Source organism: Haloarcula onubensis (assembly GCF_031624605.1).
GTDB lineage: Archaea > Halobacteriota > Halobacteria > Halobacteriales > Haloarculaceae > Haloarcula > Haloarcula onubensis.
Map to the genome: position 1 here is coordinate 224582 of NZ_JAMQOS010000008.1, position 41327 is coordinate 265908.

Consider the following 41327-nt stretch of genomic DNA (forward strand, 5'->3'; position numbering starts at 1 on the left):
TTACGATCCAGAGGCCAATACTGCGACCGTGTTGTAGCGGGTGCTCCTCGTCTGCATCCAGGGCTTCCAGCTCCATCTCCGGAATCCGGCCGTTGCTATCTCGAACTTCGAATGTGACCGCCTCTTCTGCCGGTGTGACAGTGCAAGCTAATTCCGCAGTCGGAACCGAATCCACCGAGTGACGAATCGCGTTTTCAGTAAGTGTCCGCATCGCAAGCGAGAGAACAGTTGGGTCTGTAAATACGTGGTCGGGTGCCGAATCCGTCTGCACAGTCACGCTCGCCGCGGGATATGCCTCACGAACATCCGTTCTGACGGCCTCCAGCAATTCCCGACAGTCGATAGGCTGCTCATTGAGTTCATCGTCGATGATACGTTCAAACTCACGCATCTGGTCTGAAATCGACAGGAGGCGGTCACTCGCATCGATGATGGAGTGCATCTGTTTGCCTAATTGTTGGTCGGCCCAGTTCGATTCGACAGAGTCGGCGTGGCCTCGAACGACCGTCATCTCGTTTCTGAGATTGTGCCGCAAGACACGGTTGAGGACAGAGAGCTGCTGTCGTTGCTTCCGTTCGGTCGTGATATCGTACAGAACGACGATACCGCCGACAGTCGAGTCGTCAGCGGTCTCCAGTGGGGTGTACGAGACACCGTACGTACGCGAGCCAAGCGACAGTTCCCCGCTACTGCGGAGTGACGCTAATTCAGTGCCGACCAGCGACGAAAAGCTCTGAGGGAGTCGCTCCCTCGATGTCTCGAAGAGTGACTGAGCACGGTCGTTGAGCTTGACAACCCGGCTGTCTTCATCAACCACGAGCAACGGGTCATCCAAGTCATCCACAGCACTTCGCTCCGCCGTTCGTTGCGTGACGGGATTCGTCTCGAACATCGACGTGCTCGAAAAGGCGTAGGCGTCGAAGGCGACGTGCGTAAACAAGAGTGCCGGCGTGAGGTTGAGCTGGGGATACGGGCCGATTTGCCCGAGCCAGAGGATCAACACCACCGACACGGGAATCGAACTGAGTACAACAGCGATGGTCTCGCGACGATAGACGGACCCATAGGCGACCATCGTCTCAACGAGCAAGAGCACACCAATGCCTGCCATCGTGAGGCTCGTGATAACGGTCGCGTAGCCCAGCGGCTGAATCGAATACAGCACCGTCCCGAGGTCGAACAGCGGTGCAAATTGAAAGTCCCGCCAGAGCAACGTGTGGAACGGTGTTGTGAGACCGAGCAGTGCTGTCGCAATGGGCGAAACAAAGAGTACCGGAATCCACCGTTCCTCTGTTACAGTACTTCGACCGGTATACTCGAGGGCGAACGCGAGAAAGAGCGGCCCGGTGCAGTTCATCCCGATCCATGACAGTGCCTCAGCGGCCGCTCGAAGCTGTGGGTCGGTCAGTACGAGACCAACGCCATAGGCGAGTGCCCAGATACCTTGCGAACTCAACGAGGCCATGAACCACGTCGCACCAGGTCGCCCTCGGTGTCTGGAGAGGTATGCCGCTAACCCGAGGCTCGCAATCCCTGACGCGATGGACAACCCGACGATACCGCCGCCAATCAGCCCTACCACGGTCGTTTCGTGAATATACTGTGTCGGTGAGATATTTAACCTCCACGCCCACAGTATCCGATTTGATTTTGAGTGCGGTATGTCCGATGAGAAAGTTACTGCCAGTGAAATATTAACCAACAACTTTGCTCAATCACGACTGATTGTTGGGTAACTGCTGCCAGTTGTAGATGCTATCTCCTTTCCAGAAATCGAGTCAGAGTAGTCAGAGGGCCATTTTGCCCAGTCAATAGGGAGATTATACAATTCCAAGAAATCCGGAAACGACACGCCTCGGATTACGGTGCGTCCAGCTAGAGATGTGGCACGAAGAGATGATACGCAATGTCTTTCACCATTGACTTTCTGGACGACGGACGCGTTTTGGAGTGGGAGGCAACTGCCGACGGCGCCGTTGCGACCGAGCGCGATGACTACTCCCCACGCTTCTACGTGGCCGCTCGTGACCCGGAGACCGACCTCGACTTCACGACTCTCCAGTCACTGTACGACCAGCATCCGGACGTCGTCGCGACCGAGACGGTTGCCCGACAGCCCGGCTTTCGACGAGACGAAGAGCCCGTCCTCGCCGTCGACGTCGCCCACATCGACCGCGTCACCTCACTCGCTCGGCAGGCGCGCCAGCTGTCGGACTATCCGGTCGGCGATCTCGCCTGCTTCAACGTCGACTTCTCGCGGGAGTTCCGGTACTGTTTGGAGAACGCGGTCGATCCCACGCCGGCGAGCGAGCTGTCTACGCTCCGACTCAGCGTCTCAGTGACCGAAACGAACAACGAGGTCTATGGGGAACTCTCCGTCGCCGGCGACACCGTCACGGGCTCGCCGACAGAGCTTCTGACCTGCGTTCAAGAGGCGCTCGATACGCACAACCCGGACATCCTGGTCTGCTCGACGAGCGAGATACTCCCGACGCTGTACGAGATGGCATCGTCCGCTGGCGTGGAGGACTTCACACTGAGCCGATGGCCCGAGGTCGATTACCAGCAACTCGCCGGTGCATCGACTTACGCCAGCTACGGTCAAGTGGGCCATTCCCCAGCGCGGTATAACGTGCCCGGTCGGGCAATCGTCGACGAGTCGAACACGTTCTTCTACGGGGAGACGAATCTCGACGGCGTTCTCGATCTTGTATCGCGCTCGAAAAAGCCCGTCCAAGAACTCGCCTGGGCCTCTATCGGGAACGTGCTTACGGCGATTCAAATCTGTGAGGCCCACGACCGGGGCGTCCTCGTGCCGTGGAACTCCTGGCGTCACGAGTTTTACAAGCCGATGGGGACGCTCCACGACGCCGACCGCGGCGGGTTCATTTTCGCGCCGGAGGTCGGTTTCCACGAGGATGTTCACGAACTCGACTTTTCGAGTCTCTACCCGAATATCATCTGTACGCGAAACGTCTCACCGGACGTCATCCGGTGTGACTGCCACAGCGACCGTGACGATGTGCCCGGACTCGGGTACTCGATTTGTGACGAGCGTGGCTATCTGGTCGACGTGTTACAGCCCATCATCGATGCCCGAGACGAGATTAAAGCGGCCATTGGTCGAGAACAGCAGCGAGACGAGTCCGACCGGGAGCGACTCGACGAACTCGAAGGCCGCTCGGGAGCGCTGAAGTGGATTCTCGTCGCTTGCTTCGGCTATCAAGGATTCAGCAATGCGAAATTCGGGAGAATCGAGTGTCACGAGGCGATCAACGCGTTCGCTCGCGAGGTGCTGCTGACGGCAAAACAGCGGCTGGAGGCCGGCGGCTGGCGGGTCGTCCACGGTATCGTCGACTCAATATGGGTCACGCCCGATTCAGCCATCGACGACGCTCAGCGCGAGGACCTCGAGGCGCTCGCGACGGACATTACCGAGGAAATCGAGATTCGCCTTGAGTACGAGGCTCACTACGATTGGGTTGCGTTCGTGCCCCAGCGCGAGAGCAACACCGGCGCGTTGACGAAGTATTTCGGGAAAATCAGTGGCGAAGAGGAGTTCAAGCTCCGGGGCATCGAGGCTCGCCAGCGGTCGACACCGCCGTTCATCGAAGCGGTTCAACGGGAGTGTATTGGGGTGCTGGATGAGACTCGCTCACCCGACGCCGTCATCCGCCAGCTCAAAACGGCGATTGCGAGCCTGCATTCCGGCGAGGTGGCAGTAGACCGACTTATCGAACGGAATCGAGTCTCGAAACCACTGGAAGGGTACACACAGAATACACAGAACGCGGCCGCGCTCAGACGAGCTCGGGATCAGGAACTGGGTGTCCATCCAGGACAGGACATTGAGTACGTGGTCGTCGACGATCAGAAGTCATCTCGCGACCGTGTCGCCTTAGCGCACGAAGAGATTGCGGAATACGATCCGGAATACTACGAGACACAGCTCGTTCGTGCTATCGAGAGTGTCCTCTCTCCGAAAGGGTGGAATCGGACAGATATTCGACGGGGGCTCGCTGAAACAGAACAGCCCCCTTTGAGAGCCTTCTCTCGAACTACCGATTGTTAACCAACAGCGGGCCATCGTGAGAAGGCTGTTGGTTAATATACGAGACGGGAGGAAACTTACGACAGACAGTCCACGAATCAGAAGACACACACACCTGATTCCGAGTTAGTAGCGTCCAAAGAGTCTACCCGCTTAGATAGCAGGGAGTTGGGAGAGAAGGGTGACGTGAAGAACGGCAGTTCTAGAGGTTCTAGCAACTGTTCGCAGTCTTGTCTCAGGTAGTAGCAGATGCTTCTTTCTTCTACTCTAGCTAGTTTACTACCCTAGTAACTAGAGAGAACACACCTGATTCCGAGTTAGAGTACCACTCACAGCACTCAACTCATACGTTTGAACTGGAACTAACTCGGAATCAGGTGTGTGTGTCCCCGCCTATCCCCTCTAAGTCTGACACCTCTCGACGATTTCTCGTTCTCTGTTCGCTCACCCGACTCTGAACTAACTCGGAATCAGGTGTGTCCCTTCCCGATGGGCTAACAGAATCGCCACACTGCGTGCTAGAACTAACTCGGAATCAGGTGTGTACCGGGGGCCCTCTACTGCGGACTTCTCTCTGGAAAGATATGCTGCATCGATTTCTCTCGGTTGTTAGGTGAAACGTGAAACTAACCTCGATGGTCAGCCGAGGACTGACCACAACTCTCAAACTAACTCGGAATCAGGTGTCTCTCTGCATAGCCTCCTTGGAGCTGGCACCACTAGACTGTGATATGGTATCTATGTCGCAAATGCTATCTAGGACACTATCACGGCCTCTAACTCGGAAACAGGTGGGTCTATACTAGATTCCAAGTTACTGTAGTGCTCCTTCAAACACCGGCTGATAGCTGATAGAGCCTCTCTCTAACTCGGAACTTAGTCCAAAGTTTTTTGCTGGAGTTGGATTATACATGCGGTATGGACGGCAGTGAGAGCAGTGACCTGGACGAGCCTGACGAACTCTTCCAGGCCGTCGACGAATCCGGCGGGGACGATATCTTCGCGAACCGCGAGCTCCTCAACATCGATCACGTTCCAGACGAGAACCGAATCGTTGGTCGGGATAAACATATCACGGAGCTCGCGAACGAAGTCGGCCCCGTGGTAACTGGGGCGCCGCCGAACTCGGTCATTCTCTACGGGAAGACTGGCTCCGGCAAATCGCTCGTCGCCAATCACGTTATGGAGCGAGCACGGAAGGAAGCCAATCGGCGTGGATATCGTATAGCAACCGTCACAGTAGACTGTGCTCAGTCGAAAGGTGAGGCTGATACTATCCAAACAATCGCCGAGTCGATCAACACGCCCAGCACTGGCGTGTCTGTCCCGACACGAGGTATCTCGACGAACGAGTACTACAATCGTCTGTGGGCCATTCTCGACACGGAGTACGACGGTGCCCTGATCACGTTAGACGAGGTTGACCGACTTGGTGACGATAACGTGTTGATGCTCCTCTCCCGCGCTCGCGAAGCTGGCAAGGTGGACGTTCCTATTGGAATCATCTCGATCTCGAACAAGGTGAACTTCCGCGAGCAGATGACCGAGCGTGTCAAGAGCAGTCTCGGACACAACGAATGGATTTTCGACCCGTACGATGGTGAGCAACTCCGCGAGATTCTGGAAAACCGCAAAGACGCGTTCCATGATGATGTCCTCAACTCGGGCGTTATCCCGAAAACAGCGGCACTCGCAGCTCAGCGCCACGGTGACGCCAGGAAGGCGATTCGCCTTCTTCGCCACGCCGGCGATTACGCCAAAAACAACAATATCGGTGAGGTCACCGAAGATCATCTTGAACTCGCACAGGAACAGGCTGAAGTTGAGCGCCTGAAGGAATTAATCGCTGGTCTCCCTCCCCATAGCAAATACGTCTTGTACGCCCTTGCGAACCTCACCAACGATGCCGGAACAGACGACGTCTGGTTCCGGACAACAGTCATCTACGACATCTACACCAAGGTCTGTGAGGCACAGGGTACGGACACACTCACGACAGACACCATCCGTGGGCTACTCAGCGAACTTGCGTTCCTTGAGGTGACCGAGTCTAATCAGGAACACGGTGGCATGGGTAAAGGCACGTACAAGGAACATCGACTCCTCTGGGAGCCAAGCGTCGTGTTCAAAATGGACCCTGATCCGGCCCACGTCGATACCGATCAATAGCTCCGGAGACAGTGGTTTGGGGGTGGAACCACCTCAAAAACACCCATCCCTTCGGCTGTTTTTCACCGGAAACCCGGTGTCCGGTGATAGGCTGGTTAACCAACGAACCACACACTGTTGGTTAAAATGGCCCCACTGCCAGGGAGAATCTTTGAGACGTTATTCTCCTAAGCCAGCAAGGTTGTACAAGGGACAGGGGTGTCCTGAGTTGTTATCACTCGTCCGGGTCAACCGGCCCTTTGTACTTCGATTTCACCCTGTCGCCCTCGCGCCACTGCCAGTAGTAATAGCGGTTCTCGTTGATCTCCTTGGTTGTGATTGTTGCCTTTGACGGGACGTCGTCCGGGGTGTCGTCCGACCGCTCGTCGGCTTCATTCTCGCCTGCTTCCTCTTCGAGACGTATCTCGCGAGCTCTGTGTTCTGCCAGCTCGTCGGCGTAGCGTGCGACGTGTTGGAGCCGGTCTACAGCATAGCCGTTGAGTGTGTTGACGATATCTGACGGGAGTTCCGCCGGCGGCGTCGGTGGCTCGTAGGACATCAACAGTCGCCTCGTATTAACCAACAACACGCGCATCGGCATAGATTTGTTGGTTAATACACGAACGACGTCGCTAACGCCTCAGAGAACGGATCTCGACTATGACAGCGAGCAGAGCGCATCTATTTCGTGATATTCGACTGTACGAACTCGCCTGCCAACTCGCAGAAAACGACGGCCGTCTCATCCCGGACGAGGACTCGACGAAAATCGACGTTCGCGTCCCGCAGAAGTTGGTCAAGCAGATCGACGCGGAATACGAGGGGCGCGGACACACGTCTCGATCCGAGGCAATCCGCGACGCACTCCGGGCCTGGGTGGACCCGCCGATTCGACTCTCCGAAGCGGTCCTTGAGGACCTCGAAACCAGCCGCAAGCAACGCGAACGTGGTGAGACATACTCTCTCGACGGGGTTGCGGACAAGTACGGCGTCGACATCGACGAGTAAGTCGTACACGTCCATAACCGAACGTGGGACTGTGCGTTGAGGAACAGTGCTTTGTCTATCTGCATACAACTGTATGCACATGTCGAAGAGCATCCGTCTCTCCGAGGACGCCTACGAGCGCCTCGCCGCTCACAAAGGGGAAGACGAAACCTTCTCCGAGGTGGTTCTCCGCCTCGCCGGCGAGCGATCACTCCTCGAACTTGCGGGTATCCTCAGCGACGAGGCGGCCGAATCACTGCGTGACGCCGTCGACGAACGTCGCGAACGGCGCGGCCGCGAGCTCGAACAGATTGCCGGCGAGCTAGAGGACGCGTAGCGTGTTGCTCGACACCTCGTTCCTCATCGATTTGATGAACGGCGACGAGGACGCCGTCGAGAAAGCGCGTGAGCTGGAAACCGATCTCGTCCAGCAACGGCTCTCTTCGATGACACTCTTCGAACTGTACTATGGCGTCGCTCGAGCGACGGACTCGGAGGCGGAACGCGAGAAAATCGAACAGGTTCTCGCATCGAAGCCAGTCTACCCAGCCGATTCTGCGATTATACGCTGAACAGGCGCAATACCACGGCCTTTAGGCCGTGGATACGCGCCGTCACTCAGTGACCCATCCCACCAACTCCGACAGGACTGGATATTCCACCGTTCCCAATGCGAGCTTTTACAAGTGGGACGAGTATAAGGGATTATAGAGATGTTCCACGAATGTTGGAAGTCCACCGCACTCATCGAGCGAGAATCCGCAACCACTCACAGGTGGCGGAATCGCTCGACCGACACGGGTGGAGTGCCAGCAAGCTCTGGAACGTTGCCAACTATCACTCCCGAGAAGTGTGGGAGGAGACGGGCGAGATTCCCGACCACGAGGAATTGAAAGACGAGTTGAAGGGTCACGACAAGTACAAGGGACTGCATAGTCAGTCCAGTCAGCGGGTTCTGGAGGAACTCGCTGAAGCCTTCAACTCGTGGTACTCCTCGGATGACGACCGGGACAACCCACCCGGCTACCGCAAAGAAAACTACTACGACTCGCAAGGCCATCGCGTCCACGAAGAACACCCCCGTTCGACGGTGACGTGGAAACAGAACGGCATCCGCCACGACACCAAAAACAACCGCGTCAGGCTCTCGAAAGGTGCTAATCACAAGGAGCATCCCCGAGCGTGGGAATACATCCTTGTCGAATACGAAACCCGCCCCGGTGTCACGGTCGAAAACCTGCAACAGGTCAGAGCCGTCTATGACCAGCAGAAAGAGCGATGGGAACTCCACCTCGTCTGCAAAGATGAGATTGAGACGCCCACCGCTCCCGGCAACGAAACGGCAGGTATCGACCTCGGCATCAGCAACTTCGCCGCCGTCGCGTACAGTACGGAAGATGCCGACCTGTACCCCGGCAACCGCCTGAAACAGGACGGGTACTACTTCCCGAAGGAAATCGCCAACTGCGACGACTCTGGTGGTGAACGGGCCACTCGCTTGCACCACAAGTGGTCGGAGCGTCGAACCCACTTTTTCCACTCCCTTGCCAAACACATCGTCCAACGGTGTGTTGAGAAGGGTGTTGGCCGTATCAACGTCGGTGAATTGGAAGGCGTGCGCGAGGACGAGAACGGCGACTCGAAGAATTGGGGCAAGCATGGCAATCTCGACTTGCACGGGTGGGCGTTCGACCGCTTCACTAACATCCTTGAATACAAGGCGAAGGTCAAGGGTATCGAAGTCAGGGAAGTGTCCGAGAGAGACACGAGCAAGACATGTTGCATCTGCGGGAAGGAAGACGAGAGCCAGCGTGTCGAACGTGGCCTTTACGTGTGTGAGTCATGTGATGCGGCGTTCAACGCTGATGTGAACGGGGCGGAGAATATCCGCCACGACATCAACGAGGAAAGTAACTCCGAGTCTTCCGGGCAGCTTTCCGGGGATAGGAGTACCGGCTGGTTGGCACAGCCCGCAGTCCACCTGTATGACCTCTCCTGCGGATTCCAACCGCAGACAGAGGTGGTGGACTGCAAACCCTAATATCCCAACCTCGGGATTCCTCCGCCTTCAGGCGGAGGAGGATGTCAAGCGGAAGGCTGGCCGTCGTTCTGGCGAGTTGATGAACGACGGAAACGCCGTCGCCGACGGTGACATGAGCATCGGCATGACCGCCGAGGTCGTCGACGAACCCGTCCTCACACGGAACGTCGATGACTTCGAACGCCTTGGTGTCGATGTCGAGACGTACTGAGGAACTCTACACAATCGGGCCCGTCGACGCAACGGCCTCACTGTCGCTGGGCCTGGACCCGACGCCGGAGACGACGCAAGCATCGCTGGCAGTCAGCGATTAGCGGTGTTGTGATTCGCAACAACGCTTAAAGCGTTGGACCCAGCACCAACACGTGTGACAGGGGACGATGCACAGCAGATTATCAACGTCACGCGGGACTTCGGTGACCGCTACGCTGAGATCACTGCCTATCGAGTCCCTACGTCCGACCGCTATCCAGAGGGCATCAAATACTCGATGCAGTACGGCAACGCTGCCGGGGAAACCATCATCCGGTACGACAACTTCCCCGACCACCCCGATGCAGCACACCATCACAAGCATCGGACTGACGGAACCGTCGTCGATGTCGACTTCGATGGACTCTAACCCCTCTTCCAGCGGTTCAAATCAGAGGTGATTGACCGTGGCCACGACTGGTAACTCCGACACGACCGACCGCACGCTCCATATCCGATTCCGAGAGGGTAGTGACGACGACCTCGAGGATGCCCTCGCTGCACTCGACCGGGGCGAAACGCCTGACCCCCATCTCGAAGTCGTGTATCACGACCCAGCCGATGTCCATCGGGTCACTCGACCGAAGTCACTCGCGCTCTTGCGGGCAATCGTCCAGCACGACCCTGACAGTATCCGCGAGACCGCTCGCCTCGTTGAGCGCGACGTGAGTCAGGTACACCGAAACCTGACTGAACTCGAGGAACTCCACCTGGTGGCGCTCGTCGACGACGGCCAGTCGAAGCGACCGTCGGTTTGGTACGAGGCAATCGATATCGATTTGCCGCTCGTGACTCCGGATGTCGGGTCAGACGAAGCAACGGCGTAGTTGGTCTCGCTCTCGGAATGTTCTAAAGCTCTTCTCATGCCGTCACTACGCGTCTTTCGAATCGGTCAGTACAGGTCACGCAGCTACCACGCCCAGCGACCACTTTTCAGAAGTCCATTAGAAAACCGTTTCTCTGGACGCGCAACACCCAGTTGACAGAAAACCACTGCCGAACAGAGAGTACTCTCCAACACCCAGGTGAACGGCGATACATTCCCAGCACTATAGTCGACGTAACCTGGTGTTGTACACCGTAGCGAAGCGTTTTGACTCCAGTAGGCGAACTCGCCGTATCGATGAAACCGCCAAGACAATCTGAGGTCTCACTTCATCGGGACCACGCCGACACAGACCGGGAGACAGTCCGTGGACAACGGTTAGCCCGACTCGCGAACGCGTACGGAGACACGTTCGCTCGCTACTGTTTCCGGTTCGGACTCGGTGTCAGCCTCGTTTTTTCGCTGTTTCCGCTCTACTGGCTACTCGTCGTCGCACTCACGCCACATCCCACCGTCTGGACGGGTGTGGGGCTGTTCCCGGAGACGATTTCGCCGCAGGGATTCTTACTCGCCACGCAGACGGTAGACTGGGGTCTCGCCCTGTTCAACAGCCTGTTGATTTCGGTGGTCACGACTCTCTTCGTCCTCCTCGTGTCGATACCGGCCGGCTACGCTTTCGGACGGCTGGATTTCTACGGGAGGCGACCGCTCCTCGCGGCGGTGCTCCTCGTGGCGGTGTTCCCGCCGGAATCGATATTTATCCCGCTGAGCGACCTGTTCCGTGGGTACACAGGCGTTTTCGGAATCTCGCCACCGGCGCTGTTCGATACGCACGCAGCGGTTATCCTGCCGTCGAGTACTCTGTTGCTGCCGCTCGCGATTGGCCTGCTCACCGTCTTCTTCGCTGGTGTCCCCGACCAACTCGAAGACGCCGCACGCGTAGCGGGTGCGACGCGACACCAGGCGATGTGGCGCGTCGTGTTCCCGCTTGCCCGACCGGGAATCGCCAGCGTCGCGACACTCGTGTTCATCGAGAGCTACACGGAGTACTTCTTTACGTCGTTCATGACGGCCGGCGCGTGGGGGGCGGGATACACCGTCCAGACTCGACTCCACGAAATCATCACGCCGATATGGCAACTCGGCTTTCCGAACATGGCTGCTGTCGTGGGACTCGTCGGCCTCCTCCCGTCCCTGGTCGTCGTACTGTACATGTCAGGCAAACTCGATGGCTGGCTCTCGGAGTGGGGGCAGGCGATGCAGTGACTGTCTTGACCGAGTCAGTAGGGACGAGGCTGAACCAGACATGACCGCTTCTGAAGATACCGAGAACGAGGCTGAAACAGAGACATCGTCTCCTGAAGGTCCGGTGCCGGTTGCTGGCCGTCAATGTGGGCGGGAACGAAGATTATCGAAGCATACGTTAGCTCAAGCCGTTCGGGAACCGCTGTATTAGAGGCTATTTGTCGAGACGAATCGCTCTCACTTCAATCAGGGGAATCAGTCCAACCCGTGCGTGAAGAGGACGCTGGGGAATGTGGAGTGACCCTATTCATCGACGAACAGGTGTACAGTGAACGGGTCGAAGGTCACGCCAGTGTTACCCTGACAGTCAGGTGTGACGGCGAAGTTGACGAGGAGAGAGTTGTGCTTTGATACTAATGCGAACTGAAGGCAAATTTCATCCGTGTGACTGAGTCTTGTTGTGGCTATCGGTCAATACGCACACCTACTTAACGGTCAATTCATTATAGCTGAGGTGGAACTATCGGTGCGAATCGTTCCGTGACTCCCTCGTCGCTCATACCCGATTTCTACCGGCCTTCACCCACGCGCGTGCTTCAGATAGGAGTCGAGGGGTCCCCGGGGACCACTCCGCAAAACAATACTACCGCGTGCCCCTGCTCGAGCCGACCGACAGACCGGTATCGGGCGTGCCATCTGCCCCGTACTACGTGTCGTCGACGGCGTCCTCGTTGCACAGGGAGGGGGTGAACCGCCGCATTTGCCGGCAAAATCGGCTTCTTTTCTTTCATGCGGTTTCGTGCCCGACTGACTCTTGGACTGCCGCCCTCGCAGCGACACTTGAGGTCGCCACGACACCGCAGCGAGGTCGCCTTCGATGCGCGTGGTCAGCTTCTTTCCGAAGACAGTGACTGTCCTCGACGAAGCGCACAGCGCACGATTTGCTCGCGACGGCGCCGTCCGACTCGGCGGGCACGAACGCGGCGTCGGCCGGCCGCTGGTGCCGCTCTAACGCGCGTGTATCTGTTGGACGCACAGGGGTCCCCCCGGGGCGCGGGCGTTGGAGGCTACTGCGCCTCCCTGCTGATGTGACTGGTTTATCTTTTCTCTCTCTCCGCTATATATACGAATTATTGTAACATTAGAGCGGACAACCAATTCCCTCGAAAATCGCAAGACAGCAGTCGAGTGAATCATATCTGAATCAGTTACGGAGCTAACTGATTCACCGATAATCGCAGGACTACGCCGGACGAATCACCGAATAATGCATCTCTTTATCTCGCCCCATAGAATCGCCTGGATTCCGGGCTATGTACGGCATGCCAGTGTTACATTCCCAACACACTATTGACGGCCGATTCATTCGGCTTCCTCACATATCCACCGCGGCGAAAGTAGCGTTGATGTCATCAGTATGAGACCGATATTGAGAATACCTTGTGGGACCCAAATCTTGATTCCTGTCGGGTGTCAACGCTGTCAACAAGGATGTCACATCAAATCCGTCTTGAAGACGATGTGTACGAACGAATCAAGGCGACCAAGCGCGACGACGAGTCGTTCAGCGACGCTGTGGAGCGACTTATTGGTGGGCGCTCGCTCAGCGACCTTCGCGATGTATTCAACGAGGACCAGGTCACTGAGATGCGGGATGCTATCGAGCAAGCCGACCAGCAGGACCGCGACGAGGTCCGTGACGTCGCCGAGCGGTTCGAATGATTGTCGACACGAGTTTCATCCTGGACATCATCGACGGCGTTGAGGCGGCCGTCGAGAAGGAACGGGAACTCGAAGCCGAGAGCGTTCCACTGGTGATTCCCTCGATGACTGTGCTGGAGTTGTATATTGGCGTCGGGAAGGTAGCGACCACACGCGACGAACGCCAGAAAGTCGAGGCCGTGCTTGATTCATACCCGCTAATCGATATGACTCCCAGTATCTCCCGCCGCGCTGGTCGGTTGCTCGGTGAACGCATGGCTGCCGCGGACGACGGCGAGGGGCCTGGTCTCGGAAAAGGCGACGCAGCAATCGCCGCAACTGCTCTGGAACGCGATGAGCCTGTTCTCGCGGCTGACAGTCACTTCGGGACCATTCCAGGCGTGACACACGAAAGCTACCGATGACGGCTCAGATCACTGTTCGAGTTCAGCAAACGCCTCGTCGATGACCTCCTCGCTCGGAGCGTTCAGGTACGGCTCACTCGCGGCGAAGCTATCCCACCCGCCGACGGACATCACCACTCGCGGATTTATCTGCTGGTCGACCAGGAGCCGCTGGGCGAACCGCCGGCGGAGGTCATGGGTGGAAACCTTCCGGAAGTCGTCGTCGCCAGTCGCCTCGGCAGCTCGGGCAGCGGTCCGACGGACGACCGCTCGAACCCGGGCTGTTTCAAATCGATGTAGGGGTCTCCCGGTGCGATGTTGTGCTCGTTCTGGTAGCGTTGGAGGTCGCGCTCGACGCTGGCGGGCAGGTACGCGTCGCGTGGCTTGCCCCCGCTCCCGCGCGTGTCCTTACCTGTTCGACGCGCAGACGGTCTGGCCGCTCTCGGTTTCCTTTACGTCGACGGGGCGGACTTGCGGCACCTCGAAGGCGCGGAGGCCGACAAACGCGCCCAACTGCACGATGATATCGTCCCGTTGGCTGTTCGTCGCTCGTCGGAGGTTCTCGATCTCTCCATCGGTGAGCCAGATCTTCCACCCGTTTCCCTCAGTCGCTTCGATTCGCATTACGATTAGTTTAGTTTCCGCTAGTAATGGAGATGTTGACCGGTCCGACACACCGTGTTTCGAGTGTAATCCGGGGGAGCCTGTTACGACTTATTAGACAAGTCGTAGCATATTCGTGTGTGAGTACTGGGTGGGCGTAATCCTGTGCACATATTGATTCTCTGAACTCCACCGGACTCGGTTGACTCCGGGTCTCTATGTGTAGGCCTGTAGCTACTGCTCTGATAATGCGTATACGTTGTTGTCGAAGCTCCCGACGTAAACGGTGTCACCAACTACTGCCGGCGACGAAAGCACTCGCCAACCGCCAGTTTCATACGACCATTGTTCGGTACCATCGTCGGCCGATAACGCGTAGACATTGTTATCGCTGCCTCCGACGTAAACGGAGCCATCGACCACTGCAGGCGACGAATCCACAGGCAACCCAATTCGGTAGGACCATTGTTCAGTACCGTCTTCGGCCGATAACGCGTAGACTTCATTGTCGTGGCTCCCGACGTAGAGGGTACCATCGACTACTGCCGGAGACGACCACACTCGAAGATCAGTCTGGAAGGACCATTGTTCGGTGCCGTCGTCGGCCGACAATGCGTACACGCTATGATCGTCGCTCCCGACGTAAACGGTGCCATTGACCACTGTCGGCGACGACCGCACCTGATCGCCAGTCCGGAAAGACCATAGCTCGGTACCGTCCTCAGCCGACAACGCGTAGACGTTGCTGTCGCTACTCCCGATGTAGACAGTACCATCGACCACGGCCGGCGATGACCCCACACGGTCCCCAGTCCGGAAGGACCACTGCTCAGTGCCGTCGTCGGCTGACAAGGCGTACAAAGTGCCGCCGCGCCCCCCAACGTAGACGGTGCTATCGACCACTGCTGGCGACGAATACTCTATTGGTGCGTCAGTCTGGAAGGACCATTGTTCGGTGCCGTCCTCTGCCGAAAACGCGTACACACTGCCTCCGAAGCTCCCGACGTAGACAGTGCCATCGACCACTGCTGGCGACGACCGCACCCAATCCCCAGTTTGGAAGGACCATCGTTCGGTCCCGTCGTAGGCCGACAACGCGTACACATAGCCGTCGTTACTCCCGATGTAGACAATACCATCGACCACTGCCGGAGATGACGCCACACTATCCCCAGTCTGGTAGGACCATTGCTCGCCGATAGGGGTTTGAGGGCCCGTTTCGTCCGGGGTCGTCCCAGTGTTTGCAATATCATACTGGAACATAGGCGCCCCATCAGCGGGTGTATAAACAGTCATGATAGTCGTGGCGGTGGCTGTTCGGCCTTGTGAATCAGTAATCCTGAGTCGAATCGTCTGTTCTCCGGGCTCACTAAATGACTGCCTGAGTGTTTCTTCACCCTCAGAAAATTCTGTACTGGTACTGACAGCCCACTCATAACTCTCCAGTGAGACATCCTCCCCAGTAGTGGACTCGTTTGCTGAGAACGTGACTTCCTGACCCGCTGTCGGATTGGCAGGTGTGACAGAGATGCTCGCAGACGGTTCGACTGGATGGTTTGGAGCCGCAGTATCCTCTACTGGGACAGCAGCGGTCTCATCTGTTGGGCCAGGAGCAGTTTGGTCGTCTGAGTCAGCGGCAGTCAGTTGTCCACGCGAAAGGAACCAACCAGCTCCGCCGAGGACTCCCATCCCGAGAAGCCCAACCGCTGCACGGCGGGTCACATTCTTCTCATCCGTGTCATCTGACTCCGCAGGTTCATCGTCTTCCTCGCCCGTGACATCATCGGTGGATTTAGAGCTAGCTGTCACGCCCTCGTCGTCACCTTGTTTACCGGCGTCATCGGAGCGGAACTCGTCGGGAATGAAGGCACTGAGAAATGCCCGACTGAACGAATAGGGTGAGTCGTAGCGGTCCTCGGGGCGTGTCGAGAGTGCCTGCAGCACCACGTCGTCGAGTTCGCCGGGAATCGCGTCCTCGTACTCACTGAGAGGATTCGAAGGCCCATCTCGGATTGCCTGGTCAAGATCGGCGCCCTCGATAGGCGGGTGACCGGTCAGGGCGAGATAGGTGACAGCGGCTAGCCCATACACGTCGGTCTGTTCGGTTGACTGGCTGGGGTTGTTCAGGAGTTCTGGCGCGGTGTAGGCTGTCGGTTTGAATTCACCAACGGCAGCTTGGACGGCAGCTTCGAGCCCGAACCCGCCGACGTGGACAGTCGGATTGGCTGTCTGATCAGCCGCGTCTGGAATGTAGATATCGTCCGGCGAGAGATAGCCGTGAACGGTGTTGTACAGCCCGAGCGTCCGGAGCGCGTCGGCGGTTTCACTGATGACGGTTTCAATCGCCTCGGGAGAAAGATTTGGTTGGAGAGTCGCGAGCGTGTCGCCGTCATGATCGGGCACAGCAATCCAGGGCCGTGGCTCGGTACTACGGTCCCGAATCGTGAGGATATTAGCGTTGGCGCTGGCGTTGTACCACTGGTCACTCACTCGCGCGAAAGCATCGACGGCTGAATCTATCTCGTCGAGCTCTGGGGCTAGCGTAAGGATACGAACTCGCTCGTCTGTTTCAGCCAGTATGCCAGTATATTCATGCAGATACTCCCCGGACTCGGCGAGTCGTACATCCGATAGCGCGTCTGTCTCATCGTCAAAGTTGTCAGCCGGCCCACTCATTCAGCCTAACCATACGAAAACAGCCCTAAAACACTGCCGACAGCCTCACATTTCGTCCTCGCTGGAGACAGCCGTTCCTCAGTTGGGAGGTGCCTATTGGGACTTATCGGACAAGTCGTTGCTCTGTGCTGTTAACCAACACCGATTGGATAATCGACCGGATGTTGGCTACCCAGCCCGAAACACTCTGGGAACAATAGCTAGCAATCCTGACACGAGCGGCGATGACTGACCGCTCTGAACCGGCTGCCACGAAGCAACTTCGGCGTGAAATCGCCTCCACCCTTCGGCTGGACACCTTCGACGCCGCCGCGTACCAGGACCGACCGTACCTCCGAGCGGCCCCCGAGGCGGGCTTCGACGTCGCCGAGCTCGCGAGGGCCCACGACGTCTCCAAGAAATCCATCTATCGCGCCATCGACCGCCACAACCTCCGACCCGAGCAGCCACCCCGGAACGGCACTGCCCGCTGGCTCTGGAACGTACCCCTGGATGCGGTCCTGGTGGACGACTGATGGGCGAACTCGATAGCGCCGTCCCCGACGGCTCGGATGCCACCGTCGATGGTGAGTTCGTCCAGACCATCGAGGCCGTCGACGAAGGGGATTTTCTCGTGCTCAACGACGACTGCCGGACGTGGGAAGTGACCGCTGTCGTCGACCGGGTAATCGAGGACCCTGTTAACGACCGTCGCTCCAAACGTGTGTTGTGTCTGGTCAGCACCTATGCTACCTTCGGCATGGAACTCGTCGAGTATCCCGATTGCCACTAGGCGACTAGCCACGTCCTGGAGACCAACGACCCCTCGAAGCCATGTGGTGGTGCGCTGGATAACCCGTTTCTGGCTATACCTATTCTCTGGCCGGCCTACAGCAATTACTATAGGATATTCTATGGGTCTCTCTATATCGTGACAGACTATCCAGGCAGGTATGTGAATTGGCGGCAGATAGTTGATTTACCCATCGTTGAGCAGTTACACACAGGACCCGACGGCGAGATAGAATCTGCGAACTCTCCAGAAGACGTGGGCCTAACCTTCAGTGAGTGAAGCCACCGACTTTAGTCGTGGGAGAACTCACTCTGGTTGATATGGATTCGTGTCGATGTCGAGACGGTAGACATCTTCGGCAGCGTCGAAATCGTCGTCGAACGCGTACAGATATCCAAGTCCCTCTGCTTGCATATATGCAACAATACAGGCGTCAACGAATGAAAACCGTTCGTGCTGTCGAAAGAGCGCCTTCGCCGTGGCGAACGCGTCCGCAGTCAGGGAGTCGATGTGAAATCGCGTGTTCTCTTCAACCCGGTCGAGAAAATCAACAGCGGCATCGTGACCCGCGTGTGTCGTCAGCCCGTTGAGCGTCTCTGCGAGTACGTACTCGAGAATCACCGCTTCCGGAAGGTCTGCGGTATCTATTCCCTTGAGAATAGGGAGGGCAGCGTCGTGGGCACTGTCACGCCGGTACGTCGCCGCGAAGAGAACCGTCGTATCGACAAGTGCGCGTGGCATCTATTCGGGGTCTACGCCCCATGTATCGTGCTCGCTCTCGACTGCTGTCGCCTTGTCGCCCTCGTAGCCGTCGAAGTTGCTGAACGTACCGCTACGTTGCTGGACGACCTGCACGCGGAGCGTCTCACTGTCCTCGATGTGCCAGCGGAGTTTGTCGCCATCGTCGATATCGAGTTCCTGGCGGATTCGGGCAGGAATGTTCGCTTGGTTTCCCGACACCTTGCTTTCGGAGTCGACGCTTTCACTACTCATGTACGGGAGTACGAGACCACTCCTGATAAATTGTAGTGTGCACTCACACTAGCTCGCCACGGAGGACGCATACAGCCACTGCATCTCCCACGGTTCCCAGATACGTTCTGGTCGCTCGAATCTCCCGCCGAAAGGCGTCTCCTGCACGGATGTTGGTCTGCTTGGTCGGGCATCTGGCGAGAAGCACGACCCCAACATTTCCCGACATCATATCTAGAATATGATTTTTGAATTTGGCAGAAATCACGAGTGGCATTTGTGTCTGCTACATAGATATCTGAGCGATGGTACTATACTAGGTACAAACTCGGGTTCTGCTTTGGCACCCTATATCGAGAGAGTTAAGCAGCGGTTCTCGATTTCAGGAGCGAGCGAGATGACCTGTGACTTCCGTTGCAGTTCCTGCCGGCGCTGCTCGATTCGGTCTTCAAGCTTCGAAAGGCGATTCCGCTGTCTTCTGATTGCGATATCCATGTCCGTCCCTGTTTCTGCCTTCCGCTCGTAATCGACGATGAAGGTCTCAATCCGTTCCCGTTCGGATTCCGCATAGACTTCGAGATCTTCAAGTTCCTGTCGCGTCTCTTCACGCCTCCGTTTCTGGAGTTCGTCTCGACGTGACTCGACTCGTTGGCTAATGTATCGGTCGGCAGACGAACGCATCTCACCCTCGTTTTCCAGCAGGACCCTAATCGACTCCTCATCAGGCGAACCTTTGATACTGTCTCCATCGACGACTCGCTGACCAAGACGCTCTTGGGGATCGTTGTGTGCTGCATCGACGAAGACCGGAAGTATTTCTTCACGGATTACTTCGCCAGTACCGTCCTCAAACCTGACTCGGTAGTTGTAGGTGATCCCTGGATTATCAACGAACGGGTTCGGGCCGTGTTGGAGGGCCTCCATCGTCTCCTCGAACTCGCGGTAGCGATGCCGGCTATCGCCGACGAACAGCGCAACCTCGTCAAGTCCGAGGAGCAATTCGGTCCGAGGACCATCTTCGTTCAGTGCATCAGTGACGGTCTCAACTCGCTGTACCAGTTCCGTGGGATCGAACGACTCTGGGTCGACATCGTCCTCTGCTCGCTCGATGGATGCTTTGACACCAGCTTTACTGTCGAGCTCGGTGCCCGCCGTCTCCGTCAACGACGGAAGTGCTTCGTAGAGCCACCGGCGTAACGATGCCCGTTCTTCGAGAACGTCCTCGAACGTCTGGCCGTCGTGCTCGGCATCGATGAGGGCGTCCCAGACACCGTCGTATTCCATATCGACGGTCCAGGCCCACTCGAGCAACCAGTTCGGGTCTGTCGGATAGCCGAGTTCGCGACCGATCGCCTCGAAGATGAGGAACGGGAGCGGCGGTTCTTTCGAGGCGTCTCGGTCGAGGAGATTCAGGAAGACTGGCTTGAGGCGCTCGACGTGTGAGTCGTCTATCGAGCGGGCGAGGTTGTCGAATCCGGGCCACTGCTGCGCGAGTTCATCACCCAGATGTGCGAATTCCGATTCACTGTCTGCGACGAGCCCGATGAGTTTCAGGAGGTGGGTTTTCCCTGATCCGAAGGTCGCATGGAGATAGAGAAAGCGTGCTGCTTCTCCCGGATGGGTTTGGATGACCTCTCCGAGCTCCGTGAGCACACGCTTTGCACTTTCAGTCTCGTGGAACTCTGCGACGTCGGTCTCTGCGCGCTCTCGCGCATTGACCTTCTGGACTTCTTCGAGTTGTCGTGTCGGATCGCTACGGAATAGCTCTTTGATAGTCATTGTTGGAGATGCACCTCCCGGATCTGCCCGTCAATCTGATGTGCTGGATAGTAGTGCCGCGAGTCCCCGCCGAAGAAACTCAGCTTCCCGCCGACGACGTCGCCGGGGAATGGAACGCCGATGGTAGACCTGACGTTGCGACGGTCGAGTTCGTCGAGGAGCTCGGACGCACGAGTGAACGGATAGAGGCTCCCGAGGTTGAGAAGCAAGACGACGTGCTGTTGCGTTCCCAGCCGGTCGTCGTCGATCTCGTTCGATATCATCTCTTCGACGAGTTCCTCTGCCAACCGATCCTGCATCGTCTCTTCAATTCGCTCAACGGTCGTCTCGCCACCAAGTGCCACCGAGAGATTGTAGACCTTCGTCTTTGGAAGGAGTTCGTCGAGCCAAATCGGCTGGACCGTGACTCCGTTATCTACTACTGGCGGCTCTTCTGCGCCCGTCGCCCATCCACTGAGTCGGTCCGCAACGCGGTGTTCGACTGATGGATCGACCGCTGCGATCACGAATGGATTCCGGATGCCGGCTTGCCCATCAGCGAACGTACACAGCTTCTCTTTGAATGCGAGATACGGTGAGTCAGTCATCGAATGATCACCCCTGAATCAGCCTGCTCTACATCCAACTCTCTGCTCTCGACGAGACGTTCGAGGCGCTGATCGATTCCCTGTCGGTCGTCCGGGAGAACTCCGATTTGATCCACGTCGTCGGGTGTCCGGTCGCCAACGATTACAGAGAGGCGATCGAGTCTGGATTCGAGGACGTCGACGTCATCTTCGGTAGCGTCTGTCCGAGGTTGCACACCAGCGATGTCATCCGCCACCGAGGCCAGTGTATCTTCGTCATCTGCGTCCAGTGCCGTGACTGCCTCATCTACGGTTTCGTACCAGCTTCGGAGCTCACGGAGCGGCGTGATGTAAGTCCGCTCGAAGGCGACATGCACACTCGACGGGAGTTCCGTTGCAGGAACGACCCACGGATGTTCCTCTAGCCGCCCCGCGAATACAGCGAGGCCGTGCTCGTCGACGTACTCGTCCCACGAGCGCTGGAGTTCGGCGCTACAGTCGGTGGCAGTCTTCCCAACCAGTACTTTCCATCCATCGGTTGTCCACCAACTCCCATCGAACGTATGGAGCGCATCACGCTGCTCCGCGACCAATGACTGCGCCTTCTCATCGATCCATTCGAACTCACTGTCGCCGACGGCCAGTTGAGCGTCGTAACGGTAGAGCGATAGGAGCCGGCGGTTCCAAACATCGACGACTTCGTCGAGCCATTCCTGTCCGGCGTTAGTCTGTTCAATCGCATCCCCAAGTCCGTCTCCCTGAGACCTGACGACGGCGAGTCGGTCGGAGGTTGCATCGATGCGTTCTGATAACTCTTCGACGAGGCTGTCAAGCAAGCCAGCGACAGCGTCCGAACGGATGTCCGTGTCTGCAACCAATTGGATGTCCTCTTGGAGACCAGTGAGCGCCGAACGGAGCTGTGTATTCGCGTTCTGGAGGTTAATCAGTCCATCAGCGACAGTCTCTGTCGTCTCCTTGAATCCCCCCTCTTCGAGCAGTTTCCCGATCGGCTCACGTGGAAGGAGTTTCAGTCTCGTCGTCGATAGCTGGCCTTGATCAAGAACGACTTCGTTTGCGAGGGTATTCCCGTCCTCGTCGACAGGAACGAGTCGGCCTTCACGACAGAACCCCCAGATGATGGCACACAATGCAGGGCGGGCCTCATCGTAGAACGGCTTCTCGTCGGTAATCCCATCGAGGACCGTGTTCATGTTGAGGCCATCGTCCTTGTCCTTCAGCTGCCGGCCAGTGAGCGACAACACGTTTCGCTGAATGCTTTTCTTTCCTTGACTCGCGGAGGGATCCGAGGAGGGAACCTGTATCGTATGTGCCCACGCTGGGAGTGGATCTTCAGTGGAAAGCTCGGCGAGTTCCTGCAGTCGGTCGTCGGTCACCTGGAGCATCATCGGATGGAAGTCGTCCGGGTATCCGACATCGACGGCAGTTTGCACTGCTTTCGTGAGGCTCCCGATGTTCGTTCGATCTTTCACCGTGTAGGAGCCGCTCTGCATCGCGCTGGCGAGTTTGCTTCTGACAGCACTAGCCCGCCGGTCGAGATCGCGTTCAACAGCAGGCGGGACGGTGTGTGTCGAAATCGCGTCTCGAAGCGCCCACCACTCGACGATGTGCTTCCGAAGGTCGTCGAGTCCGTCAGTGTCTATCTCCCAGTACAGCGTTTCTTCATCCCCATTGTCTGGCGAATGGGTTGGATGAACGCCCTGCACTGCAATGGAGACTTCTAGCCCTCCCTCAGCTTCCCTGGTTGTCTCGAATCCGACTCCGTCGAGACTAAATTCGTACGCGACGGGATATTCGTCACCTGATTCACTGTACGGAACGGATTCCGGGAGAGAAAGATCCTGCATGATCCGTTCCCAGAGATGCTCGTCCAATGCGTGGAGGATAGCATCCCAGTCTGGGTTCTCCTCGTTTGCCTCGGTATCGTCATAGATGAGGCGCTCTTCCTGTGTGGCGAACCGATATCTCGCACCAGATTCGTCCTCGGTCGGCCGGATGAACTTCTGTAGGCGCCCCAGCGACTCCTCGACTCGGTTTTGCGTACTGATCCACGACCGACCGTTGAGATCGGACATCACGGAGACGGCGATGTTCCCCTCGTTCAGTGGGACGATATCGTGGACGTGCTGCAGCAACAAGACCGCTTTCGCCACGTCGAGGTCGAACGCTTCCAGATTGCCATCCGCGACTTCGTCTGCGATACTTCGCCCCCCTTCATGGGACTCATTCTCTCCAACCTCGTCATCGTCGGGTAGCTCTCCGATGACTCGAACGTCTTTCTCGAGGGTCTCCTCCAGCTCTGGTTTGATCAGTTCATAGAAATCGACCAACGTAACGACGTGGTCAGGTTCTCCGTCTTCAACCCAACTCTGGAGGAGATTGTGCATGAGCGCGAGAATCGCGCGAGCGGTCCCCGAGAAGATCGATTTTGCTGGATCGGGGGCTTCCTGCCTGAGGTTGAACAGTATTTCGAGGAACAGCGGAGCGTGATAGGGGAGGAATGGGTAGAACTCGACGAGCTCGTCGTCGTCGATGCTGTCGAGTGGCGGTTTCGTATTCTGCTTGATCTCGTTGTAAACCAGTGATTCGGTCGGTTTTACCGAGGCCTGGTCGAGCACCTCACGAACTCTGGCCTCGCCTTGATCGGACTTCTCGAACAGACGCCGTTTTGCGATGTCGCCAACGTGTTTGCTGGGTAACTGGTAGCGGTGCGGGAAGCGGTCTTTGACGATACTAAAGTCGGCACCGTGAGCGGCGAACTTCGGCTGGACGTCTTCGATCTTGGCTTGTGCAGTCGCAACGAGCTGGATGTCGCCATCCCCGATATCGTCGATATTCTCCGCGAGCGTCTGGAGTTCAGTCAGGCGCTCGAAGTCCGTCCCGATAAAGAGACTCACTTCGTCGAGAAGCAACACCAACTTCACCGGCTCCCCTAGCTCTTCTTCCCGTTCTTCACGCAGTTGATTCAGCCGTGTCACCACTTCCTCTGGATCGATATCCGAAGGTCTGAGGTCCGTGTACCCATCACGAGTTTCGTTGACCTCCTCGAAGAGTTTGGGTAGAACCACATCTGCGAGCGCACTGTAGCTCTGGATATCCTTCCAGAGATTCTCTGAATCCCAGTCGTACCCACCGCTCTCGGCAGTAACGGTTTCAAGCACTTCTTGTGCACGCGTCTGGCGGCCAGGCCATGCTTCCGTCGTCCGGAACCACTTCTCGAAATACGCGACGTCAAGCTGTGAGGAGAGTCCACTCGAGATCTCGTCGTCGACGCCGGTCAGATGCGGGTCCTGATGAGCGTGTCTGAGAACGATCTCGCTGAAACTCCGTTGCTTTTGCCCCTGGTATTTCAGGAGATTGATCGAGACAGGGATGACGTAATATTCCTCGTGGATACTCCGCCAGTGGTCACGCAATTGGTCGACACTGGCATCTTCTGTTACTTGCGTAAGGTCATCCCAGACATCGCTATATTGTCCGTCAAGCCAGTCGGAGTCGAGTAGTCCGTCAAGGACGGTCAGAAGATGGCTCTTTCCGCTGCCGTAATAGCCGTAGAGCCAATAGTTCGACCCCGTACGCATATCGTCCGCCTGGCCGAGCATCCGGTCAACGAAATCTCGAATGAAGCGTTGAGAGTCCGCCGTTACGTGATATGACTGGATGGCGCGCTCGCGATGATCGCGTTCATCCCTGTCGATACGGACCGATTCCTCGAAGTCGTCTGGAAGGTCTTCAAACCAACTCGCATCGACCATCAACTGTTACCCCCATCGTGTACCCATGAATACGTTCCTTCACTGGGGCGTAGGTCCAGGTCTCCGTGAAGTTCGAGATATTCCCATGCGGTGGTGTTGGCGGCACGGTCGAACAGTTCTTCCCAGCGTTGCTCCGGTTGGAAGAGGTATAGCAGTCCTCGGGGGGCGGTAATCCAATCGTCATCGCCGGTTTCGAACGAATAGTCCAATGCGACGAGAAGTGGGACAGTTCCTACCGACGGAAAGTGCCCTTCTACTGCTTGTTGTCCCTCGAGAACACCGATTTCACGCATCACAGACCTTATTCCTTCGCACCACCGTTCCGTCGTCGACTCTGCGTAATCGAAGCTACTGCCATCGGAATAGGTGAGGTTGTTGAGGATGGTTGAGAGGGTCTCGTTCGAGAAATCCAGTGGGTTCGACTCGCCCCGAATCACACGAGCACTATATTCGTGGACGACGTACCGGACTAGACTATCGTCAGAAGCAAGATACAGATAGAGGAGTTGTGCCTTATCTCGGGACGTATCACACTGATCAAACACCTGTGGAAGAACACTCGGATTCGGGAGAGACGTTGGGGCATTTTTGAACCGCGATGTCAGCACTCGATAGATTTTTTGAGAACTCCCCCGTGTGCTCCGATTCGAGAGGCGCTCATCGAACCAGATGTCCTTCACATCGTTCCAGTTCCCCTTGTCTGCATATAGCTGAGTCAATTCTTCAGCCCGGTCGACGAGGAGACCACACATCGTGAGATCCATGTTGACTTCATCTGGCGAGAGTTGTCCGGCCAAAGATGAAAGAGGAGCGTCACCTCCATCGGATATGGGAGTCATACACTGGTAGAATAAACCAACTCACTTTATTTTTCGTCTTTCTGGAACATTTGAGGTGGAAGGTGCTCAAAGTCTCTGAAATGGCTTCTGGATCAAGGTGAGGCGGTGATGAATTTATTTGCCATACACGATATACTTAATAGAATCCAAGAATTTCTGATCATTCACAAGAAGCTAGTCCTTCCTACGACCCCCTCAAAAGGTGGATAACTTATATACTCCGTTGAGGCCGCAGAAAGTATGCCCGAAATCGGTATCTACGCTCGTGTCTCGACAACAGATCAAAACCCACAAAGACAGCTCAACGAACTTCGGGAGTTTGCCGAAGACACGTATGACGAGCCAGAGATTCACACCTACGCTGATATCATCAGCGGGACTGAAACTGAACGTGGTGAAGAGTACCAGCGGCTCCGTTCAGATATCGAAGACGGGGCCCTAGACGTCGTCGTTGTCCACGAACTCTCACGTCTTTCTCGACTCGGCGCCGGCGAAATCCACGACTTCCTCGAATTCTGTCTCAGCCACGAAACGGGCATCCAAGATTTAGAAGTCGGACTCGAAATCAGCCTTGAGGATGACCTCGTCGACAGAGCGGTGAGTCAGCTTATCGCCGGTGTGATGGGCGACCTCGCCCGGGTTGAGCACAAACAGAAGCTCCGCCGGATTCAATCAGGTATTGACGCTGCGAAAGAGGCCGGCCGATGGACTGGACGGCCGCCAGCTGGGTTCGATGTCGAAGACGGCTATCTCCAGGTCAACCCTGACGAGTTCCTGACTATTCGACGTGCACTCGAACGCGTCGAACACGGCTACACCTACGCTGAAGCAGCTGACGGAACACCTGTTGCCGAGTCAACGCTGCGAGCCCTCTACGACGACCGACGTGACCTCTATTTCTACGCCGAAGCTGAAGATGAACGACTCCAAGCTGCCGCTCACGAACTTGAACCACTCGAGGAACCGGCTATTCCCGATGACACAAGCCTCCCGGAGCAGGAAATCAGGACCATCGTTCGCGATGAGATTCGTCGCCATCAGCAGTAGCTCTCTCAATGCCACCAGCTGTAATAGCAGACCTGACACTGTAGCTGCGCTCACTCAGAAGGTTGCCCGTCAGCATCTCAAGAGTTTGTGTACACTCACTAACACGCCTAAGAGGCCACTTGAGTCTCCACTCTCTCTCTCTCTCTCAATCCGACGGCATTCAGTCTTGATCGCCAGGGCGGTCGACGGCTTCGGCGGCCTCAATTTCGTCTGTTTTCTCGACTTCGGCGAACATGGCGCGATACGCACCGGGCTCAAAGAGGTTGTTCCGGTCGAAGAGATCACGGGCAGCGTTGGTGAGCCGGAAGAACCGGTACGGTTGGCCGCGTTCGAGCCCTTCTCGGTCACGTTCGACAACCTCGACCAGTCCTACCTTCTTCAGTCGGGAGAGATGATCGGTGAGTGTCGATGCTGCGACGCTCGGATTGTAATATTCGAGCTCCTTCTTCGAGGGAGCACCTTTCGGATGACCAACGATGGTGCCGACGATGTTCGCGCGGGTGGTGTCGTCGAGCGAACCCAACGCGGTAATCGGATTCAGGCCAGCCGTCTCCTCGCTGGGCCTGAGCGAGGTGACATCGGGGCGGGACATTGTATCTAGATTTTCATCACCCAGTCAAATAACCATTTCGGTGAAATACGAAGTGGTTGTTAGAGTTAGTGCGCATTTCACTTCCGGACCGTTTTCCGTACTGTTAGGTGGCGGTGGTTTGTGATGGCCAATATGACTACCGACGACGGAACGCGGGCGGTTATCGACAAATTGGGTTCTACCCCCGGTGAGACACTCACACCTGAACGTGTCGAGGCCATTCAGACGGCGATGCACGAGGAACTCGGTCGGTTCATCAACACGACATCGTACTTCGTACTCGGTTCGTATGCTGAGGAGGAGCGACCACGACTGGAAGCAGTACGGGACCAGCTCATGTCCGAGGCCCAGCCTTCGAGCACCGACGACGAGGTTGAAGCGTTCCTAATGGACGAGATTCTGGATATTTCGGAGTTCTTCACGTCGAAATTCAAGCTCTTAGCGAGCTACTCCGACAACATCGTGGGAGTGTATGAACACTCCAAAGGAGGCCACGCATGGGAAGCAGGCTACATCGACCAACCGACGTATCGAGACCGAACGAGGGCGTTCTACCGGTCCTACGAAACTGAGGAAGAACAGTACGCAGCCTACGACGCGATGTTCGCACACTATCTGTTGTCGATGGACCGGGTCAACCGTGCGCACACGTGGACGGCCTCAGACGATCTACTTGATGAAGTCCAAAACGCATACCACGATACGTAACACCGTCCTCGATACGGTCGAAGGGAACGACAGGCTGCATCGCTCCGCTGGGACCGCCGTCTTCGAGCTGGAGGCTCCCGAGGACCTCCAGATACTTGAGATCTGAGTGGACATCGGAGACATCTCGGTCGACGAGGCGGGCAGCCTCGCACATACTTCGGGGGGTTCCTTCAGCAATCACTTGGATGAGTTCCAAGCGCAGTGGTGTGTGGCTATCGCCGAGGCCGTTGTAGCTCCCGAACTGGATCACAGACTTCTCGTCCTGGTCACTTTGTTCACCGGCCTCAGCATCCAGCATGAACTGAAGCGTCTCTTCTTGGAGCTGTTCTCGGTCGGCGACGGTGATGACCTAAACAGGAGTCCAAACAAGTCCTACTCTTAAAGAATAAGCCGTATCAGCGGCGAGTGAGGAAGGTAGTTCACTGGATTGCCGCTGGAACTCACCTCTTCGAATGGATCGAGGCTGTGTGTCTTTCTTTCTCGACAAGCTGTTCTAGTTTAACGTGTACTGCCGATACCGCCAAATTGCATACCGATATGAACCGTATGACACTCCGACTGTCAACAGTAGGTATACTGTGAACCCGACGAGGAATACCGGAGTCAAGACCAGGTTTCCAGTGACCGCAAACCAGGTCACAACTAACCCAAGAACCGTCCCACCACTGATGACGAACAGATACCCCAGCATCACGAGCGTCGACGGAACGACCGATTCGGAGCCCCAGAACTCGCGCTCTTCGTAGATGGGGTACGCCGACCCGATCCCAACTGCGAACATCCCCGCAGCGAGGCACAGTCCAATTCCGACCACTGCGAATGCGGCAGCGTAGCTTGGTCGCGTTCCGAGGAGAATCGAGACGAGTGGGACGAGCACGACAACTGGGAGTCCAACGGCAACACCGGCGAGGAGTCGTCCTCGGACGATCGTTCGAGGCGTCGTCTCGGTGAGTAACAGCAGCGGCAACTGGGGTCGGTCATCGCCGAGCGGGTTCAGTCCGAAGCTCGCTCCTGCGAGGTACGTTCCGAGGCCAACGCCTGTCCCGGCAAGGAGTAGTCCGATGGCATCGTTCGAGGCCTGAACGACAGTCGTACCGAGCGGACCAATGAAAAATACGACCATCAGGAGATGGCTCAGCTCCTGTGGGTGTCGACGTCCACGCACGAGGATCCCCCACGCGATACGGCCCGCTTTGGCCCGGGTGAACGGCTGTGGCGCGGTGAACCCACCGCTCGACGTGCGTGCTCGTGTCGACGTGTTCCGATTCGACTCTTCAGTAAACCAGAGAATCGAGGCCTGCCGGGTTGCAACGACGAGGCCGACCGGCGTGAGCGCGATCAACGCACCAAACACCACTACCGAATGTATCGATAGTGGCTGAGCAATCTGCGTTCCGACGAAGGCGAGCGCAGTGTACTCGACGAAAGGGTCGAAGGTGAACGTCGAGAGGTACGGATGTAGCAATCCGACCTCGACGACGTACTGACCGACAAATTGTGAGACGACGACGAAACCGATCAGCGCGATGATCCCTCCGACCTTCAGGAGACGATGGACGCCGGGGAGACGCCGTAGGAGGCGCAGTACACCAGTGCCACAGGCGTAGCCCCAGACGGCAGTACAGCAGATGAGCGGGAGGGCGACGATGCCGCCCGTGATCAAGAGTAGTGGCGACCCCAGCCCCAGTGAAAACACCGCTACGAACGCTCCTACGGGGAGTCCGAACCACAAAAGTAGCCGTCCAATCTCTGCGGTGATGAGTCCGAGAACCACTGCTCGTGGATGGACTGTCGTCAGTACGAGCTCCTCGGCTTCGATGCTGCCAATCCGTTCGAGCGTCCGGAGCATCGATAACAGAACGAACACGATGGGGATGGCGGTCACAGCAGGTCCAAAGAACGGAATTGCACTGACAGAGCGAGCAGTCTGACCGAGCAGGTACGCTGTCGGGAGCGCGAAGAGGAGATTCCCGCCGAAGAACAATACAGCAATCCCGAGACCAACGAGACGACGTGTATTCCCACTATAGCTCCTTAGACTTCGAACGAACTCTGCGCGGCCGATTCGGAACCCGTGGCGAACGTCTTGCTGGAGATTCATTCTCCCTCGGGAGCCGCGGCTGTTTCGTGTTCACTGGTGACGGCGAGGAAGGCGTCTTCAAGCGACCCACTCTCACCCGTCTCCGCACGGGCCTGTACCTCAGCAGGCGTTCCCTCGGCGACGAGCTTCCCGTCGAATAGTACGCCAACCTCGTCTGCGACGGCTTCGACGACGGGAAGAATATGCGTTGACAGGAACACGGTCGTTCCCGCATCGGCGAAATCAGTGATTGATTCACGGATAGTGCGTGCCGCTCGGGGATCAAGCCCCGACGTTGGTTCGTCCAGGAACAGGACGTCCGGCTCGTGCAGGACGCTTTGAATGAACGCGGTCTTCTGTTGCATCCCCTTCGAGTACGCTTCGATTCGCTTGTCGGCGTCCTCGGTTAGATCGAATCGGGTGAGATACTCCTCGATTCGCTCGTGGGCGGCGGCTTGTGGAATATCGCGAAGATCGGCGACGTATTCGAGCTGTTCACGGGCGCTGAACTCTTCGTAGAGTGGTGGTGTTTCGGGGAGATAGCCCACGTGCGGGGCAAGAGCGCGTCTGTCGTCTACGTCGACACCACAGACGCGGGTTGTCCCGTCAGAAGGCCGTGTGAGGCCGGTCAGGAGCCGCATCGTGGTCGTCTTTCCCGCGCCGTTCGGGCCGAGAAAGCCATAGACGGTTCCTGTCTGGATTGCAAGCGAGAGACTGTCGAGGGCAACCTCGGAGCCATAGGTCTTCCGGAGGTCTGTCGCCTGAATGGCGAGGTCTTCGTCAGTGGAGGGCATGGACAACGAATCTCGTTTGTCAGACCATTTGTCTATGCGTTTCGAACCGGCCGAGTGAGTATGGTTCAGCCCTCAGGGACTCCTCGAGCTGATTGGGTCCGGAATGTCAATCTACAAATCGTTCGGTGCAGGTCGCAGAGTCCGTGACGACAAACCAGTCATTTGCATTTCAGGGTTGCTCCAGAAAAGTGGAATGGAAACCGCTGGTGTGACGGGTTATGAGCGGGATATTGCTCAATTATTTTGAGATGGATTTGCTGTCACACAACTGTAATCACGGCCAGTCGTCGGGAATATAGTTTCAGCGCTCGGCAGGAGGAATCGGATTAGTCAGCACGGGCTATGGCTACAGCATCCCGGAACCGATGACAACGGCTACAAGACCGGTAACGGCTGCAAGTATAGTAACAACATATGCGTACTTGTACTGGCTGAAAGAGTCCACGAGCTCCTTCTCTGACTTATCCGAGATGATTAACTGACCACTATCGGGGACAGTGACAATAACATTCTCTGGTTTCAGGGGATAGGTGGCGTCCTGGGCAGCACGAACCTCTCCTAGAAGATAGATGTCGTCACTTGGACTAAGTGTACCCTCATAATAGCGGCGTTCGCCATGCTTGTTCCCGAAATCGAGGATATTCGTAATTGAGTCTGTTTGGGTAGCCACCCCAGCTTCTGCTTGTATGAATGTCTCAATGCGCTCAGGCGGCTCAGCGTCTGGTGGAACGGAAGTCTCAACGGAGAACCCCTCAAGCGAAGCGAGGACATTGTCCACGGTAACACCGTTCGCGAGGAATCGGTCGACATCGATGGGGCCCAACTGAATCTCGTCAACTCCGGTCCCGGAGGACGGGTCGCTTACGTAATCACCAATGTTCACACGAACGCGCCCAGTTCCGTCGTCGAGCTCGAATGGCGTCGTGTATACACCTGTGGCGCGCGTCTCCCACATCTCGGAGTCACCTCTTTCGTCCCACTCTTCGACTTCCCAGGCCGAGAGCGTGCTCTCTTTGCCCTTTATTGGCGAGTCAAAGGGCTCATCTGCACGTATGGTGCCTTTGAGTTCAACGACTCCCTCCTCTTTGATATCCCGGATATCAGTTGTCTCGGTAGTTTCAATGAGTGCACTCTTGCGGTGTTGGCGGCGGCCATAGACTGCGGCGAACCCCGCAATGATCAGGAGCACAATACCGGCGACGAGTAGAAACGTGGACATGAGGAGGGTATCGAGTGATTAATCTGCAAAATTAAAAAAGTGTCTCACTTGAGCATAGTTACTGCAGAATACGACCTCGGTGAGACGCTTGACGAGAGCGGTCTTCTTCTGCTAGTGAGACCACGAGTCAACTGTCGATTAACACGCGTATCTACCGCTCTCCCACTCTGTGATAGATACCTACAATAGATGCTACTCATCAGTGAGGCCCGGATACGCTACTTCCGAAAGATGGCTGTCAGGGTCAGTAAAGGACTCCGAATATCGCCCCAAATGGTGTCCTGAGCCAGTGTTACAGAAATACGAGGAGAATGTCCACGACTTCAGTCGTGGGTGGATGTCAAACAGGGGAACCGAACCTCGGACCCTGGGTCAATGGGTGTCCCGTCGACGATCGCGCTTGAGGACTCAAACGACGATGCCGCGCATCTGACTTAGTTCCGGAAAATAGCAGCGGGACAACCGCTCAGTAGGTGTGTTTACTCATCATTTGTCGGATGGCTGAGCACATCTCTGAGAAGAATCCCACCACTGACGATAGCGAGTAATCCTCCGATGGCCTGGAGGACGGCTGGAATAGTACCACTAGAATGTCCCGAAAACACTAGGATGGGGGATAGTCCGATTAGCATCGAATACAGTGCAGTCTGATTCATGTTTGGGGCGTTGTCTTTTTACTGGTTAATAACCGTGGTCTGACCAATATGTGTACAGCACAGTTATTTGGTGCTCCCTTGACCAGCCTATACTCTGTACTGACCGCGCTCGGGTAAACAACGTCAGTTACTGAGGATTTCAACAGAGCTGTTTGACTTTTTCCACACACCGAGTAGTTCGGAACGTTCTCTAATCCGTTGGTTCTGGACTAGATTAATACTACCACCCACAGAATCTCTAACTGATGCCCCTCCAACTCAATATCCCGAAGACGTGGAAGTTCGCCCTGCTCGGAGGATTGCTTGCCTTCCCGTTTACTGCGTTTGAAGCGTGGCAGTCCCCGGAAAACATAATGCTCGAAATGGTACTGGTCGGGAGCGCCCTTGCGGGCTATTTCGTCAAGCGCCACGGCGGGAACAGTACCGCCACCGGAGTCCGAGCCGCGCTCGTCGGTGGTTTGCCGTCACTTTGGGTGCTGGGTGAACTGCTCCTGACGATCCCGACTATTTCGAATCCGCTGTGGTTCGGTGTCGTCAGTGTTGCCATGGTGCTCGTCCTTGGTGTCGTTCTTATGGGGATTGTGGCGGTGTTTGGTGGGCTCGCCGGGCGATTCGGTGGGTGGCTGGCCGAGCGACGCGGTCACGGCGGTTCGGCCAACGCCCTCAGTAGCCCATGAGAGAGCACGCTTGCGTGTAAACGCTCGCAAAAATCGCTCCATCGGTGTGGTCCTAAGAACAACTTACCACTCAGACGTAGTATCGTCACCACGTAACTGGACAAACGCTTCTGCTAGGAATCCAAGGACAAACACGGAGAACGGCAGCGTGATCACCCCGGCGACGAGTGTGCTTATCGCTGGACCTGCAAGCGCGCCAACAATGAACGAGACTATCACCGACAAAATAGTCGGGATGAGGCTCAATCCGACGAAAATAATCAGCAGCAGCCCGAACAATGGAAGCCAGTTCCCACGCGTTAGCGTCCAGCTATCACGAAGCGCAGCAATAAAATTCTCGTCTTCAACAGCGATGTAGACGAGCATGAACAGGAACGCTACGTACGCGATGATACCGGGGATAATGAGGAGGAGTGAGCCGAGGAACACCAAGAGCCCATAGACAAAACTCCCCACCACCGCGTTGACTAGCACGATGCCGATATTCCGGGTGTAGTATTCCGACGGGATCGAACGGGCATGATCGCCGACGAACGTTCGGAGCGAAACAATGGCCGCTACTTGGAGCAACAGGAGTGCGACGACTGCAACAATTGCAGAGATCGCAATCGGAACCTCGACTGTTGGAAGCGCTACATCTGTCGCCGAGACCGTTGTGCCCTGCAGCCACGTGACGAACGCGCTGTAGAACGCTACCTGCCAGACGATTCCGAGTAGCACGTATGCGAGGGCAAGAACTGCTCCATTTCTATTCGCGACACGACGAAATCCACCAGTTAAGGCGGAACCAATATTCAGGGACACAGTGAAAACTCGACGCACTGGGGCTTAATTGACGTGGAAATATTCTGGCAGAGAAGTTCGCCCACCAGATTTGTATATTATCAGGTGTCCGCTCATACTTGCTGATAATCATAGACCACTCTTCATGAACCAACAATAGTCTCCTTCCGTGAATATTGTACACGATACAAAATCAGAGCGTCAGATTCGCGAGAGTGCCGCCCAGAGGAGCACACCGACCGGGAGCAGTAAGAAGGGAGCGAACACGATAGTAATCGTACCTGCCATCGCGTCGCTAATCTGGGAGCTGACAAACAGCCCTGCTGGCACAGCTGCGAAACACAGCATCAGCACGCTAGCGGCTCCAATCACTACAGGATCGCGGTCCGGTCGTGCCGTCTCTTCGACAGGGAGCCTGAGCGTGTCGACGACGCAGTCGAGATCCGCAACTGGACCTAACTGCATATCCTCATGCCCGCCCTCACTGGATAACGTCAGTGTACCCGTGTTGAGTAAGCGGTCAGCGATTGCATTTTTTACTGAGAACGTTGTTGAGGAGTTGACTGGCACATGCCACTGTGGCGCCTCAAGTAGTGTATCATATGCAACGAGAAGGTTGCCGCGGCGCTGGTACTCGATTGTCCCATACCGAAAAAAGTAGCTGAGTACACGTGTGGAGACAATGATACCGACTCCAAAGAGCCCAATTGCAATCCACACAGGGTTACGAGCGATAATTGCGAATCCTGTGACAACGAGTGCCCCCAGCCCCAGACGGTTCGCGAAGCCGTAGGCGATTGCCCAGATACTCCCCAGCAACACTGACTTCGCACTGACGGTGACTCGCGCCTGGACATCATCGTCAGGAAGGTCGATTTCTGGCGGTGGCTCGCTCAAATTCTCGTCGGTCTCGAACCAGTCACCGAGTCCAAACACCGGCCTCCCGATATGTTCTACGTAGAATCGGTACAGCGACGCAGCAGATTTCCCAAGAACTACGCCGACGAGAATCACCAGCCCGCCCGTCCGACCGCCGCCAGTGGCAAACAACGCGAGCGGCAACAAAAGGGCCGTGAGCTGTGCAGGGGTTCGCATTATCTCTCGGGCGGAGACGTCGGTGTACTGCTCGCGATGGATGTACTCGGTGACGAAGTCAACTCCTTGTGCGAACACGAGCGTTCCGAGGCCAAAGAGAAGATTGAGTGTGAGCACCGGCGGGGCATCTACTGACAGCCAATAGGCGATGCTCAGCGGAAAGACCGTCACTGACCAGCCCCCGACCAGTGAGAGCGCAAACGGGATGTTTCGTGGATAGACCGGTGGCCACGAACCCCGAATTGCCCAGCCACCCCGCTTCTCTCTGAGTTCGTGTAACGGCTCCATCTGACCGGTCACACTCGGCGAGCCACGCTCGGCAAACAGAACCTTGAGTGCGGCCACAAGGACCGCGCTGAACGCTTCGGCCCAGTAGATGACCAACAAGGACCAGAGGCTCCACTCCCAGAAGAGGACACCGACGAGGGGAAGCAGATTCGCACCTAGTAGAACGATTGCACCAACAGGTGAGACAGTCGGAGATGAAACTCGCTCGCGTCGTTTCACGCTTCTTTCACCCGGTCTCTGACGTGGTGTTCATTCGCGTGCGGATCTCTGCGGCCACCCCGGCCATCCCAGCGATGACGAATAGTCCAGCGAGGATGAACCAGTCACCATCGAGATACTGGAGCGCACCGATTGCAATCATGCCGCCGTAAATGAGTGGCTGGTAGAGTGGGTGACTTCGAATACCCTTCACGGTCGCTACAAGCAACATCGGAACCACAACTATCCAGAGGACGACTGTATACAGTGACGGCGGACCGTAGTAGATAAATTCGAAGTACGTGGCTGCGCCGACGATTACCAGCATGACTAGGAGTGCTGCTGGACGAATACGGTCCTTGAGGGTGTTGAGAGGCATTATGCAGACGGTGTTTCAGACCGCCCGTTTCAGAATCTGTGGAGTCACCACAACTTCGAGGACGGCGATGCCAAGCGCAACCCACCGTATCGTACCCTCGAGCAGGGCAAGCGCGATGACTGCAATAATCGCGGCATTGATGATACTGAGTCCGTAGCGGACCGCAGGGCTTTCGAATGGGGAGGGCATATGCGAGGATGTAGCCCTAGGCAGGGTATATCAGTTTTTGTGCAGTGGTGAACCGGGAATTTCCTGCGAAATATTCATTCACCTACCTGTTCGCTGGGTCCCAAAATAATAGAGGGGGACAAACCCAGGAACCAAGAATGGATACACAATTGGACCGGCCATAGCCGACTCTGTTCTTGCAATACCGATAATTCCTATCATCGTCACAAGAAGGTATCCAACACCTGCTGCCAGGACCCCATCTGTCATTTCGAAAGACCAGAAAATCACTGCAAGAGTAATTGCGCAGATCTGGCCTCACGCGCCAAAGCGACATAGCGTCGTTGGCTCCTTGTTCATTCTTGTAGTATTCCTCTTCAGTGCTAATTACTGTGTGGAGCCAAACGCGTATACCCTACGTGTAGCTCCAGACCTGGAGTGGTTGGGGGCGTTCGACGGAGCACGCGTTTATTTTCCGGACTATCCAGGTACTATCGCGTACACTCCTATCTTGCGAAAAGAACAGTTCTCCCAATTAGCACTCAGCTTACGCTACTCGCCGTCCTACTATTCTATCGAAATGCCGACGACCGCCACCGAACAATCGGTCAGGACCGACTCGAGAATGAAAGCCGTAGCGGCCACAGAGTACGGCGGCCCGGAAGTCCTCCGACTCAACACGGTGCCGAAACCCACCCCGGAACCCGATGAGGTACTGATTCGCGTCCGCGCGTCCACCGTCGGCCCGGCCAACTCGGCGATGCGCGAAGGGCGACCGTTCCCTGTCCGTTTCTTCAGCGGCCTTCGACGTCCAACATCCATCCCGGGGGACGCGTTCGCCGGGGAGATTACGGCCGTCGGCAGGGATGTCACCCACTTCGCCGTCGGCGACCGGGTATTCGGGACGACTGCGCCCGAGTCTGGTACTCACGCCGAGTACGTCTGCGTCCCCGAGGACAGTACTATCGAACTGACACCGACGGGTGTGAGCGACGCCGAGGCCGCCGCTGTCGCCGATAACGGCCTCACAGCGATGCTGTTCCTCCGGGACGTGGCCGACCTTCAGCTTAACCAGTCTATTCTCATCAATGGGGCCTCGGGCGGCATCGGGACGTTCGCTGTCCAGCTCGCCACCAACGTCGGTGCCGAGGTCACCGGCGTCTGTAGCACCAGAAACCTAGATTTCGTGCGATCGCTCGGTGCCGACGTGGTCGTTGACTACACGAGGACTGGCGTTGCCGAGACTGGCGAGACGTACGACGTAATCTTCGATGCTGTGGGCAAGGGGTCTTTTGCGCAGTTCGTGGACGCGCTGAACCCGGGCGGTCTGTATCTGACAACTGTCCCTTCGGTGGGAATCCTCTTCGATATGGTCCGGACGAGGGTGATCGGCAACAGGCGAGCTGTCTTTGCGGCCACGGGGATGAAGTCTGCGGACGTACGGAAGAAGTACCTCGGGGAACTAAGAGAACTGATTGACTCCGGGAAGATTCGTCCGGTGATCGGGCGACGGTACCCAATTGCAGAGATCATCGAGGCACATCGCTATGTCGACACAGGACACAAGCGTGGAACGGCCGTAGTTACGATCGGTTGACCGGCCAACGCACAGTCGAGTCGAGACCACTGAACGCGGCTTGGGAAACCTCGAGGACATCACCAGAACATATCGAAACGACCGTCTGCTCGGTTGTACTTCATCAAGGTAAAGAGACGCTCGTACGTCTACCGACTGTTTGGGTCAGTCGACTGATGTCGACTAAAATGCCAGTCCTACCGCTGACTACACTCTCTGTATCGTTCTCGCCGGTACTGGCAGACTCCGAGTAGATGGAAGGAGCACTGTTGCATAGCGGGTGCGAGTTTTGCAATCGAATCTCGGTGAAACCGCTGATGATGATTTCGTCCATATCTATTGCTCTCCTGAACTCACCATCGAACCCACTCCCCCAAATCATATACTGACTCTTTGCGTTGCTGAGAGCAATGGTCCCTCTCCAGATTCCAGGTGGTCCCGAACTCCTTGTGCTCGTTATTGCCCTCGGTCTCAATCTACTGGTTCTCGTTGGGGTCTTAGGTGGCCTCGGCTACTTTCTCCTCCGGATTCGGTCAGGGGGGAGTGTCAGCGACCGTCTGGACCGAATCGAGCGGAAAATCGGCAGGTTGGAAGCTCAGGTCGAACAGCTCCAGGACGAGGAACCGGAGTAAGTGGCGACACGGGGAGTGTTCTCAAATTAGCACGCCCGGATACGAGCCATTTGCTAACGGGCGTAATTGAGTAGCCACTTGCCGAGTCCCTTCTCTGTATCGGTCATGCTGTTACTGACAGACAATGAGCAGTTCAAAAACCGCTGGTGTATACAGAGCGCGAATCGGCCACCGCAAATAAACGGCGTCGCGTGGTCATCCCAGCCCGATTTTCTTGTGACGCCTGTAGAGATACACTACACCGGCCGGAATCGTAATTAGTTGCACGGCCGAAAACACAAACGAACCCAAGTGCAGTATGGCAACAGCACCCCACAGCACTCGGTTTGGTATCCAACCGCTGTTGTTCCGACGGAGTGCTCTTACATCGAGATAGAGACATAACGAGTACAGTGGCGCTAGAAGGCTCCCGATTAGAACGGTCGCTGCCACCGTGAGTATAGAGAGTAAGAATAGCAAGCCAGTCTCTGGACCGGAGGGCACTAGACTTGGTGGAGAACCGGCCTGTGGTTCGCTCACTAAGTGAAGAATCCCGTACGAAGCCTGCACGACTCCAAAAACTCCGATGAAGAACGCAACGCCGTACCACCATGGTGACTTGGAGGACTTACTGGGTAGATTCCTCGACATAGATCCTGTGAAAGTGTGGCCGTGTTAGTTATATGAATCGTGGAGTGAAACAACTGATTGATATCACGGTGATTATATCGTCTGTATTCAGTACACCCCTCGTGCTCACATCTTAAAGCCGTTGACCGAGAAGTTGAGAGGGTCGGAACCGGCCCCAATCTCGACACGGCGAGACCCACGAGGCGTCCGTAGCGCAGTTGCATGCTGCGCAGCCCTCCGCAGAAGTCTGATTGGTCTATTTCGTCCATTTATACCTCTCTAGACCAATCGTCGCACATCCCCCACTCACATATGCCCCCACCTATCATCCTCCTCATAATCGCTGTCCTCCTGGTGGTTGCACTCGCCTATGGCTACCGAGCTCTGACCGCCTTGATCGTCCTCCGAGCAGTGCCGACGGAGAGCGGTGAAACATCCCGTTCGCTGGGTGTGGGCGAGTCAGTAGCACTTACGGGAGAGTTAGTCGTCGAAGAGTCGGCCACGATGGGTGATGCAACTGTCGAAGATACCGACCGGGCCGTCGGTGCGTACCTCTGGCGAGCCCGGTTCCCAGACAACACCAACAGTAACCTCACGATTGAGGAGTGGGGCTGGGAGCGCCAGCGGTGGCACACCTTTGCCTCGGGTCTGGAATGGGGCCGCTGCGGCGTCATGACTGACGGCCAGCCGGTCCGTATTGACCCAGCGTGGCTCCGTTCGACGACTGGGACAAAACCGCTCGGCCAGGTGAAGGTCGGCGGAATGATGAAATCGGACCGGTTCTCGATCCCCCCGTGGGATTCGTGGTACACTTATCTCCGAAACCGTACAGAGTATCAATCCCTTCGACGGTTCGCAGGTCACGTGCGACGGCACAACGATAGCATCGATCTGGACCGCTATCTGCTAGAAGCCCGCCCGCTGGTTGACGGGACGTCGGTGAACGTCAGCGGCGAACTCCACGTCGAGCAGGGCGAGAAGGTTCTTCGTGGGACCGACGAGGTGCCGCTGTTACTCACTGACGGGAGTTTCGACGAACACCGTCGTTGGCTCCGCCGCCAATCGTTACGCAATGGTGGAATCGTCGCTGGCGTACTCTTCCTATCTGTCTGCCTGTGGTTCGAGTGGTACGTACCGTTCGCCGCGTTGCTCGTCGGTCTGGTCATCTATCTCGGATATCGTTTCACCAAAGACGCGCACATCATCATCGACTTCCTCCGCCGGGTCTTCCGAGGCTGAGGCGATTCAACTCCCTCACCGAGAGGTCCTGGCCCACCCGTCCAGACAAAATACCGAATGATACCCTGCTGATCACATCTCTCTGTATGTTGTACGCCGCACCTATCAAACTCTGAGGATTTCAACAGAGGCAACGAGAACTATCTACATGGGAACATCTTTTCACGTCACCCGATTGAACCCCCGATATGGCTGTCCTGAATGCCCTCCGCCGGACGCCGAATGCCCTCCGCAGAAACCCAGTCGTGCTCGCCCCGATACTCGTGTTGTCGGTGTTGCAAGTACCACAGTTAGCCCTGCAGGCAGTCAATCCACTGCTCAGCAGTGTGGTTTCGCTTGGATTGTCGCTCGTGTTGTTCGTTGTCACGCCGTTCTTCCAAGGGGGGTTAATCGGGATGGCCGACGAAGCTCTCGCCGGGCGAACGACGCTGCAGACGTTTGTCGACGACGGGAAGGCAAACTACGTCTCGATCCTCGTCGCGTATCTGGTCCTGATGGCGATTTACGTCGCTCTCGGGCTGGTCGTATTCTTCGTCACGCTGGTCGGCGGTATCTTCGTCATCGGAAGCGGGGGCCTCGGATCAGCGAACACTGCTGTGCTCGCCGTCCTCGGAACCGTTCTCGCTGCCGTCGTGCTTCTGTATCTCTTGGCACTCTTTTTCCTCCAGTTCTACGGCCAGGCAATCGTACTCGAGGACATGGGGGCGGTTGATGGGCTCAGACACAGCATGTCGGTTGTCCGCCAGCACATCGTGAGTGTGCTGGGGTACTCCATTCTCGTCGGAATCCTTGGTGGGGTGTTTGGTGGTGTCTTCGGCGTACTCTGAGCGTGTCATAGAAAGCGTCACTTACGAAGCGGCAGGGTGCGCGAAGTGTGTCCAGCACAAGCGCAACCCTGCAAGACGTAGCTTCGGTAGACGACTTCTTGAATGCGGCGGCGACCGAGACAGTC

The 41327-nt window shown here is 56.6% G+C and carries 41 protein-coding genes and 1 pseudogene (1 of these 42 cut by a window edge); 23 read left to right on the forward strand and 19 right to left on the reverse strand.

The annotated features are described in order from the left end of the window. Window positions 1–1582: the 5' portion of a histidine kinase N-terminal 7TM domain-containing protein gene (locus tag NDI86_RS20590; protein ID WP_310902147.1), read on the reverse strand. 131 nt of this gene lie to the left of the window's left edge; 1582 of the gene's 1713 nt are visible here — the first part of the coding sequence; the start codon lies at window positions 1580–1582; its stop codon lies beyond the left edge, outside the window. A gap of 324 nt (window positions 1583–1906) precedes the next feature. On the opposite strand from NDI86_RS20590, the gene NDI86_RS20595 reads away from it, so the two are divergent. Both NDI86_RS20595 and NDI86_RS20600 read left to right on the forward strand, forming a co-directional pair. Continuing rightward, window positions 1907–4072 carry a type B DNA-directed DNA polymerase gene (locus NDI86_RS20595; RefSeq protein ID WP_310902148.1) on the forward strand — a complete coding sequence of 722 codons (2166 nt, stop codon included), beginning with the start codon at window positions 1907–1909 and terminating at the stop codon, window positions 4070–4072. An 897-nt stretch (window positions 4073–4969) separates the two neighbouring features. Further along, the gene (locus NDI86_RS20600) at window positions 4970–6220 is read left to right on the forward strand and encodes an orc1/cdc6 family replication initiation protein (protein ID WP_310902149.1); all 1251 of its coding nucleotides are present in this window, start codon (window positions 4970–4972) and stop codon (window positions 6218–6220) included. A gap of 214 nt (window positions 6221–6434) precedes the next feature. Here the strand turns inward: NDI86_RS20600 and NDI86_RS20605 are convergent, their stop codons facing one another. Next, window positions 6435–6758 (reverse strand): DUF6788 family protein, encoded by a 324-nt coding sequence (locus NDI86_RS20605; protein WP_310902150.1) that lies wholly within the window; start codon window positions 6756–6758, stop codon window positions 6435–6437. A 101-nt stretch (window positions 6759–6859) separates the two neighbouring features. Between NDI86_RS20605 and NDI86_RS20610 the strand changes: the two genes are divergently transcribed. From NDI86_RS20610 to NDI86_RS20665, 12 genes are all read left to right on the forward strand, one after another. Continuing rightward, window positions 6860–7207 carry a ribbon-helix-helix domain-containing protein gene (locus NDI86_RS20610; RefSeq protein WP_310902151.1) on the forward strand — a complete coding sequence of 116 codons (348 nt, stop codon included), beginning with the start codon at window positions 6860–6862 and terminating at the stop codon, window positions 7205–7207. 79 nt (window positions 7208–7286) lie between these two features. Continuing rightward, window positions 7287–7523, forward strand: a complete 237-nt coding sequence (locus NDI86_RS20615) for an antitoxin VapB family protein (RefSeq protein WP_310902152.1) — start codon at window positions 7287–7289, stop codon at window positions 7521–7523. Between the two features lie 4 nt (window positions 7524–7527). Further along, complete coding sequence (locus NDI86_RS20620) at window positions 7528–7758, forward strand: PIN domain-containing protein (protein ID WP_310902153.1); 231 nt, start codon at window positions 7528–7530, stop codon at window positions 7756–7758. A gap of 152 nt (window positions 7759–7910) precedes the next feature. After that, the gene (locus tag NDI86_RS20625; RefSeq protein WP_310902154.1) at window positions 7911–9227 is read left to right on the forward strand and encodes an RNA-guided endonuclease InsQ/TnpB family protein; all 1317 of its coding nucleotides are present in this window, start codon (window positions 7911–7913) and stop codon (window positions 9225–9227) included. Between the two features lie 79 nt (window positions 9228–9306). Beyond that, the gene (locus tag NDI86_RS20630) at window positions 9307–9438 is read left to right on the forward strand and encodes a PIN domain-containing protein (protein ID WP_310902155.1); all 132 of its coding nucleotides are present in this window, start codon (window positions 9307–9309) and stop codon (window positions 9436–9438) included. Window positions 9439–9594: 156 nt separating this feature from the next. Next, a complete protein-coding gene (locus NDI86_RS20635; RefSeq protein WP_310902156.1) occupies window positions 9595–9849 on the forward strand; it encodes a toxin-antitoxin system TumE family protein in 255 nt (84 codons plus the stop codon). A 37-nt stretch (window positions 9850–9886) separates the two neighbouring features. Continuing rightward, the gene (locus tag NDI86_RS20640; RefSeq protein ID WP_310902157.1) at window positions 9887–10306 is read left to right on the forward strand and encodes an HVO_A0114 family putative DNA-binding protein; all 420 of its coding nucleotides are present in this window, start codon (window positions 9887–9889) and stop codon (window positions 10304–10306) included. A 296-nt stretch (window positions 10307–10602) separates the two neighbouring features. Continuing rightward, entirely contained in the window at window positions 10603–11571 is a 969-nt protein-coding gene (locus NDI86_RS20645) for a carbohydrate ABC transporter permease (RefSeq protein ID WP_310902158.1), read from the forward strand. Between the two features lie 246 nt (window positions 11572–11817). Next, a complete protein-coding gene (locus NDI86_RS20650) occupies window positions 11818–11961 on the forward strand; it encodes a hypothetical protein (protein ID WP_310902159.1) in 144 nt (47 codons plus the stop codon). Between the two features lie 466 nt (window positions 11962–12427). Continuing rightward, window positions 12428–12562: a hypothetical protein gene (locus NDI86_RS20655; protein WP_310902160.1), complete on the forward strand. Its 135-nt coding sequence runs from the start codon at window positions 12428–12430 to the stop codon at window positions 12560–12562. 479 nt (window positions 12563–13041) lie between these two features. Next, window positions 13042–13272, forward strand: coding sequence for a DUF7557 family protein (locus NDI86_RS20660; protein ID WP_310902161.1), 231 nt, complete (start codon window positions 13042–13044; stop codon window positions 13270–13272). Then, window positions 13269–13676: a PIN domain-containing protein gene (locus NDI86_RS20665; protein ID WP_310902162.1), complete on the forward strand. Its 408-nt coding sequence runs from the start codon at window positions 13269–13271 to the stop codon at window positions 13674–13676. Before NDI86_RS20660 ends, NDI86_RS20665 begins: the two co-directional genes overlap by 4 nt. Before the next feature lie 9 nt (window positions 13677–13685). On the opposite strand, the pseudogene NDI86_RS20670 reads toward NDI86_RS20665, so the two are convergent. Together NDI86_RS20670 and NDI86_RS20675 are read right to left on the reverse strand one after the other, a co-directional pair. Next, a pseudogene (locus NDI86_RS20670) lies at window positions 13686–14279 on the reverse strand (site-specific integrase). A gap of 213 nt (window positions 14280–14492) precedes the next feature. Continuing rightward, a complete protein-coding gene (locus tag NDI86_RS20675; RefSeq protein ID WP_310902163.1) occupies window positions 14493–16934 on the reverse strand; it encodes a beta-alanine-activating enzyme beta-propeller domain-containing protein in 2442 nt (813 codons plus the stop codon). Between the two features lie 224 nt (window positions 16935–17158). Between NDI86_RS20675 and NDI86_RS20680 the strand changes: the two genes are divergently transcribed. Both NDI86_RS20680 and NDI86_RS20685 read left to right on the forward strand, forming a co-directional pair. Next, window positions 17159–17449 carry a hypothetical protein gene (locus NDI86_RS20680; RefSeq protein ID WP_310902164.1) on the forward strand — a complete coding sequence of 97 codons (291 nt, stop codon included), beginning with the start codon at window positions 17159–17161 and terminating at the stop codon, window positions 17447–17449. After that, the gene (locus NDI86_RS20685; RefSeq protein WP_310902165.1) at window positions 17449–17706 is read left to right on the forward strand and encodes a hypothetical protein; all 258 of its coding nucleotides are present in this window, start codon (window positions 17449–17451) and stop codon (window positions 17704–17706) included. The genes NDI86_RS20680 and NDI86_RS20685 overlap by 1 nt, the downstream gene beginning before the upstream one ends. 306 nt (window positions 17707–18012) lie before the next feature. On the opposite strand, the gene NDI86_RS20690 is transcribed toward NDI86_RS20685, so the two are convergent. The 6 genes from NDI86_RS20690 to NDI86_RS20715 all read right to left on the reverse strand — a co-directional run bounded on the left by NDI86_RS20690 (window position 18013) and on the right by NDI86_RS20715 (window position 25635). Continuing rightward, window positions 18013–18447, reverse strand: a complete 435-nt coding sequence (locus NDI86_RS20690; RefSeq protein ID WP_310902166.1) for a PIN domain-containing protein — start codon at window positions 18445–18447, stop codon at window positions 18013–18015. Then, window positions 18448–18699, reverse strand: a complete 252-nt coding sequence (locus tag NDI86_RS20695; protein WP_310902167.1) for an AbrB/MazE/SpoVT family DNA-binding domain-containing protein — start codon at window positions 18697–18699, stop codon at window positions 18448–18450. Window positions 18700–19026: 327 nt separating this feature from the next. Then, window positions 19027–20457, reverse strand: coding sequence for a hypothetical protein (locus tag NDI86_RS20700; RefSeq protein ID WP_310902168.1), 1431 nt, complete (start codon window positions 20455–20457; stop codon window positions 19027–19029). After that, window positions 20454–21044 carry a BREX protein BrxB domain-containing protein gene (locus NDI86_RS20705; protein WP_310902169.1) on the reverse strand — a complete coding sequence of 197 codons (591 nt, stop codon included), beginning with the start codon at window positions 21042–21044 and terminating at the stop codon, window positions 20454–20456. The genes NDI86_RS20700 and NDI86_RS20705 overlap by 4 nt, the downstream gene beginning before the upstream one ends. Continuing rightward, entirely contained in the window at window positions 21041–24796 is a 3756-nt protein-coding gene (locus NDI86_RS20710; protein WP_310902170.1) for a hypothetical protein, read from the reverse strand. The genes NDI86_RS20705 and NDI86_RS20710 overlap by 4 nt, the downstream gene beginning before the upstream one ends. Then, window positions 24796–25635: a BrxA family protein gene (locus tag NDI86_RS20715; protein WP_310902171.1), complete on the reverse strand. Its 840-nt coding sequence runs from the start codon at window positions 25633–25635 to the stop codon at window positions 24796–24798. The genes NDI86_RS20710 and NDI86_RS20715 overlap by 1 nt, the downstream gene beginning before the upstream one ends. Window positions 25636–25875: 240 nt before the next feature. Here NDI86_RS20715 and NDI86_RS20720 point away from each other — a divergent pair, with 240 nt between their 5' ends. Further along, a complete protein-coding gene (locus NDI86_RS20720) occupies window positions 25876–26682 on the forward strand; it encodes a recombinase family protein (RefSeq protein WP_310902172.1) in 807 nt (268 codons plus the stop codon). A gap of 160 nt (window positions 26683–26842) precedes the next feature. On the opposite strand, the gene NDI86_RS20725 is transcribed toward NDI86_RS20720, so the two are convergent. Further along, entirely contained in the window at window positions 26843–27274 is a 432-nt protein-coding gene (locus tag NDI86_RS20725; RefSeq protein WP_310902173.1) for a helix-turn-helix domain-containing protein, read from the reverse strand. Window positions 27275–27406: 132 nt separating this feature from the next. Between NDI86_RS20725 and NDI86_RS20730 the strand changes: the two genes are divergently transcribed. Beyond that, the gene (locus NDI86_RS20730; RefSeq protein ID WP_310902174.1) at window positions 27407–27982 is read left to right on the forward strand and encodes a DUF8170 family protein; all 576 of its coding nucleotides are present in this window, start codon (window positions 27407–27409) and stop codon (window positions 27980–27982) included. Here the strand turns inward: NDI86_RS20730 and NDI86_RS22190 are convergent. The 4 genes from NDI86_RS22190 to NDI86_RS20750 all read right to left on the reverse strand — a co-directional run bounded on the left by NDI86_RS22190 (window position 27909) and on the right by NDI86_RS20750 (window position 32075). Next, window positions 27909–28328, reverse strand: a complete 420-nt coding sequence (locus NDI86_RS22190) for an HVO_A0114 family putative DNA-binding protein (RefSeq protein WP_417936302.1) — start codon at window positions 28326–28328, stop codon at window positions 27909–27911. The two genes, NDI86_RS20730 and NDI86_RS22190, sit on opposite strands and share 74 nt — an antisense overlap. A 147-nt stretch (window positions 28329–28475) precedes the next feature. After that, window positions 28476–30083 carry a hypothetical protein gene (locus tag NDI86_RS20740; RefSeq protein WP_310902176.1) on the reverse strand — a complete coding sequence of 536 codons (1608 nt, stop codon included), beginning with the start codon at window positions 30081–30083 and terminating at the stop codon, window positions 28476–28478. Further along, window positions 30080–30856, reverse strand: a complete 777-nt coding sequence (locus NDI86_RS20745) for an ABC transporter ATP-binding protein (protein ID WP_310902177.1) — start codon at window positions 30854–30856, stop codon at window positions 30080–30082. The genes NDI86_RS20740 and NDI86_RS20745 overlap by 4 nt, the downstream gene beginning before the upstream one ends. A 346-nt stretch (window positions 30857–31202) precedes the next feature. Continuing rightward, complete coding sequence (locus NDI86_RS20750; protein WP_310902178.1) at window positions 31203–32075, reverse strand: hypothetical protein; 873 nt, start codon at window positions 32073–32075, stop codon at window positions 31203–31205. A 901-nt stretch (window positions 32076–32976) separates the two neighbouring features. Between NDI86_RS20750 and NDI86_RS20755 the strand changes: the two genes are divergently transcribed. Beyond that, complete coding sequence (locus NDI86_RS20755) at window positions 32977–33408, forward strand: DUF5518 domain-containing protein (protein WP_310902179.1); 432 nt, start codon at window positions 32977–32979, stop codon at window positions 33406–33408. A gap of 63 nt (window positions 33409–33471) precedes the next feature. Here the strand turns inward: NDI86_RS20755 and NDI86_RS20760 are convergent, their stop codons facing one another. The 4 genes from NDI86_RS20760 to NDI86_RS20775 all read right to left on the reverse strand — a co-directional run bounded on the left by NDI86_RS20760 (window position 33472) and on the right by NDI86_RS20775 (window position 36340). Then, a complete protein-coding gene (locus NDI86_RS20760; RefSeq protein ID WP_310902180.1) occupies window positions 33472–34212 on the reverse strand; it encodes a DUF7847 domain-containing protein in 741 nt (246 codons plus the stop codon). A 180-nt stretch (window positions 34213–34392) separates the two neighbouring features. Continuing rightward, entirely contained in the window at window positions 34393–35793 is a 1401-nt protein-coding gene (locus NDI86_RS20765) for a DUF6498-containing protein (RefSeq protein WP_310902181.1), read from the reverse strand. 7 nt (window positions 35794–35800) lie between these two features. After that, entirely contained in the window at window positions 35801–36151 is a 351-nt protein-coding gene (locus NDI86_RS20770; RefSeq protein ID WP_310902182.1) for a hypothetical protein, read from the reverse strand. Window positions 36152–36166: 15 nt separating this feature from the next. Then, the gene (locus tag NDI86_RS20775; protein WP_310902183.1) at window positions 36167–36340 is read right to left on the reverse strand and encodes a hypothetical protein; all 174 of its coding nucleotides are present in this window, start codon (window positions 36338–36340) and stop codon (window positions 36167–36169) included. A gap of 604 nt (window positions 36341–36944) precedes the next feature. Here NDI86_RS20775 and NDI86_RS20780 point away from each other — a divergent pair. From NDI86_RS20780 to NDI86_RS20795, 4 genes are all read left to right on the forward strand, one after another. Beyond that, window positions 36945–37916 (forward strand): NAD(P)-dependent alcohol dehydrogenase, encoded by a 972-nt coding sequence (locus NDI86_RS20780; protein ID WP_310902184.1) that lies wholly within the window; start codon window positions 36945–36947, stop codon window positions 37914–37916. Window positions 37917–38305: 389 nt separating this feature from the next. Next, the gene (locus NDI86_RS20785; protein WP_310902185.1) at window positions 38306–38527 is read left to right on the forward strand and encodes a hypothetical protein; all 222 of its coding nucleotides are present in this window, start codon (window positions 38306–38308) and stop codon (window positions 38525–38527) included. A 921-nt stretch (window positions 38528–39448) separates the two neighbouring features. Beyond that, on the forward strand, window positions 39449–40375 hold the full coding sequence (locus NDI86_RS20790; RefSeq protein ID WP_310902186.1) for a hypothetical protein: 927 nt from the start codon (window positions 39449–39451) through the stop codon (window positions 40373–40375). A gap of 188 nt (window positions 40376–40563) precedes the next feature. Next, entirely contained in the window at window positions 40564–41202 is a 639-nt protein-coding gene (locus NDI86_RS20795; protein ID WP_310902187.1) for a DUF7847 domain-containing protein, read from the forward strand. Window positions 41203–41327 lie beyond the last annotated feature (125 nt).

What these genes read in the sequence shown, in the direction of transcription:
- NDI86_RS20755 (WP_310902179.1), top strand. Translation starts at nt 32,977, where the DNA reads ATGCCCCTCCAACTCAATATCCCGAAGACGTGGAAGTTCGCCCTGCTC.
- NDI86_RS20780 (WP_310902184.1), top strand. Translation starts at nt 36,945, where the DNA reads ATGAAAGCCGTAGCGGCCACAGAGTACGGCGGCCCGGAAGTCCTCCGA.
- NDI86_RS20625 (WP_310902154.1), top strand. Translation starts at nt 7,911, where the DNA reads ATGTTGGAAGTCCACCGCACTCATCGAGCGAGAATCCGCAACCACTCA.
- NDI86_RS20740 (WP_310902176.1), bottom strand. Translation starts at nt 30,083, where the DNA reads ATGAATCTCCAGCAAGACGTTCGCCACGGGTTCCGAATCGGCCGCGCA.
- NDI86_RS20680 (WP_310902164.1), top strand. Translation starts at nt 17,159, where the DNA reads ATGACTGACCGCTCTGAACCGGCTGCCACGAAGCAACTTCGGCGTGAA.
- NDI86_RS20595 (WP_310902148.1), top strand. Translation starts at nt 1,907, where the DNA reads ATGTCTTTCACCATTGACTTTCTGGACGACGGACGCGTTTTGGAGTGG.
- NDI86_RS20600 (WP_310902149.1), top strand. Translation starts at nt 4,970, where the DNA reads ATGGACGGCAGTGAGAGCAGTGACCTGGACGAGCCTGACGAACTCTTC.
- NDI86_RS20745 (WP_310902177.1), bottom strand. Translation starts at nt 30,856, where the DNA reads ATGCCCTCCACTGACGAAGACCTCGCCATTCAGGCGACAGACCTCCGG.
- NDI86_RS20785 (WP_310902185.1), top strand. Translation starts at nt 38,306, where the DNA reads ATGGTCCCTCTCCAGATTCCAGGTGGTCCCGAACTCCTTGTGCTCGTT.
- NDI86_RS20720 (WP_310902172.1), top strand. Translation starts at nt 25,876, where the DNA reads ATGCCCGAAATCGGTATCTACGCTCGTGTCTCGACAACAGATCAAAAC.
- NDI86_RS20660 (WP_310902161.1), top strand. Translation starts at nt 13,042, where the DNA reads ATGTCACATCAAATCCGTCTTGAAGACGATGTGTACGAACGAATCAAG.
- NDI86_RS20630 (WP_310902155.1), top strand. Translation starts at nt 9,307, where the DNA reads ATGAACGACGGAAACGCCGTCGCCGACGGTGACATGAGCATCGGCATG.
- NDI86_RS20770 (WP_310902182.1), bottom strand. Translation starts at nt 36,151, where the DNA reads ATGCCTCTCAACACCCTCAAGGACCGTATTCGTCCAGCAGCACTCCTA.
- NDI86_RS20615 (WP_310902152.1), top strand. Translation starts at nt 7,287, where the DNA reads ATGTCGAAGAGCATCCGTCTCTCCGAGGACGCCTACGAGCGCCTCGCC.
- NDI86_RS20795 (WP_310902187.1), top strand. Translation starts at nt 40,564, where the DNA reads ATGGCTGTCCTGAATGCCCTCCGCCGGACGCCGAATGCCCTCCGCAGA.
- NDI86_RS20645 (WP_310902158.1), top strand. Translation starts at nt 10,603, where the DNA reads ATGAAACCGCCAAGACAATCTGAGGTCTCACTTCATCGGGACCACGCC.
- NDI86_RS20655 (WP_310902160.1), top strand. Translation starts at nt 12,428, where the DNA reads ATGCGCGTGGTCAGCTTCTTTCCGAAGACAGTGACTGTCCTCGACGAA.
- NDI86_RS20775 (WP_310902183.1), bottom strand. Translation starts at nt 36,340, where the DNA reads ATGCCCTCCCCATTCGAAAGCCCTGCGGTCCGCTACGGACTCAGTATC.
- NDI86_RS20690 (WP_310902166.1), bottom strand. Translation starts at nt 18,447, where the DNA reads ATGCCACGCGCACTTGTCGATACGACGGTTCTCTTCGCGGCGACGTAC.
- NDI86_RS20695 (WP_310902167.1), bottom strand. Translation starts at nt 18,699, where the DNA reads ATGAGTAGTGAAAGCGTCGACTCCGAAAGCAAGGTGTCGGGAAACCAA.
- NDI86_RS20610 (WP_310902151.1), top strand. Translation starts at nt 6,860, where the DNA reads ATGACAGCGAGCAGAGCGCATCTATTTCGTGATATTCGACTGTACGAA.
- NDI86_RS20730 (WP_310902174.1), top strand. Translation starts at nt 27,407, where the DNA reads ATGACTACCGACGACGGAACGCGGGCGGTTATCGACAAATTGGGTTCT.
- NDI86_RS20790 (WP_310902186.1), top strand. Translation starts at nt 39,449, where the DNA reads ATGCCCCCACCTATCATCCTCCTCATAATCGCTGTCCTCCTGGTGGTT.
- NDI86_RS20675 (WP_310902163.1), bottom strand. Translation starts at nt 16,934, where the DNA reads ATGAGTGGGCCGGCTGACAACTTTGACGATGAGACAGACGCGCTATCG.
- NDI86_RS20715 (WP_310902171.1), bottom strand. Translation starts at nt 25,635, where the DNA reads ATGACTCCCATATCCGATGGAGGTGACGCTCCTCTTTCATCTTTGGCC.
- NDI86_RS20665 (WP_310902162.1), top strand. Translation starts at nt 13,269, where the DNA reads ATGATTGTCGACACGAGTTTCATCCTGGACATCATCGACGGCGTTGAG.
- NDI86_RS20605 (WP_310902150.1), bottom strand. Translation starts at nt 6,758, where the DNA reads ATGTCCTACGAGCCACCGACGCCGCCGGCGGAACTCCCGTCAGATATC.
- NDI86_RS20750 (WP_310902178.1), bottom strand. Translation starts at nt 32,075, where the DNA reads ATGTCCACGTTTCTACTCGTCGCCGGTATTGTGCTCCTGATCATTGCG.
- NDI86_RS20700 (WP_310902168.1), bottom strand. Translation starts at nt 20,457, where the DNA reads ATGACTATCAAAGAGCTATTCCGTAGCGATCCGACACGACAACTCGAA.
- NDI86_RS20725 (WP_310902173.1), bottom strand. Translation starts at nt 27,274, where the DNA reads ATGTCCCGCCCCGATGTCACCTCGCTCAGGCCCAGCGAGGAGACGGCT.
- NDI86_RS20710 (WP_310902170.1), bottom strand. Translation starts at nt 24,796, where the DNA reads ATGGTCGATGCGAGTTGGTTTGAAGACCTTCCAGACGACTTCGAGGAA.
- NDI86_RS20705 (WP_310902169.1), bottom strand. Translation starts at nt 21,044, where the DNA reads ATGACTGACTCACCGTATCTCGCATTCAAAGAGAAGCTGTGTACGTTC.
- NDI86_RS20685 (WP_310902165.1), top strand. Translation starts at nt 17,449, where the DNA reads ATGGGCGAACTCGATAGCGCCGTCCCCGACGGCTCGGATGCCACCGTC.